General features: G+C 66.1%; 63 protein-coding genes (2 of these 63 only partly in view). 28 read left to right on the forward strand and 35 right to left on the reverse strand.

All coding sequences use genetic code 11. The features are described 5' to 3' along the window. Positions 1-299, forward strand: the end of a protein-coding gene (locus Y900_RS12200) for an aminoglycoside phosphotransferase family protein (protein ID WP_036342053.1). The gene continues 592 nt to the left of window position 1, outside the view; only the last 299 of its 891 coding nucleotides appear in the window; the start codon falls outside the window, past its left edge; the stop codon is at positions 297-299. Between the two features lie 18 nt (positions 300-317). On the opposite strand, the gene Y900_RS12205 is transcribed toward Y900_RS12200, so the two are convergent. After that, positions 318-1064: a hypothetical protein gene (locus Y900_RS12205; protein ID WP_051660020.1), complete on the reverse strand. Its 747-nt coding sequence runs from the start codon at positions 1062-1064 to the stop codon at positions 318-320. Next, on the reverse strand, positions 1061-2632 hold the full coding sequence (locus tag Y900_RS12210) for a S53 family peptidase (RefSeq protein WP_036342054.1): 1572 nt from the start codon (positions 2630-2632) through the stop codon (positions 1061-1063). The genes Y900_RS12205 and Y900_RS12210 overlap by 4 nt, the downstream gene beginning before the upstream one ends. Positions 2633-2846: 214 nt before the next feature. On the opposite strand from Y900_RS12210, the gene Y900_RS12215 reads away from it, so the two are divergent. Then, entirely contained in the window at positions 2847-3107 is a 261-nt protein-coding gene (locus tag Y900_RS12215; protein ID WP_036342055.1) for a CDGP domain-containing protein, read from the forward strand. 3 nt (positions 3108-3110) lie between these two features. Here Y900_RS12215 and Y900_RS12220 read toward each other — a convergent pair whose 3' ends face one another. From Y900_RS12220 to Y900_RS12230, 3 genes are all read right to left on the reverse strand, one after another. Continuing rightward, positions 3111-3791 (reverse strand): Rv0518 family GDSL lipase, encoded by a 681-nt coding sequence (locus Y900_RS12220; RefSeq protein ID WP_420329813.1) that lies wholly within the window; start codon positions 3789-3791, stop codon positions 3111-3113. A gap of 113 nt (positions 3792-3904) precedes the next feature. Then, the gene (locus Y900_RS12225) at positions 3905-5152 is read right to left on the reverse strand and encodes an acyltransferase family protein (protein WP_036342056.1); all 1248 of its coding nucleotides are present in this window, start codon (positions 5150-5152) and stop codon (positions 3905-3907) included. A gap of 207 nt (positions 5153-5359) precedes the next feature. Next, positions 5360-6121, reverse strand: a complete 762-nt coding sequence (locus tag Y900_RS12230; RefSeq protein WP_036342057.1) for an SDR family NAD(P)-dependent oxidoreductase — start codon at positions 6119-6121, stop codon at positions 5360-5362. A gap of 25 nt (positions 6122-6146) precedes the next feature. Between Y900_RS12230 and Y900_RS12235 the strand changes: the two genes are divergently transcribed. Further along, positions 6147-6749 (forward strand): TetR/AcrR family transcriptional regulator, encoded by a 603-nt coding sequence (locus Y900_RS12235; RefSeq protein ID WP_036342058.1) that lies wholly within the window; start codon positions 6147-6149, stop codon positions 6747-6749. A gap of 11 nt (positions 6750-6760) precedes the next feature. On the opposite strand, the gene Y900_RS12240 is transcribed toward Y900_RS12235, so the two are convergent. The 3 genes from Y900_RS12240 to Y900_RS12250 form a co-directional block, all read right to left on the reverse strand. Continuing rightward, the gene (locus Y900_RS12240) at positions 6761-7045 is read right to left on the reverse strand and encodes a hypothetical protein (protein WP_036342059.1); all 285 of its coding nucleotides are present in this window, start codon (positions 7043-7045) and stop codon (positions 6761-6763) included. 94 nt (positions 7046-7139) lie between these two features. After that, a complete protein-coding gene (locus tag Y900_RS12245) occupies positions 7140-7613 on the reverse strand; it encodes a DUF732 domain-containing protein (protein ID WP_036342060.1) in 474 nt (157 codons plus the stop codon). Between the two features lie 188 nt (positions 7614-7801). Then, positions 7802-9370 (reverse strand): PTS transporter subunit EIIC, encoded by a 1569-nt coding sequence (locus Y900_RS12250; RefSeq protein ID WP_036342061.1) that lies wholly within the window; start codon positions 9368-9370, stop codon positions 7802-7804. A gap of 111 nt (positions 9371-9481) precedes the next feature. Here Y900_RS12250 and Y900_RS12255 point away from each other — a divergent pair, with 111 nt between their 5' ends. The 6 genes from Y900_RS12255 (at position 9482) to Y900_RS33035 (ending at position 13909) form a co-directional block, all read left to right on the forward strand. Then, a complete protein-coding gene (locus Y900_RS12255) occupies positions 9482-9952 on the forward strand; it encodes a PTS sugar transporter subunit IIA (RefSeq protein ID WP_036342062.1) in 471 nt (156 codons plus the stop codon). Positions 9953-9958: 6 nt separating this feature from the next. Continuing rightward, positions 9959-10744, forward strand: coding sequence for a glucosamine-6-phosphate deaminase (gene nagB / locus Y900_RS12260; RefSeq protein WP_036342063.1), 786 nt, complete (start codon positions 9959-9961; stop codon positions 10742-10744). Further along, on the forward strand, positions 10745-11875 hold the full coding sequence (gene nagA / locus Y900_RS12265) for an N-acetylglucosamine-6-phosphate deacetylase (protein WP_036342064.1): 1131 nt from the start codon (positions 10745-10747) through the stop codon (positions 11873-11875). A gap of 85 nt (positions 11876-11960) precedes the next feature. After that, the gene (locus Y900_RS12270; protein WP_036342065.1) at positions 11961-12428 is read left to right on the forward strand and encodes a DUF4262 domain-containing protein; all 468 of its coding nucleotides are present in this window, start codon (positions 11961-11963) and stop codon (positions 12426-12428) included. A gap of 141 nt (positions 12429-12569) precedes the next feature. Then, positions 12570-13508 (forward strand): esterase family protein, encoded by a 939-nt coding sequence (locus Y900_RS12275; protein ID WP_051660375.1) that lies wholly within the window; start codon positions 12570-12572, stop codon positions 13506-13508. Positions 13509-13711: 203 nt separating this feature from the next. Then, positions 13712-13909 carry a hypothetical protein gene (locus Y900_RS33035; RefSeq protein WP_237752546.1) on the forward strand — a complete coding sequence of 66 codons (198 nt, stop codon included), beginning with the start codon at positions 13712-13714 and terminating at the stop codon, positions 13907-13909. Here Y900_RS33035 and Y900_RS12285 read toward each other — a convergent pair. The 3 genes from Y900_RS12285 to Y900_RS12295 are packed head-to-tail and all read right to left on the reverse strand — an operon-like array spanning position 13906 to position 16017. Beyond that, a complete protein-coding gene (locus tag Y900_RS12285) occupies positions 13906-14598 on the reverse strand; it encodes a mycothiol-dependent nitroreductase Rv2466c family protein (protein ID WP_036342067.1) in 693 nt (230 codons plus the stop codon). The genes Y900_RS33035 and Y900_RS12285 overlap by 4 nt on opposite strands. Further along, positions 14595-15377, reverse strand: a complete 783-nt coding sequence (locus Y900_RS12290; protein ID WP_036342069.1) for a maleylpyruvate isomerase family mycothiol-dependent enzyme — start codon at positions 15375-15377, stop codon at positions 14595-14597. Before Y900_RS12290 ends, Y900_RS12285 begins: the two co-directional genes overlap by 4 nt. Positions 15378-15432: 55 nt before the next feature. Then, on the reverse strand, positions 15433-16017 hold the full coding sequence (locus Y900_RS12295) for a M15 family metallopeptidase (protein ID WP_036342070.1): 585 nt from the start codon (positions 16015-16017) through the stop codon (positions 15433-15435). Positions 16018-16194: 177 nt separating this feature from the next. On the opposite strand from Y900_RS12295, the gene Y900_RS12300 reads away from it, so the two are divergent. After that, a complete protein-coding gene (locus Y900_RS12300) occupies positions 16195-17016 on the forward strand; it encodes a lytic transglycosylase domain-containing protein (protein ID WP_081845308.1) in 822 nt (273 codons plus the stop codon). Between the two features lies 1 nt (position 17017). On the opposite strand, the gene Y900_RS32390 is transcribed toward Y900_RS12300, so the two are convergent. Genes Y900_RS32390 through Y900_RS12310 form a run of 3 tightly spaced genes read right to left on the reverse strand, consistent with a single transcriptional unit; the run spans position 17018 to position 17663 of the window. After that, on the reverse strand, positions 17018-17170 hold the full coding sequence (locus Y900_RS32390; RefSeq protein ID WP_157838249.1) for a hypothetical protein: 153 nt from the start codon (positions 17168-17170) through the stop codon (positions 17018-17020). Between the two features lie 2 nt (positions 17171-17172). Further along, a complete protein-coding gene (locus Y900_RS12305; protein ID WP_036342072.1) occupies positions 17173-17346 on the reverse strand; it encodes a CsbD family protein in 174 nt (57 codons plus the stop codon). A 41-nt stretch (positions 17347-17387) separates the two neighbouring features. Next, positions 17388-17663, reverse strand: coding sequence for a S24/S26 family peptidase (locus Y900_RS12310; RefSeq protein WP_192827579.1), 276 nt, complete (start codon positions 17661-17663; stop codon positions 17388-17390). An 85-nt stretch (positions 17664-17748) separates the two neighbouring features. On the opposite strand from Y900_RS12310, the gene sodN reads away from it, so the two are divergent. Then, entirely contained in the window at positions 17749-18171 is a 423-nt protein-coding gene (gene sodN, locus Y900_RS12315) for a superoxide dismutase, Ni (protein WP_036342074.1), read from the forward strand. Between the two features lie 60 nt (positions 18172-18231). On the opposite strand, the gene Y900_RS12320 is transcribed toward sodN, so the two are convergent. The 14 genes from Y900_RS12320 to Y900_RS12385 all read right to left on the reverse strand — a co-directional run bounded on the left by Y900_RS12320 (position 18232) and on the right by Y900_RS12385 (position 30617). Next, a complete protein-coding gene (locus Y900_RS12320; RefSeq protein WP_036342076.1) occupies positions 18232-18948 on the reverse strand; it encodes an NUDIX hydrolase in 717 nt (238 codons plus the stop codon). A gap of 101 nt (positions 18949-19049) precedes the next feature. Then, positions 19050-19337: a hypothetical protein gene (locus Y900_RS12325; RefSeq protein WP_036342078.1), complete on the reverse strand. Its 288-nt coding sequence runs from the start codon at positions 19335-19337 to the stop codon at positions 19050-19052. 123 nt (positions 19338-19460) lie between these two features. Next, the gene (locus Y900_RS12330; protein WP_036342080.1) at positions 19461-20282 is read right to left on the reverse strand and encodes an SDR family NAD(P)-dependent oxidoreductase; all 822 of its coding nucleotides are present in this window, start codon (positions 20280-20282) and stop codon (positions 19461-19463) included. Beyond that, positions 20282-20683: a nuclear transport factor 2 family protein gene (locus tag Y900_RS12335; protein WP_036342082.1), complete on the reverse strand. Its 402-nt coding sequence runs from the start codon at positions 20681-20683 to the stop codon at positions 20282-20284. Before Y900_RS12335 ends, Y900_RS12330 begins: the two co-directional genes overlap by 1 nt. 12 nt (positions 20684-20695) lie before the next feature. Continuing rightward, a complete protein-coding gene (locus tag Y900_RS12340; RefSeq protein ID WP_036342083.1) occupies positions 20696-21052 on the reverse strand; it encodes a VOC family protein in 357 nt (118 codons plus the stop codon). 26 nt (positions 21053-21078) lie between these two features. Then, positions 21079-21966 (reverse strand): hypothetical protein, encoded by an 888-nt coding sequence (locus tag Y900_RS12345; RefSeq protein WP_036342084.1) that lies wholly within the window; start codon positions 21964-21966, stop codon positions 21079-21081. Between the two features lie 6 nt (positions 21967-21972). After that, on the reverse strand, positions 21973-22401 hold the full coding sequence (locus Y900_RS12350) for a cupin domain-containing protein (protein WP_036342086.1): 429 nt from the start codon (positions 22399-22401) through the stop codon (positions 21973-21975). 17 nt (positions 22402-22418) lie between these two features. Then, positions 22419-23153: an SDR family NAD(P)-dependent oxidoreductase gene (locus Y900_RS12355; protein WP_036342087.1), complete on the reverse strand. Its 735-nt coding sequence runs from the start codon at positions 23151-23153 to the stop codon at positions 22419-22421. Next, a complete protein-coding gene (locus Y900_RS12360; protein ID WP_036342090.1) occupies positions 23150-23740 on the reverse strand; it encodes a sigma-70 family RNA polymerase sigma factor in 591 nt (196 codons plus the stop codon). Before Y900_RS12360 ends, Y900_RS12355 begins: the two co-directional genes overlap by 4 nt. Positions 23741-23847: 107 nt before the next feature. Then, positions 23848-26655 (reverse strand): helix-turn-helix transcriptional regulator, encoded by a 2808-nt coding sequence (locus tag Y900_RS12365; protein WP_036346553.1) that lies wholly within the window; start codon positions 26653-26655, stop codon positions 23848-23850. Positions 26656-26742: 87 nt separating this feature from the next. Beyond that, positions 26743-27408, reverse strand: coding sequence for a nitroreductase (locus Y900_RS12370; protein ID WP_036342091.1), 666 nt, complete (start codon positions 27406-27408; stop codon positions 26743-26745). 8 nt (positions 27409-27416) lie between these two features. Beyond that, complete coding sequence (locus tag Y900_RS12375) at positions 27417-28172, reverse strand: SDR family oxidoreductase (protein WP_036342092.1); 756 nt, start codon at positions 28170-28172, stop codon at positions 27417-27419. Between the two features lie 91 nt (positions 28173-28263). Further along, positions 28264-29088 (reverse strand): cutinase family protein, encoded by an 825-nt coding sequence (locus tag Y900_RS12380; protein WP_036342093.1) that lies wholly within the window; start codon positions 29086-29088, stop codon positions 28264-28266. A 56-nt stretch (positions 29089-29144) separates the two neighbouring features. Continuing rightward, positions 29145-30617 carry an FAD-dependent monooxygenase gene (locus Y900_RS12385; RefSeq protein WP_109751063.1) on the reverse strand — a complete coding sequence of 491 codons (1473 nt, stop codon included), beginning with the start codon at positions 30615-30617 and terminating at the stop codon, positions 29145-29147. 197 nt (positions 30618-30814) lie between these two features. Here Y900_RS12385 and Y900_RS12390 point away from each other — a divergent pair, with 197 nt between their 5' ends. Both Y900_RS12390 and Y900_RS12395 read left to right on the forward strand, forming a co-directional pair. Continuing rightward, on the forward strand, positions 30815-31249 hold the full coding sequence (locus Y900_RS12390) for a MarR family winged helix-turn-helix transcriptional regulator (RefSeq protein ID WP_036342097.1): 435 nt from the start codon (positions 30815-30817) through the stop codon (positions 31247-31249). A 16-nt stretch (positions 31250-31265) separates the two neighbouring features. Then, a complete protein-coding gene (locus Y900_RS12395) occupies positions 31266-32123 on the forward strand; it encodes an LLM class F420-dependent oxidoreductase (RefSeq protein ID WP_036342099.1) in 858 nt (285 codons plus the stop codon). Positions 32124-32134: 11 nt separating this feature from the next. Here the strand turns inward: Y900_RS12395 and Y900_RS12400 are convergent, their stop codons facing one another. Further along, complete coding sequence (locus Y900_RS12400; protein WP_036342102.1) at positions 32135-32977, reverse strand: LLM class flavin-dependent oxidoreductase; 843 nt, start codon at positions 32975-32977, stop codon at positions 32135-32137. 142 nt (positions 32978-33119) lie between these two features. On the opposite strand from Y900_RS12400, the gene Y900_RS12405 reads away from it, so the two are divergent. Both Y900_RS12405 and Y900_RS12410 read left to right on the forward strand, forming a co-directional pair. After that, a complete protein-coding gene (locus tag Y900_RS12405; protein ID WP_036342105.1) occupies positions 33120-34115 on the forward strand; it encodes an Lrp/AsnC family transcriptional regulator in 996 nt (331 codons plus the stop codon). Positions 34116-34166: 51 nt separating this feature from the next. Then, on the forward strand, positions 34167-35045 hold the full coding sequence (locus tag Y900_RS12410; protein WP_036342107.1) for a polysaccharide deacetylase family protein: 879 nt from the start codon (positions 34167-34169) through the stop codon (positions 35043-35045). Between the two features lie 19 nt (positions 35046-35064). Here the strand turns inward: Y900_RS12410 and Y900_RS12415 are convergent, their stop codons facing one another. Beyond that, positions 35065-35685 (reverse strand): TenA family protein, encoded by a 621-nt coding sequence (locus Y900_RS12415; RefSeq protein WP_036342109.1) that lies wholly within the window; start codon positions 35683-35685, stop codon positions 35065-35067. Positions 35686-35708: 23 nt separating this feature from the next. Next, positions 35709-36341 carry a TetR family transcriptional regulator gene (locus Y900_RS12420; protein WP_237752547.1) on the reverse strand — a complete coding sequence of 211 codons (633 nt, stop codon included), beginning with the start codon at positions 36339-36341 and terminating at the stop codon, positions 35709-35711. A 163-nt stretch (positions 36342-36504) separates the two neighbouring features. On the opposite strand from Y900_RS12420, the gene Y900_RS12425 reads away from it, so the two are divergent. The 7 genes from Y900_RS12425 (at position 36505) to Y900_RS12455 (ending at position 43571) form a co-directional block, all read left to right on the forward strand. Beyond that, the gene (locus Y900_RS12425) at positions 36505-37374 is read left to right on the forward strand and encodes an amidohydrolase family protein (protein ID WP_036342112.1); all 870 of its coding nucleotides are present in this window, start codon (positions 36505-36507) and stop codon (positions 37372-37374) included. Between the two features lie 4 nt (positions 37375-37378). Next, positions 37379-39595, forward strand: a complete 2217-nt coding sequence (locus tag Y900_RS12430) for an acyl-CoA dehydrogenase family protein (RefSeq protein ID WP_036342115.1) — start codon at positions 37379-37381, stop codon at positions 39593-39595. A 19-nt stretch (positions 39596-39614) separates the two neighbouring features. Next, positions 39615-40808, forward strand: a complete 1194-nt coding sequence (locus tag Y900_RS12435) for an amidohydrolase family protein (protein ID WP_036342117.1) — start codon at positions 39615-39617, stop codon at positions 40806-40808. Between the two features lie 9 nt (positions 40809-40817). Beyond that, the gene (locus tag Y900_RS12440; RefSeq protein ID WP_036342119.1) at positions 40818-41102 is read left to right on the forward strand and encodes a hypothetical protein; all 285 of its coding nucleotides are present in this window, start codon (positions 40818-40820) and stop codon (positions 41100-41102) included. An 89-nt stretch (positions 41103-41191) separates the two neighbouring features. Further along, a complete protein-coding gene (locus Y900_RS12445; protein WP_036342122.1) occupies positions 41192-41977 on the forward strand; it encodes an SDR family NAD(P)-dependent oxidoreductase in 786 nt (261 codons plus the stop codon). A gap of 41 nt (positions 41978-42018) precedes the next feature. Next, the gene (locus Y900_RS12450; RefSeq protein ID WP_036342124.1) at positions 42019-42828 is read left to right on the forward strand and encodes an alpha/beta hydrolase; all 810 of its coding nucleotides are present in this window, start codon (positions 42019-42021) and stop codon (positions 42826-42828) included. 89 nt (positions 42829-42917) lie between these two features. Continuing rightward, positions 42918-43571, forward strand: a complete 654-nt coding sequence (locus Y900_RS12455; protein ID WP_036342126.1) for a nitroreductase — start codon at positions 42918-42920, stop codon at positions 43569-43571. On the opposite strand, the gene Y900_RS12460 is transcribed toward Y900_RS12455, so the two are convergent. Both Y900_RS12460 and Y900_RS12465 read right to left on the reverse strand, forming a co-directional pair. Beyond that, entirely contained in the window at positions 43572-44327 is a 756-nt protein-coding gene (locus Y900_RS12460) for a DUF1906 domain-containing protein (protein ID WP_051660023.1), read from the reverse strand. Next, positions 44324-44977, reverse strand: coding sequence for a L,D-transpeptidase family protein (locus tag Y900_RS12465; protein WP_420329760.1), 654 nt, complete (start codon positions 44975-44977; stop codon positions 44324-44326). Before Y900_RS12465 ends, Y900_RS12460 begins: the two co-directional genes overlap by 4 nt. Before the next feature lie 97 nt (positions 44978-45074). Between Y900_RS12465 and Y900_RS12470 the strand changes: the two genes are divergently transcribed. The 6 genes from Y900_RS12470 to Y900_RS12495 all read left to right on the forward strand — a co-directional run bounded on the left by Y900_RS12470 (position 45075) and on the right by Y900_RS12495 (position 54912). Then, positions 45075-45683, forward strand: coding sequence for a TetR-like C-terminal domain-containing protein (locus tag Y900_RS12470; RefSeq protein ID WP_036342130.1), 609 nt, complete (start codon positions 45075-45077; stop codon positions 45681-45683). 174 nt (positions 45684-45857) lie between these two features. Next, positions 45858-48707, forward strand: a complete 2850-nt coding sequence (locus Y900_RS12475; RefSeq protein ID WP_036346561.1) for an MMPL/RND family transporter — start codon at positions 45858-45860, stop codon at positions 48705-48707. A 139-nt stretch (positions 48708-48846) separates the two neighbouring features. Beyond that, a complete protein-coding gene (locus Y900_RS12480; protein ID WP_036342132.1) occupies positions 48847-49320 on the forward strand; it encodes a hypothetical protein in 474 nt (157 codons plus the stop codon). 83 nt (positions 49321-49403) lie between these two features. Further along, entirely contained in the window at positions 49404-50486 is a 1083-nt protein-coding gene (locus tag Y900_RS12485; RefSeq protein ID WP_036342134.1) for a molybdopterin-dependent oxidoreductase, read from the forward strand. 79 nt (positions 50487-50565) lie between these two features. Further along, a complete protein-coding gene (locus Y900_RS12490; protein WP_036342136.1) occupies positions 50566-53106 on the forward strand; it encodes a DEAD/DEAH box helicase in 2541 nt (846 codons plus the stop codon). A 162-nt stretch (positions 53107-53268) separates the two neighbouring features. Continuing rightward, positions 53269-54912, forward strand: a complete 1644-nt coding sequence (locus tag Y900_RS12495) for a peptide chain release factor 3 (RefSeq protein ID WP_036342138.1) — start codon at positions 53269-53271, stop codon at positions 54910-54912. A gap of 23 nt (positions 54913-54935) precedes the next feature. On the opposite strand, the gene Y900_RS12500 is transcribed toward Y900_RS12495, so the two are convergent. After that, positions 54936-55613, reverse strand: coding sequence for an SDR family oxidoreductase (locus Y900_RS12500; protein WP_036342140.1), 678 nt, complete (start codon positions 55611-55613; stop codon positions 54936-54938). A 103-nt stretch (positions 55614-55716) separates the two neighbouring features. Next, on the reverse strand, positions 55717-56314 hold the 3' portion of the coding sequence (locus Y900_RS12505; RefSeq protein ID WP_036342142.1) for a DUF732 domain-containing protein. Its footprint extends 293 nt past the window's final position; 598 of the gene's 891 nt are visible here — the last part of the coding sequence; the start codon falls outside the window, past its right edge; the stop codon is at positions 55717-55719.

Here is a 56314-nt window from a genome sequence, read left to right on the forward strand (position 1 = left end):
CGGGCGGACGGCAGCCCTGGCTGGCCATCGACCCCAAACCGGTCAACGGCGATCCGCACTACGAGATCGCCCCGATGCTGTGGAACCGCTTCGACGAGCTGGCCGGCGATGTCCGCATTCGCGTGCGCAGACGGTTCTACACCCTGGTCGACGCGGCGGAGTTCGACGAGGATCGGGCGCGGGCCTGGGTGGTGGTGCGGGCGGTGCTCAACGCCATGTGGGCGGTGCAGGATTCCGGAGCGCAGCAGCCGGGCTGGCTGACTGCGTGTATTGCCGTCGCAAAGGCGGTACAGGACTGAAACACCAAGCGCGAAAGGCTATCTCGGCGGGTCGCCGCGCCACATGAAGCTGTTTACATATTTGCCCATGTCCTTGGCGATGTCGAGGTTCGCCGCTGACGGTGGCCCCGGCCCGTCGTCGGGGCCGAATTGGTGGAAGGGCCCCACCGCGCCGGCGACCAGAGCGAGATCGTTCTTGACCGCGACGATGATGATGATGCGCTGGTGCTGGGAATCAATCGCGGTGCCCTTCGGCCAGTCGTCGGCGACCTCGCCGTACCCCGGCTGGTACCCGAGGATCGCGTTGGGCAGCTCATAGGACGTCACCGCGTCGGGGAATATCTGGTTGAGCAGGTCGTTGGCCACTTGGCGTGCGTGGCGGCCCTTCGCCGGTTCACTGAACAATCGCAGGGTGCCTCCATCGCCGACGTTCAGCTCGGCGCGCACCCCGTTGGGTTCGATCGTCACGTCGTAGGCGGTTCCCGGCGACGGGTACGACACCGAGAACGATCCGTCGGGGGCGAAGTAGCGCGGATTGATGGCCACCGGCAGCCCGGTCGGCGGCCGGCCGCAGTCGGGTGGGCAGTGGTAGGTGGTCGCGGTGGGCGTGATGCGAGTCGCCACGACGCTGAGCGCCATCATCGCCGTGACGAGAACGATCACCCAGAGGCCGATGGTCACGAAGTATCCGGGGCCGCGCTGTCGGCGAGCTCGATAGTTGCCCGCGGGTACCGCATAGCCGGTGAACGAGTCGGCGGCGTCGGGGTCCGATGTCAGATCACTCATCGGCGCAACGACTTCAGGACGAGCAGCGCCTTGGTCAGGTTGTCGACGTTCGGCGTCCCGAGCCCGGTGATCATGTCGTAGCCGACTCCGACGGGTGTCACCGCGTTGGCCCCGAGATAGATGTCTCGGAAGGCGGGTACCTCGGCTCCGCCGGCGATGTCGTAGAGCAGCGGGTTGAAGTCGCCGAGCTGTTCCAAACCGCGCGCCGTCAGGAACTGGTTCATCACCGCGGCGATCCCGGCCCAGATCGGTGCGGCCTGCGAGGTGCCACCGCCCACGAGGAGCTGGCCGTTGAGCACGAATCTCACGCCGGTGAACGGGTCGGCCACCGCGGCGATGTCGGGCACCAGCCGCTTGTCGTGCGGGCCGGCGGGGGCTCCGGTGTCCTGCCACGACGGGCGGGCGAACAACACTGACGCGCCGCCGCCGCTGCCCTGGGTCAGCGGGACGTCGTACCAGCCTTGTTCGGCAAGCCACTGCCCCTGGGAATCGGTGGATAACGTCGTTCCCCCGACACCGGTCACCTCCGGCAACGAGGCCATCACGTCGACGCCGTAGTCGTCGGGGCTCGGCGGATCCGACCAGGTCTTGCCGCCTTTGCATTCCAGACCGGCCAGATCTCCGCTGGCGACGAAGGCCGTCGTCCCGTTGCGCTGGGCGCGGGCCAGCGCCGAGCGCACCGGCGCCAGGTCGGCGCGGGAGAGCAAGCGATCGCAGCCCCAGCCGATCGAGAAGCTCCACACCGCCCCCGGGTAGGTGCGGTCGACCTCCTCCATCAGCTTGCCGAGCTTGACGTAGGTCGCATCGCCTTCGGCGGTAGACCGGGCGTTGACCAGAACGATCCGCGCCGAGGGTGCGATCGCGTGGACGAACTGGACGTCCATGGTCGCCTCGCCGCGCCGCTCGGGCGGCATCCCGCCCATCACCTCGAGGGTGAATTTCGGCAGCGAGAACCACTCGGAGAACTTGTCCAGGTCGCGCTGGTCGACGCCGTCGAAGGTGAAGACGACGACCGTCTGACCCTTTCCGGTGTACCCCGCCGACGTCAGCGGGTTGATGTTGTAAGCGGTGAGCAACTCGGTGGGCGCGAGCCCCGCATTGGGGACGTCCAGCGGGGGGGTCGGCGGAACGCCTTCGTGTGACGGCGTGTATCCGAGAATCCGGCCCAGTTCAGTGACTTCACTGCTCAGCTGCTGCGGGACGATGGGCTGCTGTGGCGAGGCGTAGAACACCACCCCGTTGGTACGGCGATAGTCGTGCACAGCCACCTCGAGGGCACCGGCAATCGCTCGCGGGGTGCCTTCCACGACCGCCCAGGCGTCACCGTCGCGCCAGCCCACCGACAATCCGTGGGTGGCGGCCCATGCGGTCAGCGCCGTCGGCCGGGCGGCCTCCCGTAGTTCGGCGGTCAGCTGGACTCGCTGGGTACGCGCAGGACCGAGATCGGCGGCCTGGGCCAGCAGCCGGGCGAACGGCCCGCCGATCAGGTTGTAGGGCAGCGACGGCGTCGGGCGGTCTCCGGCGAAGACCACCATGACCACGGCGAGCGTCGCGAGCAGCGGTGTCATCCGGTATGCCCGGCAACGCCCTGGCCACATGCGTGTCATCAGCTAACCGGTCTACCACGACAACTTCTCGAACGGGGCGTCACAAGCCGAAACGATTGCACACTGATGCAGCCGGAGCGCGCTGGAACCGCGCATGCGATAACGATCTCCGCGGCCGCCGCGATGAACTGGGTATCCGAACTTCACTTGAGGTTTGTCGTCGAGGAGGTGGACGGTGAAGAAACTCGGTTCAGTGGTGGTCTGCACGATCACCGCCATCGGTATCGGCATCATCGGCGCGCCCACGGCCAGCGCGGGATGCCAGGGACTCTGGACACCGTGGGGCGGCGGCCAGCGCTGCGACGGGCCGATCGATGCGAACGGCTTCTTTCAGCGCTGCGAGACCGGGGGCGCGTTCGGATTCAACACGCCGCAGCAGTGCTACCAGGTGGACGCCAACAATCTGGGCAACAGCCAGCCCTGGATCGCGCCCTGATCCTCACAGCGGGATGGCCAACTGGCTCCGGATGAGCGGGGCGATCTTCTCGGCCATGTAGGCATGTCCCGCGTCGGTGGGGTGCACTCCATCGGGGCCGATCAGTTCGGGGTGGCCGACGAACCAGCCTTCGGCGATCGGATCGACGAAGACCGCGCCGACGGCTTTGGCCTGGGCACGCAGAATGTCGCGCTGGGCCAGCACCTCGCCCGGCGGGTCGGCCGTCGGCCACGGCGGCCCGATCACCAGGACCTTGGCTTTGGGCGCCACCCGCCGGGCGATCTGCAGGGTCTCCCCGACCAGCACCGGGTACTTCTGCATATCGGCGGGCTGGTCGTTGCGGGATCCGAAGAACACCACAAGGGAGTCGTCACGGTCGACGGCCCGCACGGTGAGATCCTCGAACAAGTTGCCATGGTTGCCGCGGATCCCGTAGCCGGCACCGCCCTCGGCGGCCACGTCGGCGTCGATCCTGGCGCCCTGACCGGCCAGCAGAAGCCAGGCGCGGGAGGTCCACGACTGCGGCCCCTGACCGCCCTCGTCGGTACCGGTCGTGTACGAATCGCCGATCACCGCGATCCGGCTGAAACCCGAACCGCGATTGGCCATTTCGTAAGTGAGGGGCGGGCGTGAATAGCCGACGACGGCAGCGAGCACCGCGACGGCCGACAGGCCGGTCGTGATGACGCGCACAAGTCCTTGCTTGCGGATCAATGACACCCCACTGAATCTCGTGCCCGACGCAGGCAGCCTACTGCCTCCGAAGGTGTTGTCGCACACCGACGCTGGCTTCGTTACTACCCGGCCCGCGCCGAGGACTGCGGAGGGCGGGTATCGCGGGCGTGGTCGATGGAGGCCAGCCGGCCGCCCTCGGCCCCCGGCGGGCCGGTGTGCTTGTCGTGCTTGACGTCGCGGAAGTCGACCATCCTGCGCATCCAGCGCCGGGCCGGTTCCTCGACCCCGTGGTAGAGCCCGATCGCGCCGGCCACGGCGGCCACGATCAGGCCGACGACGACGATCTTCTGAACCGATTTCGGAAGGTCGATCTGGTACTCCTGGACCGCCCAGTTCCACGAGGTGTGCACGATCTCGTGGACCATGTAGAGGCTGAACGAAATCTGGCCCCCGTACACCAGCAGCCGCGTGGACAGCAGCGCCGGCAGGGTGCCCACGCCGATCGCCAGCGTGACGACCAGAGGCATGAACAACACGTCGACCAGGCCGCCGGGGTCGATCATCCCAGCCACCGGGTTGGCGTCGTAGTAGTAGAGGATGCCGACCATCGCGGCGGTCAGCAGTACCGCGGCAATGCCCGAGATGTGCTGGCCACGCCTTCCGATCTGCAGCCGTCGCACGGCCGCGCAGGCCAGCGCGCCGGCCACGAATTGGGCCACGATTCGCGGCAGCCAGCTCCACGGGGTGTAGAAATGGCCGCTGGCCAGCAGCAGCAGAGTGGGCGGCAGTGCAGCAACGAAGGCCAGGAAGATCAGCATGCGGGCCCGGGTCACGCGCGCCATCCGGAAGATCACCAGGATGATCCCGCCGAACAGCAGGTAGGCCAGCCATTCCGCGCTGATCGACCACGCCGGCCCGTCCCAGCTGGTGCCGTCGAAGAACGGTTCGAACCAGAGCTGCACCATGAACAGCTGGCGCACATAGCTGATCGCGGTGAGCTTCTCGACGTCCGCCGACGGTGTGGCGCCGACGTGCAGCGTGAAGATGATCCACGCGGCGGCGAGGTGCATGGTCACCAGGTACACCGGCCACACCCGGGACAGCCGCAGCCAGAGGAAGTGCAGGGTGGCGCGCCCCGAGAAGTGCGTTCCCATCCGATCGAGATAGTTCCACGTCAGCACGAATCCGCTGAGGATGAAGAACAGGTCGACGCCTTGAGCTCCGGCGTTGAGCAGCGGCGCAAGGTCTTCCTTGAGTCGCGGTGAGGCTTCCCAGATCAGCGGCCGGAAGTGGAACAACACCACCCACAAGGCGGCGACGATGCGAAGACCGGTCAGCGCCTTGATTTCTCCGGTTCGCACAACACCCATTCCGAACCCATTCCGACTCTTGCTCTACGTTTCGACGCCACCTCGTCAGACGGGTCGGACCCCGCCGCCCCCGCGATTTCACCTGGCAGCCTATCAGCGCGGCCGTCGCCGGCCCGGTCTTGCAACGCTGTGGGGTTGCTGGAGGCGGCCCTGCCCGGCCGTTTGCTGGCTTGACGCAGGCCCACGGTTCCTTGCCGGTCCCTCGAATCAGGTTGCAGCCCAGCCACCGTCGACGCTGAGGACTACTCCGTGGATATTGGCGGCGGCGTCACTGGCCAGGAACACCACCGCGGCCGAGACCTCCTCCGGGGTGCTGACCCGCCGCGACGGCAGGCGGCTCAGCGTCGGCGCGATGTGGTCGGCGAATTCGGCCTGCCGATCGGTGCCGATCGGGCCGGGGGCCACCGCGTTGACCCGAACACCGTGCGGGCCGTACTCGTCCGCCCAGGACTGGGTGAACGAATGGATCGCGGCTTTGTTGGCGCCGTAGACCGCCGAGCCGCCGGCTCCACGCAGACCGGCGACCGAACCGATGTTGACGATCGTGCCGCCACCCTGGGCGACCATGCGCGGGGCCAGAACACCGGTCAACAGGAACGGTGCGAACACGTTGACGCCGAAGACATCTCGCAGTTCCTGCTCGGTGACGTCAGCGGTCGGCGTGGGCATCAGCAAGGTGGCCGCGTTGTTCACCAGGATGTCGATGCCGCCGCTCGCCTCGATGGCAGCGTCGGCCAGCTGGTTCGTGGCGGCACCGCCGGCTCCCAGATCGGCGGCGACGAAGGACCCGTCCCCACCTGCCGAACGGATATCGGCGACGACCGCATCGCCGCGGGTATTGTCCCGTCCGCTCACCACCACGAAGGCGCCGTCAGCGGCCAGGGCCTTCGCGATGGCGACCCCGAGGCCGCCTGTGGAACCGGTGACAAGTGCTCTGCGCCCGGCCAACCGGGTATCTTTTGGACTCATGAGTCCACATGCTTCGCCTTCAAAAATGGACCTGCAAGTCCAAAATTTGACCGCGAAGGGCCGCGCCACCCGACAGCGGATCATCGAGGGAGCCGCCGCCGAGATCCGCGCCCGCGGCGTCGCGCTGACCACCCTCGACGACGTCATGGTGCGCACTCGCACCTCCAAAAGTCAGCTCTTCCACTATTTCCCCGGCGGTAAGGAGCAGCTCCTGCTGGCCGTCGCGGCACTGGAGTCCCAGATGGTGCTCGACGACCAGCAGCCTCATCTCGGTGCGCTCACATCATGGGCAGCCTGGCAGCGGTGGCGGGATTCCGTCGTCGACCGCTATCGCAGGCAGGGCCAGAACTGCCCGATCGCGGTGCTGATGTCGGAGATCGGGCGCACCACCCCGGGGGCCGAGGCCGTCACCGCCGAGCTCATCGTCCAGTGGAGCGGCGCGATCGCGACCGGAATCCGGTCGATGCAGGAGCAGGGCAAGGTGGCCTATTCGGTGAACGCCGAGCGCGCCGCGGCAGCGTTGCTGGCCGGGATCCAGGGCGGGGTCGGCATCATGCTGGCGACCGGCGACCTGAGCTATCTGGAAGCCGCTCTGGACCAGGGCATCGATGCGCTGCGCGCGGCATGACACACCGGCGCTCAGCCGCCGTTCTGCGCCATCGCCCAGCACGTGACCGAATGCCACAGGTTGCAGGGGATGCCGTTCATCGTGGGGATCTGGTTGGGCTGGATGTTGGTGGTCACGTTGTCGGGGCCGATCGCCTGGGGGGCCTGACCACCTGCCGGCCCGGACGTGCACACCCCGGGGAATCGGCTCTGGACGGTCCCATTCGGGCAGTCGGCGGAGGCCGGTGCGGCCAGCACCAGCGATCCCGACGTGAGCGCCACCGCACACGCGCCGATGAGAAGTCGTTTCACAGTCACCTGATTCCGCCTCGAGCAGGCCTCGGGTCCAACCACTTAACCACGATATCGACGGCGCAGCCAGATTCGTTAGCGGTCACCAGCGACGACGCCGCTACGGGCTGAGCACGCCGGCGGCCGGCAACGGCAACGACGGCACCGAGGGAACGCCGTTGAGCGTGTTGAGTGCGCCCGACGCCTGGTTGGCGGTACTGAGCATCTGCATCAGCGGCCCGAAGTTCCCGTTGCCGAGTTCGGCCATCACCGCCGGGCACTGGGACCGGATGGCCTGCTCGGCCACGAACCCGGTCACCTGGGAGGCGAGGCCGCCGTGTCCGCTGGCCGTGGTGGCATTGGAAACCAGGCTGCTGCCCGGCTTGACCAGCATCGGGCAGATCTGCTGGCCGATCTGCACGATCAGCTGACTGATACCGGTCGAGTTCAGCAGGCTACTGACGCCCGCTGTGTCCGCGTGGGCAGGCGCCGGCCACGCGGCTACGGCAACGAACGTTCCTGCCATCACGGCCAGCGATCGCACTGCGAAGGCGGTGCCGCCGGTCGATTCACGATCGAAAGTGCGCACGGTCATATGGGTCCTACTCTGGCTCGATCGGCTCAAAGCACGAGCCACTGATGTCACTTCGGTAACAGTGGCTTACTCAGGTCACACTTTGGGCACGGAACCGTAAAGGTTCGAAGCCTATGCGTTTCCCCTACGCGATCTCGGCGCAGCGGGTGCGACACTTCCCGGTTTCGGCGACAATGTCCGGCCTGCCGTTACAGAGCATCGTTGATCTCGTTTTTCAGCACCTCGGCCTGGGTCCCGAAGACGGCCTGCACGCTGTTGCCGACCTCGATCACGCCGGCGGCGCCAAGGCTTTTCAGCCGGTTCTGGTCGACTTTGCCGGCGTCCACGACCTCCATCCGCAGTCTGGTGATACAGGCGTCGACGCTGCGCAGGTTCTCTCGCCCACCGAACGCCGCGATCAGCTGTTCGGCCTTGCTGTCGGTGACCGCGGGGGCGGTCGTCACCGCGCCCCCGACCGCCACGGCGGTCGCCGACTCGGCGCCTTCGCCCACGTTCGCCCGCTCCTCGGCGTCGAACTCGGCGTCGGGTTCACGGCCGGGCGTGCGCATGTTCCATCGGGTGATCGCGAAACGGAACAGCAGGTAGTACACGGCGAAGAAGACCAGGCCCATGACGATCAGCAGCGGGATGTTCTTGGCGGCGGGCGCGGTGCCGTAGAGGAGCAGATCGATCAGACCGGCTGAGAACGAGAAGCCCAGGTGGATGTCGAGCAGGTAGGCGATGGCCAGCGACAACCCGGTCAGAACCGCGTGCACGACGTAGAGCGGGAACGCCACGAACATGAAGGCGAACTCCAGCGGTTCGGTGACACCGGTGAGGAACGCGGTCAGCGCGGCGGCGGACAGGATGCCGAACGCGACCTTTCGTTGTTTCTTGTTCGCCACGTGGATCATTGCCAACGCCGCGCCGGGCAGGCCGAACATCAGGATCGGGTAGAAGCCCGACGTGAGCAGGCCAGCGCTGGGGTCACCGGCGGCGAACCGGCTGAGTTCACCGGTGACCACATGCCCGTCGCCGCTCGGATAGCTGCCGTAGATGAACCACACGTACGAATTCAGGATGTGGTGCAGACCCAACGGGATCAGCATGCGGTTGGCGAAGCCGTAGACGAACGCCCCCAGCGCACCGGCACCGCCGATGAAGTGGCCCAGTCCGGTGAGCCCGGCGTCGAACATCGGATAGAAATAGCTCATCGCGAAGGACACCACGAGGCTCGCCACCGATACGACGATCGGGACGAAGCGGCGACCACCGAAGAAACCGAGGTACGGCGGCAACGTGATGGTGTGGTACTTGTCGAACAGCCACGCGGTGAGCAGACCGACCACTATCCCGCCGAACACGCTGTAGTTGATCTGCGCCTGTTCGCCGGCCTTGTCGAGTTGTCCGGCAAGCACGAACGGCGACATCGTCTTGAAGACCGCCTGCATCACCAGATAGCCGACGACTGCTGACAGCGCCGTCGAGCCGTCGGCCTTGCGCGCGAAGCCGATCGCGACACCGACGGCGAACAGCAACGCGAGATTGTTGAACAGCGCTCCGCCGGCTGCGCTCATCGCCTGGAAGAACGGGCCGATCACCGGCGCCTTGATCCGCCCCAGCAGGTCGTCCTGGCCGAGCCGCAGCAGGATGCCTGCGGCCGGAAGTACGGCGATCGGCAGCATCAAGCTCTTACCGAGCCGTTGCAGCTGCGCGAAGCCCGGTATGCGCAGCCCCGACTTTTGCTGTGCGCCTGAGCCTTTGGTGGTTTCACTCATGGCCGGCCGGCCTCCCGTCGTCGCAGCACAGCCGAAGCTTAGACAAATCGCCGGAGGTGAGGCGTTGTTTCCGCCGCGGCTAGGTGGGTCAACTCTCTATTGTCTTCGACAATGAGCACAACGTCCGTCCACGCGCCGGTATCCGGGCGTGCTATCGCGCTCGGCGACGTACCCGATCCCGTTTTCGCCCAAGGCATGGTGGGCTTCGGCGCCGCAGTCGATCCGCCACACGACGTGATCGATGCGGTGGCGCCGGTCAGCGGCCGCGTCCTGAAGCTGATGCCGCACGCCTACATCATCATCACGGGCGAGAATGTCGGCGTCCTGGTTCATCTCGGGCTCGATACCGTCACCCTGCAGGGGGCGGGATTCAGCGCCCACGTCAGCGAGGGCGACACCGTGACCGCCGGCCAGCCGATCATCACCTATGACGTCCCGTCGGTGGTGGCAGCCGGGTTGAGCCCGATCGTTCCCGTCGTGGTGATGGACGAACGTGAACCCGGCAACGTCGTGGTGAGCGGCGACGTCACTCAGGGTGCCGAAATCGCTTCGGGAGCCCTACTTTTCACTGCCAATAAGTAGGGTCTGATGGAAGTTGTCATTCTCCCCGACACCGCGGCGATCGGCGCGCTGGCCGCCGATGCCGTCGAGGCGCTGCTCGCCCGCAAGCCGACCGCGGTGCTTGGACTGGCCACCGGCTCGTCCCCGCTGGCGATCTACGACGAGTTGGCCGCCCGGTGCGACGCGGGCCGCATCTCGTTTCGGCGAGCCCGCGGCTTCACCCTCGACGAGTACGTCGGATTGCCGGCCGATCATCCCGAGCGCTACCGCACCGTCATCGACACGGTGTTGGTCTCGCGCGTCGACTTCGCGGCGGGCGCGGTGGCCGGCCCCGACGGGTTGGCCGAAGACATTCCGGTGGCGTGCGCCCAGTACGAGGCGGCCATCACCGCAGCAGGCGGCATCGACCTGCAAATCCTGGGCATCGGCACCGACGGCCACATCGGATTCAACGAGCCCGGGTCGTCGCTGGCGTCGCGCACCCGGATCAAAACGCTGACGCGCCAGACCCGAATCGACAACGCCCGCTTCTTCGACGACGACGTCGACCAAGTCCCGACCCATTGCCTAACCCAAGGGTTGGGCACGATCATGGCGGCCCGTCACGTCGTGCTGGTGGCGCTCGGCCGAAGCAAGGCCGAGGCGGTGCATCAGCTGGTGGAGGGGCCGGTGAGCGCGATGTGGCCGGCCACCATCCTGCAGCATCATCCGCACGTGACGGTCCTCCTCGACGGCGGTGCGGCGCGACGTTTGCAGCTGGCCGACTACTACCGGGAGACCTACCTGTCCAAGCCGTCATGGCAGGGCATCTGAGTGCTGATCACCGCTGCCACCTTGCTGACCGGCCGAGAATTGTTGCGGCCGGGCTGGATTGAGGTGTTCGGCGGGTCAGTGCGGGCGCTGGGCGCGGGTTCGCCGCCGCGAGCGGCCGACCGTGAGCTGGGTACCGTGGTGCCCGGTTTCATCGACACCCACGTCCACGGCGGCGGCGGGTCCGATTTCTCCGGGGCGACTTCGGATGACACGGCGACCGCTGTGGAGCTTCACCGCAGGCACGGCACCACGACCCTGATCGCGTCGCTGGTGTCGGCCGGACCGGCCGAACTGTTGCACCAGGTCGAGGTACTCGCCGGCCATGTGCGCGACGGCACGCTCGGCGGGATTCACCTCGAAGGCCCGTGGCTGGCCACGCAACGCTGCGGAGCGCACGACCCTGCGGCGCTTCGCGATCCGGACACCGGCGAAGTCGACACGCTGCTGCAGGCCGGCGCCGGAGCCATCCGGATGGTCACTCTCGCACCGGAGCGCCCGGGTGCGCTGGCCGCGATCGAGCGAATCGTCACCGCGGGCGCGGTGGCCGCTGTCGGACACACAGAGGCGACCTACGAGCAGACCCGCGCGGCGATCACAGCGGGCGCGACGGTCGGCACGCATCTGTTCAACGCGATGCGCCCGATCCACCACCGCGAGCCGGGCCCGGTGATCGCGCTGCTGGAAGACCCCCGGGTGACGGTGGAGTTGATCGCCGACGGAGTGCACGTCGACGCCGCGCTGTACCGGCACGTGGTCCGTGCGGCCGGTCCCGACCGGCTGTCGCTCGTCACCGACGCCATGGCGGCGGCCGGGGTGAGCGACGGCCGGTACCGGATCGGCCGAATGGACGTCGAGGTCGCCGACGGCGTGGCCCAGCTGGCCGGGACGACGACGATAGCGGGCAGCACCGCCACGATGGACCGGGTGTTCCGATTCGCCGTGGCCAACAGCGGGCTCCCCCACGACGAGGCACTGTCACTCGCGGTGCGCCAGTCGTCGCTGAATCCGGCTCGCGCACTGGGGCTTCCATGTCCAGAACTCGTCACGGGCGCACGTGCCGACCTGGTCGCGCTGGACACCGACCTCGCGCTCACCGACGTGCTGTGCGGCGGCGCGTGGGTTCCGCGCTGAGCGCGGCGAACGTCTGTTCGATTTTTTGTCGTACCCCGGGTGCATCGTGTCTCCTACGCCGTCGAACTGACGAAAGGGGCCCAGCATGTGCTGGTTGTGCGATCACCCGGACAACACCGTTGCCGATTATCTCGACGAGGTCCGCGCCAAGATCCTGCGACGAGGCTGGGCAGTGCAATACGTCGAGTCGCCCCGCATGCCGTTCGCCTACACGGTCGGCTTGAGCGACTACGACGTCCCCGAGTTGCTGATGACGAACGTGTCACCGCAGCGGGCCGCCCGCCTGCTCAGCAGGTCGGCCGAGCTCGTGGTGCGCGGAGCCGAGCTGACCGCCGGTCAGCAGTTCACCCTCTGCGGCGGTCCGATGCTCGAGGTGGTCGAGGTCGAACATCCCGACGCACACATGGGTTTCGCGACCGCCCTGTACGGCAGGGAGATTCGTGCGTTGCAGCTGGTCTGGTCGGATGGTCGCGGCCGGTGGCCGTGGGCCGCGGACTTCTGTGATCGCGAAAGCCGGCAACCGGTGTTGGGGGTGCGCACCAGGGCTGCGTGAATTCTCGCCGATCACAAAGCAATTACGGCAGGCGTGCCAGACCGTCTCGACACCGGCCGCATTGTTACCTTGCTGCTCGTGAGGAACCTTGTGCACCGCGCGACCCGCTGGGTGCAGCGCGTGGGCGTCCTCACCGCGACGGTGCTGCTGGTCCCTGGCACGGTCGGCCTGACGGGTCAGACCGCACCTGCCGCGGCCTACTCCCGCTCCGGCTTGCCGGTGGAAGCCCTCGACGTTCCGTCGCCGGCGATGGGCCGCACCATCCGGATCCAATTCCAGGGCGGCGGCGCGCACGCGGTCTATCTGCTCGACGGCTTGCGCGCCAGGGATGACGAGAACGGCTGGGACATCAACACCGCCGCGTTCGAGTGGTACTACCAGTCCGGGCTGTCGCTGGTGATGCCGGTCGGTGGCCAGTCGAGCTTCTACAGCGACTGGTATCAACCGGCAGCCGGGTCCAGCGGGACGCTGACATACAAATGGGAGACATTCCTGACCCAGGAGTTGCCGGCGTGGCTGGCGCTGAACAAAGCGGTCACTCCGATCAACAATGCGGTGGTGGGACTTTCGATGTCGGGCAGTGCGGCGTTGACGCTGGCGATCTGGCATCCCCAGCAGTTCATCTTCGCGGGCTCGCTGTCCGGTTTCCTCAACCCGTCGCTGGGGCTGTGGCCGACCCTGATCGGGTTGGCGATGAAGGACGGCGGCGGGTACCGCTCCACCGACATGTGGGGACCCTCCAACGATCCGGCCTGGCAGCGCCACGACCCGATGGTCAACGTGGCGAGACTGGTCGCCAACGGCACCGCGGTGTGGATCTATTGCGGGACGGGAGCACCGTCGGAACTCGACAACACCGACGATCCGACATTTGGCGGGCTGTTCACCGCCGGGTATCTGGAAAACATCACGTTGAACACCAACAAGGAGTTTCAGCGCAAGTATCAGGCCGCCGGCGGCCGCAACGCAGTCTTCAACTTCCCGCCCAGCGGCACGCACAGCTGGGGGTACTGGGGCGCGCAACTGCAAGCGATGAAGGGTGACCTGCAGCGAGTGCTGGGAGCGACGCCCACCGGCTAGCCTGCGCTGATCCCGGTGCGCCACAACGTTCATCACGTTGCCATCGCCGATCGCGAACGAAGAACCGCCGAACAGGAGGCAACCACGTCATGCATACCGTCGTGTTGGTAGACAGCAGAACCGCGAGCGCGCTTGCCCAAGTATTGCCGCTGCTCTTGCTCACTCTTGTGGTCGAAGTTCGACGCACGCAACGGCATCGAGGCTTGTCGCGAGCGCGCATCACTGCATTCCTGGCGCTCTTCGGTTTGGTCGAAGTAGTCCTGGTGCTCTCGATCGACGGTGCGTTCTACCCGTTTCAGTGGTTCGACTTCTGTTCAGCGGCGATCATCTTCGGGCTGATGTATCTGATCGCCTCGCTGTCGCTGTCGGACCCGTCGAAGGACCGCGACGACGAACGCTAGTCTCCGAAGCCGACGACCTCGCCACGGTTGATCGACACCCAGTCGCGGGCTTCGAGGTACGGGCGGAACGTCTCGGCGATCAGCTGCGCGTCGGCCGTCGTCTTGGGCCGCTGAAGTTCATAGAGGTGCGGGAATTCCGTCCACGCGATGACGGCGTCCCACAGTCGCACAGCCGCCTCCCCGGTCGGCGGGTCGATCAGAACCGGTCCGAACAAGCACTGACCGTCGGGGAAGAACAGCGTCGGCACACCGTAACCATCGGCCGCCACGACGCGGTTGTGGTCGGCCAGCACCTCATCACCAGTGGTCGGATCGGCGACGGCCTGGTCGACCAGCGCCGGATCAAAACCGAGCTCAGCCAGCAAGTGTCGGGCCACCGCGGGTTCGTGTGGTTTGTGACCGTCGACGTGCAGGGCCCGACCGGCACGCTGGTACCAGGCCTCGACGTCCGACATGGAGCGCCGTCGTAGGAGCGCCCCGATGCGCATCATCGACCAGCCGTAGGACCAGTCCCGTTCCCACGGGTGCTTCTTGCCCTCTTGGCGATTGATCTCCTCGAGGCTGAAGAACCGCCAGTTCACCACCAGTCCGGTCTGGTCCCGAACCTCGCGAATCCACCGCGACGTCTGGTAGGCGTACGGGCACATCACGTCGAAGTGGAAGTCGACGGACTCTGGCCGCCCGGTCACATCGTGAACCTGAGATTGCGGGCAGCCCGCTCGCCAAGCTCGGCGTCGCCACTCCAGGTCACCGCTCCGGTGTCGATCTGGGCCTGGGGGTCGATACGGCCGGAGGCGAGCATGATGAACGTGGTCGAGTCCGTGGTCAGCACCGCGTCCGGATTGTCCAGGTGCGCAACCTGTTTGGCCCGGCCGTCGACCGCCACATCGATCTCCCGGGCCACCGGGCCGGTCAACCGGAAGGAGATGCCGCTACCGTCGGGCACGCCCACCTTCTTTCCTGCGATGTAGCCGATCGAGCTCTCGACCTCTCCCAGCGCTATCTCCGCGGCGATACCGCCGTCGTCAGTGGCACGTCCGAGCGGAATCGTGATGTCGCGCACGTGAACCCAGAAGTCGAAGACCCGGATCTCGAGGAAGCGGCCATAGGTGCCCCGCCCGGTCGGCATCCACGACGGCCGGTCGAGGTCGGCGGCGGTCAGCGCACTCAGGTCACGCCTGCGCTCGGCGAAGACCCCCGTGACCTTGTCGACCAACGTCGCCGGATCGTCGGTCCCGGCCAGGAACTCCGCCGCCCGCTGAAACGGGGGCGGGGTGACGTCGTCCTGCGGCAACCAGCCGGCCATCACGGCTTCGATGCTGACCACATGCTGGATGACATCGCGCACCACCCAGTCCGGGCACAGTGACTGCGTCCTCCAGTCGGCGTCGCTCAGGTCGGCGCACAGGTCCCCGATCGCGGAGTAACAGGCCTCGAGGGCGGTGCGGATCTCATCAAGACTTCTCATGGTTCCGATCCAACTACGACCGGCGCACACCCGGGTCTGATCCGACCGAAATCGACTAGCCCGCGGCGTTGGGCAGCAGCGGCGGGCAGGCGCCCGCGGCATCGGTGGCCAGCTCGAAATGCCACACCTCGTTGGCATAGATGCGGCACAGACCGTACCGTGCGCCGTTGTCCATCAGCCACTGGTCGGCACCCACCCCGCCCACGTCGACGGCCTCACCCACCACGTGTTTGGATGCCGCCGGTGTCTGCACGTACTCGCGGGCAGCCGCCAGGCTGCCGTACTGGGCGACCGCGCTGTCCAGCAGGCGCTGCTGAAATTCTGCTGAACGCCACCCTGACGTGATCGTCATCGTGATGCCGTCGGCCGATGCCGCGGAAGCCGCCTGCTGGACGGCGTCGAGCAATCGCGGGTCCAGACGGCCGACAGCCGGGTTCTGCACGTCGAACGGTGTCAGGATCTGGCCGTCGACCAGCGAGCCGTCACCAGCAGCGACGGCAGGCGGATTGACACTGACGGTGTTGTCGGCCAATGCGATTCGGGGCGACGGGTCCGCTACGCCGGCGGCGTTGAACAGCAGCGCCGCTGTCGTGGCCGCACCCAGCACCACGGCTGAGACGGATGTGGCATCTATCCGCATGGTCCTCCCATCATCCCAGACCGGGTCCTGGTGCTCGCCGTCGTCGTACGACAGACTTCAGCGGTGCGCATCCGAGTCGCCCTCCTGGCCGTGACTGTCCTGCTGACGGCTCCCGCCTGCGCATCGGGCACTGTGCATCCCGTGAGCACGCCGGCCAGCGGACCGCACACCTCGTCGATGCCCGCGGCCGCGCTGGATTCCACGGCTGCGCCCGACGCGACGCCCGCCGGCGCGCAGCCCCGCCTGGCCTCGGATCCCGATGAACTGGCCGACGACCTGGTCGCCGACGAATTGGCCATTCGCGATCCGTCGACACCGCAGCCCACACTGGTCGCGGCGGCGCGCCGTCAGCAAGTCGCTTACCGCTCCATCGGCCGCCACCCCGAATGGGACCTGATCATCCGGCCACGGATCCCGCCGACGCTGCGCGATGCCTATGACCGCAACGTCGACGCGCGGCGGCAATTGGCCGCGATGGCCCGCCCGCGCGACGCTCTGCCCCCGTGGCGGATCGAGCCGCCGGCCCCGGCCGACGAACTGCTCAGCTATTACCACGAGGCAGAGGAGGCCACCGGGGTGGGTTGGAACTACCTGGCAGCGATCAACCTGGTCGAGACCCGGTTCGGCAGCATCGTGGGGCTGAGCGCCGCCGGAGCGGAAGGACCGATGCAATTCCTACCATCCACCTTCGCCGCCCACGGCGATGGCGGGGACATCCGCTCACCGCACGACAGCATCATGGCCGCAGGCCGCTATCTGGCCGCAAACGGGTTCGGCGCGGACCCCGATCACGCCATCTACCGCTACAACCATGCTGACGAATACGTCGCTGCGGTAAAGGATTACGCCGCCATCCTGACCGATCCCGCGGCGTTCGCCGGCTTCTACCAGTGGGATGTCTACTACGTCACCACCGAAGGCGACGTCGTTCTGCCGATCGGCTATTCATCCGATGAGCCCATCCCGATCGCCGAGTACCTGGCCACCCACCCGCAGTAGCTCACGTCTCGTCGGCGACCTGGTGCCGATCCACCTTGCCGGGACCAGCCGGATCATCGTGTTGATGATCCAGCTGGTCCTGCAGGATGCGCTGCTCTTCACTCGCCTTTGTCGCGTCCACCGGTGTGGGCGGTGGCTGCTTGCTGAGCTCCACGCTCAGCTCTTGAAAGCGTCTTTGACCTTCTCGCCGGCGTCCTTCAGGCTCGACTTGGCCTGATCGAGCTTGCCCTCGTTCTCGGTGCTCTTGTCACCGGTCGCGGCACCAACGCCCTCTTTGGCCTTGCCCGCGACGTCGTCGACCTTATTGCTGATCTTGTCTGAAATACCCATGCGCGCCGTGTACCTCAATAGCGCGGAAACAAAACTCGGACTCAGCTGTGTACAGAGCGGACCGTCCACACCACGCGGTAGGAACCGGCAGCCGAAACCCAGCCGAATCGCCGCGAGTCGACCACCCCGGGCGCGTGCGGATTGTCGGAGCATGCTTCGAAGGTCGCGGCCCGGCCGCGCCCCCGCACCGACCCGACCCGCTTGATCAGCCAACGGGTCGGCAGGGTCGGATCTTGGAACACCCGGAGCTGCCCGGTTCGCGGAGCCCCGGCGCGGACCGCCAACAGCCCGTCACCAGGGCGAAGGGTCGGCAGCATCGACTCCTCCACCACCCGAAACCGGCGCAGCGGCCAGGAACCGAGTCCATGGTTCTCCCGCATTGTGAAAGGGTAAGTTAGGGCTATGCTGCAACGACTTTTCGCCAACGCCACCCCTGCCCATGCTCATTGCGACCTGTACTGCGGCGTCTACGACCCCGCCCAGGCCAAGATCGAGGCGCTGTCGTGCCTCAAGACCATCCAGAAGTACAACGACTCGGATGACGAGCACTTTCGGACCCGCGCGATCCTCATCAAAGAGCAGCGCGCCGAGGAGGTCAAGCATCACCTGATGGTGCTGTGGGCCGACTTCTTCACCAAGGAGCACTTCGAGCAGTTCCCGAACCTGCACCAGCTGTTCTGGGACGGCGTGCACGGTGCCGGTGACGTCAAGAAGTCGACTGACGCCGCCACGGCTGAGAAGCTGCTCGCTACCATCGATCAGATCTCGGACATCTTCTGGCAGACCGAGAAGGCCAAGGGCATGGGCGTCTACCCGCCTGCCTGACAATCGTCGTCGGCGTACCGCGCGGTCGTTACGGCCGCGCGGTACTTTCGTTTCAGGGCCCTATTTCCACGCGAAGACGGGCTGCTCGAGGTCGTCGACCGGGTCATGTCGGCCCTCCAGGCACAGCCATCGAAGTTGAAGCAGCACAGCACCTGTGGGCGCATGTATGAGGTCGTTGCCCAGCGGCATCTGCACGACGGGGCGCGGGCTTTCCGGGATGGTGATGAATCGCGGCGAATCCGGACGTTGCAGTTGATGCAGCCCGACCCGGTAGACCGCAACGACCTCGTCGGGCGCCGGCCGCGGATCCAGCCGCCCGCCGCCCCAGATGACGACCGGGGTGATGATGTAGCCCGACCGGGTCGGATAGTCGTCGAGCACTCCGAGCACCGATGCGTGGGGAAGCGTGACGCCGACCTCCTCGTCGAGTTCACGCAACGCCGCATCGATCGCGGTCTCGCCCGGGTCCAGTCTCCCGCCGGGGAGAGCCCATTGGGCGGCGTGTGAATTCAAACGGGACGCCCTGCGACACAACAGAAAAGCCGCACCGCCCGAGACTCCGACCATCCGGCCGTCCAAACCGGGCTCCATCGGCCGGCCGGCGATCCAGTCGTCGACAGGAGCCGGGTCCACCCGGTCCTCACCGGTTTCGGAGTCGACGAGTACCACCGCGACAGCTGCGTGGCGCTTGGTGGGGTCGGCCACCGATCGGCGGTCATGGCCGCTCAAGCGATCGCGGATCTGCTCCCGCAGTGCGTCGTCGTAGGTGATCGTCACGGTTCGACCATAGAGCGGCGTGGTGGTGCCTACACACGAGGACGCCGCGGGATGCCGTCACCCCAGGCGATCAGACGGCATCCCGCGGCGTCATGCGCGCATCAGTAGGTCGGGACGAAGACCCCGTTGATCCACACGCCCCAGTGATTCCAGCCCTCGTCCCACACCTGCTTGTTGCCTGCGGCCCAGGTCGGGTCGACCGGTTTCGGCGGCGCCCAGGCCGGCGGGCTGCCGGCGTCGGGGCCGGCCGGCGGCAGCGCGGGCTGAACAGGGCCGGGCGGCGGGGTCCAGCCGGGGTCGGCGCCCGCGGTCGCGGCGCTCAATCCCAGTGCGCTTGCAGCCAATCCACCGGCCACAGCGGCTCCGGCGACAATCTCGATCAACTTCATGGCTTCGTGCTCCAATCGTGCGTCAATCGTGCGTGAGTAACGACCTGCCTGGTACCGGTATTAGCTATCCAGATCTGAGATCGATAAACATCTGACGCGTCGGACAGGGCAAAACCCCGAGCGTCAGTCCGACCCCATTGCCGCGGCGATCGACTGTGCCATCAGCCGAGCCGCGTCGTTACGGTCCATCGACGCCAGCAACTGCCCGACACCGCGCATCTGTTCACCGACCAGCACGGTCGGCCCGTTGCTCAGGTTCGCGAAGGCTTCGGCCACCACGTCGCCTACCGGTACCGCATCCGTCGGCGTCTGGTCTTCCGAGGCCAGGATGCCGCGTTGATACTCGAGTTTGCGCAGCGCAGGAGTGTCGGTCTTGCCGAGGATCAAACCGATCACGTCGACACCCTTGTCGTGCAGTTCACTCCACAGCGCTTCGGCGAACACCATGTCGAAGGCTTTGGATGCGCCGTAGGCCACCATGTTGGGGCCGCCGACAAAGCCTGCCCCGGAGCCGAATACGACGATCCCGCCTCGGCCCCGATCGACCATCGGGGTGGCGTAGTGATGACACAGCTGCATCGGCACCACGCAGTTGCGCTGCACCATGTTCTCGGCGGCCTCGATCGAATTGCTCAGGAACGGTGTGAAGTCGGGGTCAGCGCCCGCGCAGTACACCACGAAGCCGACGTCGAGGTCTGCCGTCGCTTCGATCACGGCGGCCGCCGCACCCGCTACTGCGAGATCGATTGCCAGCGTCCTGGTTTCGACGCTGTGCCGGTCGCGAATGTCCTCGGCGACATCGTCGAGCACCTGTTGCCGGCGCGCGAGCAACACAACGTTGAGCCCACGCGCGGCCAGCTCGTGCGCGAACGCGGCACCCACGCCATCGGAAGCGCCGGCCACCAGCGCCCAGGGGCCGTATCGATCGGCGAAGCGGTCAGCCATCAGTACACCACCTGCACGGTGGTGAAGGTACGCCGGGCGATCCGCCAGCCGGCATAGGTACGGACGATCTCGTCGTCGTAGAAGCCTCGGGCGTTCACCCCGGAGTTGTTGTCGGCAGCCATGATCCACGCATCGACGTAGCAACGGGTGGTGGCACGGTCGACCTGCAGATCGATCACGATGTTGCTGATGCGGTGCATGAGATATCCGGCGGCGGCGTGCGCGACGTCCATGAATTCGGTGACCTCATCGACGCCGTTCCACACCCCGATCTCGCCGTAGTCCAGGTGGCAGTCAGGGGTGAACACGGTCCGGAACAGGTTCCAGTCGCGACGGTCGATACCGCTGGCGTAGCGAATCAGGAGGTCTGAAATATCCTGCCGGTCCTGAAGTTCAGTCACCCGGTGGCTCCGTTACTTACGAGCCAGTGGGCTGTAGAACACCAGACCGTTGCCCTTGTTGTCGTAGACGACGGCCCGACGCTCGTGTGCGTCGTCGTACGGGCCCTTGACGATTCCGCCACCACTGGCCTCGACGGCCTTCGCCGCCGCGTCGACGTCGGCCGTCTTGATTCCGACCACGACCTGGCCGGGGATCGGGTGGTCGATCTCCGTCGCCAGCGCCAGGGTGACCGGCCCGCCGTCGAGCGCCGCGAAATGGGTGCCGTCGCGGAACTTCACTGCCATACCGAGGGTGTCGCTGTAGAACCTGATCGATTCATCCACGTCGTCGGTCGACAGGATGATCATCTTGACTTCGTGTTCGCTCACTGGCGCCTCCTGTGTGTGAAGCGCATTCAGAGTACGACAGTGCGGCGCGCTTCGGGCGCAGCATCGGCACCGGTTGGGACAACTGGATGCAGCCACGCCGCGACGTTGCGCACGTAGTCCTTGAACACCGTCAGGCGAGCCGGATCGGCCAGAATCTGGCCGCCGGGAGGCTCACTGACGAACGACGGCGCACCGCAACCCAAATCCCAGTTGTAGTCTGCGAAGTGGTGAAACGTCGATTCGGCGAGCGCTCGGCCCAACGGCAGGCCGTCGAATGTCTCACCATCGATCGCGACGGCGAGGTTGAACCGACGGCCACTGGCGCTGCTTCGCCCCTCGGCCACGACGGTGGCGCAGGGAATGCTCGCCGAGACCGCGCCCTCGTGCGGGTGCGCGGGGAACCATTCGACTCGGCCGCTGGTGGTGTGTGCAGTTCGCAGCAGCGGATGCACCGGGTCCGTGGTGAGCACCGGCTGGTAGTCGCCGTTGGCGCCGGAATGGAAGTTGGGCCAGGAGATGGTCGGAGTGTCCTGGTCGTCGCAGAGGTGGCTTTGATCGACCGACGTGTCCTGGAACTCGTTGACCAGTCCCAAGGACCCGAGCCGGGTCAGGCAGCACCCGAGGTCCTGGTGGTCACGAGCGGTGAGCACCCCGCCGCCGCGGCGGAACCTGGTGATGGCGTCGGCTTCGGCATCGGTCAGACCGTCGCCGGTGTCGACGGCCATCAGCCACACCTGGTCGAACTCCAGGTCGTCGAGAACGCTGAGCACCGGATCGTCGCCGTGGTGTGCGCGGTTGCGGGCGACCACCTCATGCCCGGCGGCGCGCAGTTCGTCGGCAAGCAGTGCGAAGCGGCCGATGTCCCAGTCATCCGGCTGGTCCATGATGGTGGTCTGAAGAAGAATGCGAGACAAGGTGATTCAGTCCTTTCCGGTGGCCGGTCGGGCGGCTACCCGCAGGTGTTTGCGGGCGGTCAGTTCGTCGTCTTCGACGAGCTCGAGCATCGGCCGCCCTGGGACACACACCATCGTGACGACGAACCTGATCTTGACGTCGTCTCGGTTGTTCGCGTCCGAGTAGTGGATGACGTCTCCGCCCGGCTCCCAGAAGGCTTCGCCCTCGCGGATGACACGTGGCGGCTGGCCTTCGAGTTCAAAAAGCATCTCGCCTTCCAGCATGTAGCCGAACGCCGGACCGCTCGGATGGCGGTGCGGCGGGGCTCCGGCACTGCCCGGCGGGTACTCGATGACCACGGTCATCACATCGGCGCCCTCCGGAATGAAGGGCGGGTGCACGTCCTGAACAACGGTCAGCGCGTTCTCCCATTGCGGGTCATGGATTTTCGTCATCTTCGTTCTCCTCGATGTCAGACAGCGGTTCCGCCGCCGTCGGCGTGCAGGGTCGATCCGGTGATGAAGCTCGCCCGAGGTGAAGCGAGGAAGAGCACCGCGTGGGCGATTTCCTCGGGGTCGGCGGTGCGTCCGAGGGGCAGCGCCCGGCCGAGTTCGTCGTTGGTGTCACCCCATTGCGCGGCGACCCCTTCGGTTTTGGTGGGCCCCGGCGCGACGCTGTTGACGCGGACGCCGTAGGGGCCGAACTCGGCAGCCCAGGATCGCGTCAGTGCTTCGACCGCGGCCTTCGACGCGCCATACGTGGAGGCTCCGCCGACACCTTTGGACGCGACCATCGACGTGATGTTCACGATGCTGCCGCGGTGTCGTCGCAGCATCCCCGGAACGAGCCCCGCGGTCAGGAAATAGGTGCCGCGCACATTGGTGTCGAACGTCGTCTCGAAGGCCGTGACGTCCTGGTCCACGGTGAGCGCTCCGGGAAAGCTGGCCGCATTGTTGACCAGGATGTCGACCTCGCCCGCCCGCTCGACCAATGCCTGTACCGCGCCGGCATCGGAAAGATCGGCGGCGACGAAGCTGGCACGGCCCGAGATCCGGCCGACGGCGGCCGCGCCGCGCCGATGGTCTCTTCCGGTGACGATCACCGTGGCGCCGGCGCCGGCCAACAGCCGGGCGCACGCCAGCCCGATCCCGGCAGTGCCACCGGTGACCAGCGCCGTCTGCCCGGTCAGCTCCGTGGCGGTGGTCATGCGATCTGAGCGGTAGGCGCGTACGCGCTGTCGGCGAGGGCCACCCGAAGGCGCTGCCTGCCGCGAGAGGCCCGCGACATCACCGTGCCCCGCGGGATATTGAGGATCACGGCTGTCTCGGCGTAGGTGTGGCCCTGAATCTCGGCGTAGAACAGCACCGTGCGGAAATCCTCCGGCAAGGTGGCCATCGCAGAACGGAGGTCGCCGTCGGGCAACCGGGTGAGTGCCTCGGCCTCGGCCGAGCGGGAGGCGGTGGATGACCGGGCAGCGCTGTCAGCAAGGTCACCCTCGGTGACATCGTCCACCGGCACCTCCGATGGCCGGCGCTGCTTGGCGCGGAAGCCGCTCACCCAGCGGTTGTAGAGAATCCGGAACAGCCACGCCTTGAAGTCGGTGCCCTCGCGAAACGTGTGGTAGCCCATGAACGCGTGCAGGAGGGTGTCCTGCACCAGGTCCTCGGCGTCGGCCAGGGTCTTGGTCAATCCCGTGGCCCGGCGCAGCAGGGCGTCGAACAGGGGTTGCGAGTCGCGGGCGAACCGCTCCGCGGCCCCGGAGTCGGTTGGCCGGGGTACAGACGTGACGGTCATGAGCGGTCTCCTGGGTGCGAGTTGCTGATGACCTCAGCCTCGCGGTCACGCCGCCCACGCGAACCCTTGAAACCCCGTAGTCCGTAGTCGTCGGTCCGTGGTCGCGCCTAACTCGCCCAGGACATCGCCCGCAGTTGCCTGCGCGAGGTGATGCCGAGCTTGGCGAACACCTTTCGCAGGTGCCATTCGACGGTGTGTGTGCTGATGAACAACTGCGCACCGATTTCCTGGTTCGTCAGGCCTTCGCCGGCCAGTCGCGCGATCTGCGTCTCTTGCGCTGTGAGCTCCCCGGCCGAACTCGGCTGCTGCGAACGCACCTTCTCTCCGGTGGCCGCCAGTTCCCGGCGGGCGCGCTCGGCGAACGCGTGGGCACCCATCCGGACGAACATGTCGTGGGCGTCAGTCAAGTGCCGCCGAGCATCGTTGCGCCGCAACACTCTGCGCAGCCACTCCCCGTACACGAGGTGAGTCCTGGCCCGGTGCGCCGCGACCGTGGTGCGCCCCAACCGCTCGATGGCCTCGGTGAACAGTGCATCGGCGGCGTCGGCGTCGGCGGCGTCGTCGGCAAGCATCGCCTGCGCTGCGGCCAACGCGCCGAGACCCCAGTTGGTTCCGCTGGCGCCCGCGCGTTCGGCGAGGTCTGCGATCGCTGTGGTTGCAGCGTCCCGGTCACCGCTACGTGCGCCCGCCTCCACCAGTTCGTACAGACACCAGCTGTAGAAGCCGATGTCCTCGTATTCGCATGCCTTCCGGGCGGCGGCCAGCGCGTCGTCGTAGCGACCCAAGCCGTTGTAGAGCACCGCTGCGGCATATCCGGTCAGCCCGAGCAGTCGCCCCTCGCCCCGGTGGAACGCGTCGGCTTGGGTGGCCGTGATCAAGCGTTCGGCTTGAGCGACGTCACCCCGCCAGGCCGTCAGCATCAAGGCGTGGTACTTGACCGCCGCGGAGTGGTCGGTTACCGAGGTGATCGCGTCGGCCTCGTCGACTAGTGTTGCGGCCGTGTGGAATTCGCCCGATATCAGGTGCACTCCAGCCTGGTAGACCAGCGCACGCGGCAAAATGGCCAGCGCACCGGCATTACGCGCCGCCCGCACCGCTGCAGTCGCAAGCTGACGCACGGCCGTCTCGTCCCACAACTCGTGCGCCGACGACTCTTGCAGAATCGGAAACGCCGGGACCATCCATCGCAGGACATGGCGATCGTCAGCCGCAGCTTCAATGCGCATGCGGTCCAGGCTGATCCGCATCGGCTCGCCCCCTGCGCTGACTCCCCCGGTGATACGGCCGGCGATCCCCTTGAGAAGGAAGTCCAGCGAGCGCGACAACTCGGGCTCCCGGTCGAGTGCGGCGAGCGCCCCGCGCGCCGCGTGGGTGAGGTCCGCCGGGTCGCCGAGACGTCCGGCGTACATCAGTGCCGAGATGCCCTCGAGATAGCTCTGTCGAGAAGCCCTGTCGTCCAGATTTTCCAGCCGCCGCGCGGCGTCGAGCAGAGCCTGCGCTGCGTCGCGCACTTTCGGCGCTCCGGTCTCCCCGGCTCGGCTGCGAACAAAGTCCATCTGGGCCCGCAGGCGCGTCACCTGAGCCCGTTGCAGCTCGGATAAGGGCCCGCGCTCCGCAAGGTCGAGCAGGTCACGAGCAGCGGCCGGCGCTGCGGCATCTCGCTTGGCCTGGGCGGCGGCCAACGCGCGTGCGCCGCGCAGGTGCGGATCGGCCGTCAGAACCGCGGCGCGCTCGAGAAATGCTGCCGCCGCGGCAATTCCACCACGGCTCTGGGCCCGGGCAGCCGAGTTCTCCAGTTCCTCGGCCACCTCATCGTCGGGACCTGCCGCGGCGTTGGCGGCATGCCATGCGCGCCGATCGGGATCGGCGTCGGGGTCGGTGGCGTCGGCCAGTGCACGGTGGATGGCTCTGCGGTGGGCCAGATCAGCGGCGCGGTACGCCGCGGACCTCAGCAGCGGGTGCCGGAATCGCATCCGCGGACCGAACTCGATGACGCCGGCGGCCTCGGCAGGCGCCAGCGCGTCGATGGGGATCCCCAGCGCGGCGGCTGCGCGCAGAAACAATGCCGCATCACCGACCGGCTCGGCCGCCGCCACCAGAAGCAGCCGCCGCGTCGGCTCGGGAAGCGCCTGAATTCGCTGCACATAATTGGTCTCGATGGCGCCGGGCGCCGAGGCCGAGCCGGAGAGCCAGAAACCGCCGGCCAGCTCGGTGGCGGAGGCGTTGCGTGGAACCTCAAGCAGCGCAAGTGGATTACCTCTGGTTTCAGCGACGATGCGATCGCGTACCGGCGGGTCGATACCGCCGAGCATCACTGAATCCAGTAGCTCACGCGCATCGCCGTCGGTCAGGCCGCGGACGACCAATTCAGGCAGCCCCGTGAGCGGCTGGGTGCCGTCATCGCGTGCGGCGAACACCAACGCGATCGGCTCGGCCAGCAGGCGGCGCGCCACGAAGCCCAGGGTTTGCACCGTCACCTGGTCGAGCCATTGCGCGTCGTCGATGACGCACAGCAGAGGCTGACGTTGAGCGGCCGCCGCCATCAGACTCAGCACCGCCAAACCCACCAGGAACCGGTCGGGTGGCTCACCCACTCCGCGGCCGAAGGCCACGTCGAGCGCCGAACGTTGCGGATCCGGCAGTTCACCGAGGTGCTCCATGAGCGGGGCGCAGAGTTGCTGCAGCCCGGCGTAGGCGAGTTCCATATCCGACTGAACGCCGGCGACGTTCAGCACCCGTAACGCCGATGCATGCTCCGAGAGATACCCCAGCAACGCTGTCTTGCCGACGCCGGCCTCGCCGCGCAGCACCAGCACCAGCGAATCGCCACCGGCGACGGTCGAGATCACCGAGCGCAGCACTTGGCACTCGGCGGCACGACCATGCAAGTGTGCTGGTCGCTCGTCGCTCGAGATAGGCACCACCGTCTGCCCCTAGCGGACCTCACCGGAATTTCCGGTCTTGATCGTAACCGGGGTTGGTGGACACCGCGGTGGGCGGACCTATCTGGGCAGGAACGTGACGGTCTCGTCGAGAGGGGCGCGACCGGTACGTGAGTAGCTGACCGAGATGTCTTCGTAGCCAACGGACATACCGCAGAACAGCATCAGCTCATCGGGCGGGGACACCACATCGGCAACAGTCCGGCGAACCTGTGACCAAGCCATCTGCGGGCAACTGTGCAGTCCTTCGGCACGAAGCAGCAGCATGACGGTCTGCAGATACATGCCGAGGTCGGCCCACTGCGGCAGTCCGAGATGCCGATCGATGTAGCAGAACAGCCCGACCGGTGCGCCGAAGCAATCCCAGTTCGCGACGGCCGCCCGCTGTCGGGCTTCCCAGTCCTCTCGATCGATACCGAGTGCGGCGTACCGCTGCTGACCGAAGGCGGCGCGGCGCTCCCGGTAAGGCGACGCCATCTCGGCGGGATACATCTCGAATTCCCGGTCATCCCAGGCTTCACCTGCAACGACACGCTCGACGGCGATCTTCTTCAGCTCGGCCAGCGGCGCACCTGTCACGACATAGACGTGCCACGGCTGGATGTTCGACCCCGAGGGTGACCAAGACGCCGCTGCCAGCACCCGCTGCAGGATCTCGGGCGTGACGTGCTGATCGGTGAACCCGCGGACGGCTCGTCTGCTCCGCACCGCTTCGTATACGTCCACGTCTCGGCCTAGGACTTCGCGGCCGATTCGAGAAGCCAGTCCTCGAATCGGGTGTCGAACAGTGTGGCGCCCGGGCCGGGGACCAACGTGCGCTCGTCGATGTCGACGCCCCAGTACGACGCGGCCTGATCGGCGACGACGGTGCGGCTGTCACCACGGGAAGTCAGCGCGGTGCGGATGAGGTCGGGAAGCAAAACCATGTCGGGGCCGCCGATCTCGGCGATGCCGTTGACCGGTTCCCCGACGGCGGCGATTGCAACCCCCTCGGCGACATCGACGGCCGCCATCGGTTGGAAATACTTCGGCGGCAGCACCACCGTGTCGCCTACGGTCGCGGAGTCGGCGAGCGTATTGACGAACTCGAAGAACTGCGTCGCGTGCACGATCGAAAACGGAATGGGGCCTTCGCTGATCAGCTTCTCCTGCAGGAGCTTGCCCTGGAAGTAGCCGCTCTGCGCAGCCAGGTCCCCGGTGCCCACCACGGACAGCGCGACGTGGTGCCGAACGCCGGCGTTCTGTTCGGCGGTCAGCAGGTTCGTGGTCGCGGTGCGGAAGAACTCGATCGCCGAGTCGTCCAGGGCCGGGGAATTGGAGACGTCGACCACGACAGCGGCCCCCGCCATCACCTCGGCCAGACCCTCGCCCGTGACTGTGTTCACGCCCGTCGAGGGGGCCGCGGCGACGGCCTCATGACCACGCGCAGCCAAACTCTGCACCACTTTCGAGCCCACCAGGCCGGTGCCACCGATTACAACGAGTTTCATGATGATCCCTTCTGGCTTTCGGGAGCAGGACAGCTCCCTGACGGCCAGAACGGATGACGCCTGGGAAACTCATCCCGGCGGCGACGCAGGATCAGGCGGCGTGCGCGGACAGCTCCACCGGCCAGGCGGTCTCCGTCGCCGTCACCAGGGTGTAGAGCGGCGTGACCCACGCGTGGGGGCCGCTCGGCGCCGGCGAGTATGAGGTGTGAATGGCGATCGCCGCATCGGAGATCTTCCCGGTGTCGGGGTTGTAGTCGCAGACCGGATCACCGACATCGCAGACGCTGATGGTTCGGGTGCCGATCGCCGGTGGCAACTCAGAGGTGTTGGTCGACGCCAGGAACGAGTGGTCCTGCGCGACGCCCTCGCCGTGGCCCATCGCGACGGCCGTGGACCCCAGTTTGATGGTGGTGTCGACCGGCAGCCGGTCGCCGTCCGCGATCAACAGCGCCGCGGCCAGATGCGGATCGTCGGCAAGGTCGTACAAGTTGCGGTGGACGATCATGGCGCCCTGTGAGTAGCCCGCCAGAACCACCTTGCTGTCCGGGCAACGCTCGGTGAACGCCTTGTACTGCTTTGCGGTCGCGTCGGTGCCGTCACCGACGCTGCCGAGGAAGCCAAGCCAGCCACTGATCCCGCCCTCCAGTGGCACCGCAGCCGCGGGGTATTGGACCGCCTCGGCGTCGATGGTCCGGCCGTCCGCGGCGAGCTGCGATTTGAGCTGCTGGTAGGACTGGTACACCACGGAGCCCATCCCGCCGTTGGCGGTCAGGTTGGCACTATCGCGCTGACCGGAACCGGCGGCGCCGATCCAGTGGTAGTCGGCGCACCCTGGTGCCGCCGACGCGGTTGCCGCCGTCAGCCCGGCCAGTGCGATACCCGCGGCCAGCACGGCCGATCCCAGGCGCCCAATCACAATGCTTTCCCTCCACGGTTCTGTCGAATGTTGATCGCCGCACGGGCCGGCCGCCGTTACACCGGCGGGCCAAACCATCTGGTCAGCGCCTCGGTGAGGCCGTCCGACGAACTCTCACCGACCCATGCGACGTGCCCGTCCGGGCGGATCAGCACTCGTGTCGGCGCGGCCACTTCGCCGAGCGCCGGAAGCTTCCATGCGCCTCGGTACCGCGCTGTGACCAGGCTGACTCGATCCGCCCACCCCGCAAGATCGATCCCGCCCGGGTCATCGAAGTCCAGCACTACCGGCCGGGCGACGTGGAGCAGTTCGAATACGCGCGTCGGCCCGGTGGCCGTATGAATGTCGAGGTCGGGCATCCGCCGGCCCAGCAGAGGATGCCCCGCCCCGAGGTCGTAGCGGATGTCCAGACCCGACATGCGCGCGGCGAGTGCCTTGCGCGCCTCGGCTATGCCGAGCATCTCGGAGACGTTGTCGTGCAAGGCTTTTGTGCGATCGTCGGTGCGCAGCAATGCCATTTGCGCCATCGTGGTCTGCAGGACGCGCGCACCCACCGGGTGCCGCTCGGCATGGTAGGTGTCGAGCAGCGTGTCCGGTGCGGTTCCGTTGACCACCTGGGCAAGCTTCCACCCCAGGTTGACAGCATCTTGCAGACCGGTGTTGAGACCCTGGCCGCCGATCGGGTGATGGACGTGCGCGGCGTCACCGGCGAGCAGGATCCGGCCGTCGCGGTAGGTGGCCGCCTGCCGCGCCGCGTCGGTGAATCGGGCGATCGAGGTGGGACTGTGGATCCCGAAGTCGGTGCCGTACACCGCGATGAGTGCCTCGCTCAGATCGGCTAGCGTGGGTTCGGTTGCCGGCCCGACTGTTCGCTCGGTCACCATCATCCGAACCGGTTCGGCGTCGTTCTGCCGATCGAGCCCGTGGGTACCGAGGGCGTCGCGGTGGATGCCCCATGTCGGTTCGTCGCGGACCTCGACCTGAGCGATCAGATAGCTCGTCACCGGATCCCAGCCGGGAAAGTCGATGCCGGCCACCTTGCGAACCAGGCTGCGACCGCCGTCGCATCCGAGGAGGTATTCGGCGCGAAGGCCGCCGCCATCGGAGAGTTCGACCTCGACTCCGCGCTCTCCCTGGGTGAAGCCCGTCACCTCCGCCGCCCGCTGGATCGGCACGCCCAGTTCGTCTACCCATTCGACCAGGAGCCGCTCGATCTCGTTCTGCCACAACGCCAATCCGTAGGGATGACGTGTCGGAAAGTCGCTGATGTCTAGCCGGATCTGCGCGAACCCGGCGACTTGAAGAGCCTGCCCGGCCGCCAGGAACCGGTCTGCGATGCCGCGCTGGTCCAGCAGTTCGATCGTGCGGCAGTGCAGGCCGCCGGCCCGCTGGCCGATGACCTGCTGGCTGGTGCGGCGTTCGACGATCGCGACGTCCACTCCGGCCAGCGCCAGCTCGCCGGCGAGCATCAGCCCGGTCGGTCCTCCCCCTACGATCACCACGGCGTGGTCGTAGTCCGAATCCCGCATTCGCATGTCCCCCGTGCAGTCGATTTCCGTTGAAGGCAGCGATTTTGCGGCATCCGGGGGGTCTTGCCGCAAGCCCCCCATTGCGCTATATGTTGAAAGTGGCAGGGCACGTCTTCCCGCCGATCCACCACATTCAGCGAGGCCGCCGCTGCGTGCCAAAAGTAGACAGTTGTGACTGTACAGTTTAAGCTGGCTATATGGGAAAGGTCGATCAGTCCTCGATTCGGGCCGCACGGGAACTCCGCGTCGTGTTCAGCAGGCTGCGCAGGCGGTTACGAGCGGTTGCCGCCGCCGATGACCTGACCCCGTCGCAGACGGCCGTCCTCCTGCGTCTGTTCAAGGACGGCCCGACTTCGACCAGCCAACTCGCGGGTGCGGAGCGGGTTCGCCCTCAATCGATGGCTGCCACCGTGGCGGCCCTGGACCGACATGGTCTGATCGACCGCACGCCGGATCCTGACGACGGTCGCCGGCAGTTGATCGGCCTGACCAACGTCGGCCGTCGCCGCGCCGAAAGCGACCGCAAGGTACGCGAGGAGTGGTTGGTGCGAGCCATGCAGGACCGATACACCGAGGACGAGCGTCAGGTGATCAATGACGCGCTGACATTGCTCGGACGACTAGATGAATGAAAGGTGGCTCACCACTATGAAATTGGGCGTTCACTACATTGACTTCCTGCCCGGCGCCGCTGAGCGACTGGGTCCGACCTTGGCGGGTACCGCCAAGGCTGCCGAGGATGCCGGCGTGGAGATGTTCACCCTCGCCGACCACTTCTTTCAGATGGAACCGCTAGCCCCGGCTGAGAACCCATTCTTGGAGGGCTACACCTCGATGGGTTACCTGGCCGGTCTGACCGACCGAATCACGTTGACCATGTTGGTCACCGGCGTCACCTATCGCCATCCCGGTGTGCTGGCCAAAACGATGACGACGCTGGATGTGCTGGCCTGTGGCCGCACGATGCTCGGTCTGGGCGCCGCCTGGTACGAGCGGGAGCATCACGCCCTCGGTATCCCGTACCCCTCCGTCCGCGAGCGATTCGAAATGCTCGAGGAAACCCTGCAGATCTGTCTGCAGATGTGGAGCGACGATGACGGGCCGTATGACGGCCAGCATTACCATCTCGCCGAGACCCTCTGCGAGCCTCAGCCGATTCGTCGGCCCCCGATCCTTATAGGCGGTTCCGGGGAGAAGAGGACGCTGCGACTGGTGGCCGAGTACGCCGACGTGTGGAACAGCACGTCATCCCTCGATGAGATGCCGCACAAGCTGGACGTCTTGCGCCGCCACTGTGACACCGTCGGTCGTGACTTCGGCGAAATCCGGCTCACAGCAGCTTATTCGGACGACCCGTTCAACGACATCGACGAGTATCTGCGCACCCTGGACGCCTACGGGCAGCTCGGCATCGACTTGATCAATACCGGACCGATGCCGGGCAACCCGGACCCACAGGGTTGGGTGAAGCGGCTCGGCGACGAGGTGCTACCGCGACTCGGTTGACGTCGTGCCATTTACAGCACGGCGTCGGCCAACAGGTCGACCTGGTCGATCGACGCGACGGTGGGATGGAAAAGTAACCGGTCGAAACCGAGGTCGCCGTACGCACGTACCGCCGCACGTGCATCGTCGGCCGAATGAACCATGTCGTCCACGTTGAGTTTTGCGTAATCGGGTTTGAAGCCGTAGTAGCGGGCCAAATGATCTCGTCCTCGTCGCACTACGTCGCCATTACCGAGCGCGAAGTTCACCGAGGCATGAATCTGGGGATTTCCCTGTCGCCCCGCCGCCCGCCAACCCGCACGTATCCGCTCGGCGAATGCCGACTGCGAGCCGAAGTCGCGCAGCGCCCCGGCCACCCATCCGTCACCGACGGTGGTTGCCCTGCGGATCGTGGCCTCCGACCGTCCACCGAAGAGCAGTGGAATCTGCACTGGCGCAGGGCACAGCCCCCCATCAGCACTCCAACCGTGCCGCATCGTGACCAGCTGTTCGTCGAGGATGCGTCCCCGTCTGGCGAAGTCCACGCCGACCGCGTCGTAATCGTCGGCCCGCGATCCGACTCCGATGCCGACAGTGAGACGGTCGCCCGCGCACGCCGCCAGACTCCCGAGTTGTTTTGCGAGCGCGGGCGCCGAATACAGCGGCGCCAGAAGCACATTCGTCACCAATCCGAGCGTGCTCGTCGCACCCGCCGCCACCGACAGCGAGATGACCGAGTCCAGGCTCGGGTACAACAGCCGGTCGATCGTCGTGAGGGACTCGAACCCGCGCTCCTCGGCGCGACGGGCCCACGAACCGATCACCGCACCGCTGACGCCTGCGACATGGTTTGGCAGCCCGATACCGATTCTCATGACATCCTCCGATTCCCTCGGCCACAGCCGCGTCGCTAATCCAGTCAGGCCAGTTTGAGATCACCTGGTCCGATCCACCACATCAGCGCTCAGATGCGGCGGATACCGACAATTAGGTCGGTGTTTACGTACCGTTATCGGCATGACAGCCCCGTTGGACGGCAAGATTCTGCACGCGCTTCAACTGTCTCCGCGCGTGTCGTTTCGGCGAGTCGGTGACGTGCTCGGCGTTCCCGAACAGACCGTCGCACGCCGCTATCGCGCCATGCTCCGCGACGGTGCGATCCGGGTGGTCGGCCTGGTGAACCCCCAGGTGTACGGCGAGTGTCAGTGGGTCGTTCGACTGCGAACCAGACCCGACGCACTGCCCAGCGTGGCCGAGGCGCTCACCCAGCGACCGGAAGTCACCCACGCCAACGTGTTGTCCGGATCTACCGAGTTGGTGTGCACCGTTCGCGCACCGCTGGCCGAGAACAGCCACGGGATCCTCCATCGCCTGCCGCGCACCTCGGCGGTGCTGAGCATGACGGTCGATCTGGTGCTGCATGTCTTCGGCGACTCATCCGGTGCGGTGTGGACCGGCTACGGCCACACCCTGAACGCCGCGCAGACCGCGGCCCTGCTGGACGTGCAACCCGAGCGGTCCGGCGCGGCGGTCCCGCCGGCCGCCGACGATGTCCCTCTGCTCGAAGCACTGGCCCGAGATGGTCGAATCCCCCACACTCAGTTGGCCGAGTTGACCGGTTGGTCGCCGGCCCGAGTCAAGCGACGAATCGCGGCGATGGAATCGTCGGGCACCCTGACCTATGACGTCGATGTGCTCACCGAGCGGTTGGGCTTCGGAGTCCACGCCATGATCTGGATGACGATGGCGCCCCGCGATCTGACGGGTGTCGCCGAACAGCTTCTTGCACATGCCGAGATCGCCTCGGTGATCGCCGTGAGCGGACCCCATAACCTACTGGCGATCGTGATTGCCCGCGATGTCGATCACCTGCACCGGTACATCACCGACCAACTGGGGACAGTGCGTCATGTGCAGGGGTACGACGTCAGCGTACGAACGCAGCGGCTCAAGCAGGCCGGCTCGCTGATCTCGCATGGTCGGCTGCTGAGCATGCGGCCGGCCCGCAGATAGGCCATCATCTACGAACATGACTCGGCAGCACCGGCGGCGGGTCCGCCGGATATGAGCGCGACACCAGCCGTCCCCGTGGCCTGGCCCGCTGGTAAGCGGGCCGCGGCATGCTTCACGTTCGACCTCGATGCCGAATCTGCGGTATTGAACATCGATGTGGCGCATGCCGATCGAATGTCGGTGATGTCCCACCAGGCCTACGGGCCGCTGGTCGGTGTGCCGCGGCTCCTGGCGCTGCTGGCACGGCACGATGTCCGCTCGACGTTCTTCGTCCCCGGTTACACCGCGGTCCGCTATCCCGATGTGGTGCGCGCGATCGTCGACGGCGGCCACGAGGTTGCGCACCACGGCTATCTGCACGAGGTCCTCACCGGCATGACCGCCGAGCAGGAGGGGCTCGTCCTGGACCGCGGCACCGAGGTGCTGGCCGCTCTCACCGGCCAGGTTCCGGTCGGCTTCCGGGCTCCGATGTGGGAATTGAACTGGCACTCACCAGAATTGCTGGCTGAGCGGGGCTTCCTCTACGACACCAGTCTCATGGACGCCGACCATCCGTACGAACTGCGGGTGGGCGCCACCGGCAGCAGCCTCGTCGAGATCCCGGTGCAGTGGGCGCTCGACGACTGGGAGCAGTACTGCTACCTGCCGGAGATCTCCGGCAGCGGACTGATCGAGAGCCCCCGCAAGGCCGCCGAGATCTGGCGGCTGGAGTTCGAGGGTCTGCGCGCAGTCGGAGGCTGCTTCGTGCTGACGAACCATCCATTCCTGTCGGGTCGGCCGTCGCGAGCGGCCGCGCTGGAAGAACTGGTCGAGCACGTGGTGTCGTGCTCGGACGTCTGGGTGGCACCCTTGCGGGACATCGCGCTTTACATACGTGGTCTGGGCCTGTCACCTCGCTCGGTCGAACGGCCTGATCCCGCGGACTTCTGACGGCTGTCGCGGAACCCGGTCAGGTGTCGGTGTTGTTGGCCGCTTCGAAGAACCCCAGTTCCAGCTGCATCGCACGCCGGTACGCGCTGCGCACCTCGGGACTGTCCGGTGACTGTTCGTCGAGCAGGTTCTCCAGCTGGCGAGCGATACCGTCGAATTCCGGTGCGGCATATGCCTGTACCCACTGCGAATACGGTCCGGCCGAGTCGGCGTCCAACGACTGGCCGAGCCACGCGTACAACCGCATGCACGGGGTCATCGCGGCATAGACGACCTCTGCCGGTCGCGTTGCCGCGGTCGAGAGAAGGAACTCGGTGTACGCGCTGGTTGCGGCCAACGGTTCGACGCCGGCCATGTCGATGTCCCACGAGCTGGCATAGGACGCATGCAATCCCAACTCTTCTCGAACCCCGGCGATCAGATCGGCCAGCACCAGCAGCGTCGAGGTGTCCGGACTGCGGACCAAGGCCAACGCGTATGCGCGGGCGAAGGATTCGAGGAAGAACGCGTCCTGAGCGATGTATGCGGCGAAGCGCCTACGCGGCAGCGAGCCGTCTGCGATCCCGCGTACAAACGGGTGCGCCAGGATGTCTGCGGCCAGATCGGCATTACGCGACCACAACTGAGCAGACAACGTCATATCGCTCGAGCCTAGTCGCGGAACTAGGCGTGCTGCGCTTCGGCGAGCAACACCCGGGCCACCCACTCGACGTGACTCAGCGATTCGTCCAATGTCAGCCGGCCGGCGCGCAAGCCGGCGAGTGCGGCGCTCAGTGCGGCGTTGAGGCCGAAACTCACCTGCGGGATCAGCTCGGGCGCGACGCCGGCCAGCAGACGGTTGTACAACTCGACGTTGGTGCGCTCCATCTGATCGATCGACGCACGCACTTCGGGATCGATCGACGTCATCATCTGCAGCATCAGGGCGGTCATGGCCGGATTGCGGTTGAACGCGCGCTGGGCGCGGCGCAGGTAGTCCAAAACAGCGGGCAGCGGGTCGGTGTCGGCGGGGCCGCCGCCGGACAGCATCCGGCGGGTCAACCGCTTCTGCCAATCCGCCAGTGCGGCCGCCAGCAGGTTCTCTTTGGAGCTGAAGTATCGGTACAGAGTGGCCAGGGCGACCTCCGAGCGTTGAGCCACATCCCGCATCTGGACCGCATCGGCGCCGACCTCGCCGATCAGATCGATCACCTCTTCGATGATCTTCGCGCGGCGGGCGAGCTGGGCGCTGGTCATATCCGACAACGGGATGATCCGACCCGTCGGCGACATCAGATCGGGAGCTGGCGTGTTCACGCTCTCACCTCCGATCAGTCCAGAACGGTCTTCTGTGATGCTACGGCAGGTTAGTCGATATTGGGCACGTAATGCCAGCTAGTGGCTTGACACAAAGTAGAACGGTGTTTCACTATGGTGATCGCGGCGGCACCCCGCCGGTCTCTTGGGATGGGAGGACGCCATGGCCGGACCGGTCGGTCTGCCGGTGATCGACACGATGATCGGATTCCCGCACGAGGGGACCGCTCAGTACGACTTCATCCGCAAGCAGACAAAGGATCGCGAGTCCAAGGAGGACTTCGACTTTCCGGTCGAGTACATGTTCAAAGACGTGCCCCAGGGCCTGCCCACCGACGATCCGGTGTCACTGCTGCTGCAGCAGATGGATCGGTTCGGCATCGAGAAGGCGATGATCGGCGTGAGCGAGGGCTCTGCGGCAGAGCTGGCGCTCAAGATGTTCCCCGATCGGTTCATTGCCTCGGGCAACGTCAACGACCCGAACGACGTTATGGGCACCGTCAACAACATCCGCCGGGAATACGAGACGTACGGCATCCGCGCTGTCTCGTGCTTCCCGTCCGGCACCTTCCCCCAGGTGCCGATCGACGACCCCAAGATGTACCCGGTCTACGCGACCTGCGTCGAACTAGGCCTCCCGATCTTCTGCTGCGCAGGTGTCCCGGGGCCGCGCATTCCGATGGCGCCGCAAGAGGTATCGCGCATCGACATCGTGATGTTCGACTTCCCCGACCTGGTTTTCGTCACCCGCCACGGCTGCGAGCCCTGGCAGGACCTCGCGGTCAAACTGATGCTCAAGTGGCCCAACCTGTATTACTCGACCTCGGCGTTCGCGCCGAAGTACTACCCCAAGGAAATCATCGACTACGCCAACACCCGCGGGGCCGACAAGATCATCTACGCCGGCTACTTCCCGATGGGTCTGTCGCTGGAACGCATCTTCAGCGATCTGCCCAAGGTGCCGTTCAAGGACGATGTATGGCCGAAGTTCCTGTACGGCAATGCCGCCCGGATTCTAGGACTGGAGAACTAACGCAGTGTTGGCCATCACGATCGAGCAGGAGCAGCTGGCCGAGGCCGTGACCCAGTTCGCGGCCCGGCACGCCCCGATTGACAAGACGCGGGCCGCACTCGACTCGATCGCAGCCGGGGAATTGCCCACGTGGTGGGAGGAATTCACCGCCAGCGGCTTCCATGCGGTGCACCTTCCCGAAGATGCCGGCGGCCAGGGCGGCACGCTTGCGGACATGGCCTGCGTCATCGAGGCGGCCGCGGCTGCGCTACTGCCCGGTCCTGTGCTGAGCACGGTATCCGCGAGCGCGGTGGCGAGTCTGGCCGATGACTCCGCGTCGGCGTTGGTCGCCGATCTGGCCGGCGGCGCAACGGCCGCAGTGGTGCTGCCCGAAGACTCCGGTGTGCGGGCTGTACCCGACGGGGCAGGCTGGCGATTGACCGGATCGGTCGACAGCACGCTGGGATTGGTTGCCGCGCAGCACATCCTGCTGGCAACGTGCGCCGAGGACGGAACGGAGCTCTGGTTCGCGCTGCCGGTAGGACCGGGCATCGTGGTCGAGCAGCAGCGGGGCACCGACCTGAGCACCGACGTCGGCGTGCTCGCCCTCGACAGCTATCCGGTAACCGCGGAGCAACGGATATCGGGTATCGGGACCGAACGGGCACGCTGCGTCGCCGCCGCGCTGGCGGCCTGCGCTTCGGCGGGCACGGTGCGCAAGGGCGTCGAGACCGCGGTGAACTACATCCGCACGCGCGAACAGTTCGGCAAGCCCGTCGGATCGTTCCAGGCGCTGCAGCACAAGGCCGCGATCCTTCTGGTCAATGCGGAACTGGCATCGGCGTCGGCGTGGGATGCGGTGCGCGCGATCGACGAGAGTATCGAGCAGCACCGGCTGGCCGCGGCCTCGGCCGCGTTGATGGCGGTCTGCGCAGGCCCCGACCTGATGCTGGACGCGCTGCTGATGTTCGGTGCAATCGGCTACACCTGGGAGCACGACACCCATTTGTACTGGCGGCGCGCCACCAGCCTGGCCGCATCGCTCGGACCGTCGCCACGCTGGGCCCGCGAGGCGGGTGAACTGTCTCGCACGCTGAAACGCTCTACCGCAATCAATCTCGGTGAGGACGTCGAGTCGAATTTCCGCGCCGGCCTGGTGAAGACACTCGACCAGGCCATGGAGCTGCGGAACGAGACGCCCACCGACGACCGTCGGGCACCCGGACTGGCCTACGGCTCGCAGCGGGACCTGCTCGCCGACGCCGGCTTGGTCGCCCCACACCTGCCGGCCCCGTGGGGCGTCGGGGCCACGCCGGTACAGCAGGTGATCATCACCGAGGAGTTCGACAGACGCCCCGATCTCGTGCGGCCTTCGCTCAACATCGCGGAGTGGATCCTTCCGACGATCCTCGACAGCGGAACCGATTCACAGCGTGAACGATTCGCGTGGCCGATGCTGCGCGGCACCGAGCGCTGGTGCCAGCTCTTCAGTGAACCGGGCGCCGGCTCAGACCTCGCGTCACTGACCACTCGCGCTGCCAAGGTCGACGGCGGCTGGCTGGTCAACGGGCACAAGATCTGGACGTCGTCGGCACATGTCGCCCAATTCGGGGCGATGCTGGCACGCACCGACCCGGATGCGTCGAAACACGGTGGCATCAGCTACTTCCTGGTCGACATGGCCTCCCCCGGCATCGAGATCAGCCCGATCAAGCAAGCCAGCGGCCACTTCGACTTCAACGAGGTCTTCCTGACCGACGTCTTCATTCCCGACGACATGCTGGTCGGCGAACCCGGCCAAGGCTGGGATCTGGCCGTGGCCACCATGGCCGTCGAACGTACGGCGATCGGCAACTACGTCAACCTCGATCGGTCCGAAGCCCTGCGGCGGGTGGCCGACGCCGACGGGCCGGATCACGACACCGTTCTGCAGGCACTTGGCGGTATCGAAGCGCACACCACCGCCATCAAGGCGATGGTCCTGCGTGAGACGTTGCGCCTGGTGCAAGGGCAGGGACCGGGACCGACGTCGAGCATCGCCAAGTACGCGATGGTGCTGCTCCTGCGCCGTGCGTCCACCGCGACATTGAGTCTCACCGGACGCCTTGCCATGCTTGAGGATTCGGATCCCCCGGTGATCAGTCCCTACTTCGACATGCCGTCCGAACTCATCGGAGGGGGCACGGCAGAGATCCAGCTGACCATCATCGCCTCGATGATTCTGGGCCTGCCTCGGAAATAGTTGGAAAGGACCCGAGCCCATGACCACTGCGCTGCCGTTCACGTTTTTCGACTGTGACAACCACTATTACGAGGCCGAGGACGCGTTCACCCGCTACATCGACCCGAAGCTGAAAAAACGCGCCATCCAGTGGGCACAGCTCGACGGCAGACAGCGACTGCTGGTCGGTGGCAGGGTCAATCGGTTCATCCCCAACCCGACGTTCGACCCGGTGGGCAAGCCCGGCGCACTCGATGAATACTTTCGCGGCCGCAATCCACACGGTTCCGATCTGAATTCGCTGTTCGGCGAGCTGGAACCGATCCGGCCCGAGTACCGCAACCGCGACGCGCGGCTGGCGGCCATGGATTCCCAGGGCATGCAGGGCTGCATCATGCTGCCGACACTCGGAGTCGGTATGGAACAGGCACTGCTCCCCGACTTCGAGGCCACAGTCGCCACGTTCAAGGCTTTCAACCGCTGGTTGGACGACGACTGGGGCTTCGCTTACCAGGAGCGGATTTTCACCGCGCCCTACATCACCATGTGCCGGCCGGCCGACGCGGTGCGCGAGCTCGAGTGGGCGCTCGATCACGACGCGCGTTTCATCGTCATGATCCCGGGACCGATCACCACCGAGGTCGGCATGCGTCCGCCCGGTGACCCGATGTTCGACGAATTCTGGCAACTGGCAAATGATTCCGGGATCACGGTGTGCTACCACTCCGGGGAGACCTACTACTCGAAGTTCATGCCCGCATGGGGCGAGTCCGACTACATGATGTCGTTCAACGCTCTGCTGGGCTTCCGGAGCCTGTTCAGTGGAGACGCGATTCAGGACACGTTCGCCAACCATCTGCACAACGGCTTGTTCCTGCGGTTCCCGAACCTGCGGATAGCGTGTATCGAAAGCGGATCGACGTGGGTGTTCCATCTCTTCGAAAAGCTCACAAAGTCCTGGGGCCAGATTCCGTTCATCTACAAGGAGGATCCGCGCGAAACATTCAGACGTCACGTCTGGGTGTCGCCGTTCTACGAGGACGAACTGGCCAGCCTGCTCAAGCTGATGGGTGACGACCACATCCTCATGGGTTCGGACTACCCCCACGTCGAAGGTCTTGCCGAGCCGGCGTCCTACATCAAGGATCTGCAGAACTTCGACTACACACCCGAGCAATGCCGCAAAGTCATGCGGGACAACGGTATCGAGTTGTCGATCCGCCGACCGGTGTAGCTGCCGTTCGTGAAGGTCGCCAAGGCCGGCCTGGTCGCCATGCTGCTGGAGGCCGGCGAGGAGAATGCCGCCGTTCTGCTGGCCCGCTCGACGCTGCCCGACGAGCTCGACACCGATACCGATCTCGACATCCTGCTGAGCTTCGGGCTTGAGCGTGATCTCCTCGACGAGGTCGCGCGGATGACGATCGGCGCGATCGAACCCGACGACGTGAACACCCGCCGCCGACGCGACCTGCTGGACAAGACCATCTCCCGGCGGTGGGCCGATCTCGTCGACCGCTGGGTCACCTAGCATTCCGCACGCTCGACGGATGTCGGCCTGTACGACGTGGTCGTCACATTCGAGCGCTGAATCCACGCCGGTGAGGCACAGTATCCCTCGTGGACAACAACCTCACCGACAAGATCGCCGTCGTCACCGGTGCCAGTAAGGGAATCGGTTTGGCCATCAGCCAGACCATGGCCGCCGCGGGCGCGCACATCATTGCCGGGGCCCGGCACAACAGCGCCGAACTGGAGGAGCTGGAAGCTACCGGCTCGGCCACCTTCGTCGCCGCGGACCTCGCCACCGCCGAGGGTGCGAGGGCCGTGGTCGACGCGGCCGCGCAACGCGGTGGGCTCGACATCCTGGTGAACAACGCCGGCACTGTCACGCCCCGATTCGACGGCCTGCTGTCCATCACCGACGACGACTGGCTGGCGGGTTTGTCGGTGAACTTCCTGTCCGCCGTGCGGGCCACCCGGGAAGCCATCCCCCACCTGCTGCGCCGCGGCGGGGGTTCGATCGTGATGATCGGCTCGGTGAACGCAGCGCTGCCGGAATGGAACATCGTCGACTACGGTGCCGCCAAAGCCGCCCTGGCCAACTTCGCGAAGGCGGTCTCGAAAGAGTTCGGGCGCAACGGCATTCGAGTGAACACCGTCAGCCCGGGACCGGTGGCCACGCCGCTGTGGCTGTCCGAGAAGGGTATCGCCGCGCAGTTCGCCGCGGCCAGCGGGGCCACCCCTGATCAGGTCGTCGACTCCGTGGTCGCCGGCTCGGCGACAGGACGATTCACCACCGCGCAGGAGGTCGCCGACCTCGTCATGTTCCTCGCGGGTGAACACTCCGCGAACATCACCGGCTCCGACATCCGCATCGACGGCGGTTACGTCACCACCCTGTAGGCCCCGAAAGGACCCCCGAAAGGACCCCCGAAAGGACCTTTGTGAGCACCAAACTCAACTCAGTCATCTTCATCCACGGCCTGTGGATCCATGCCAGCGCGTGGCAGCCGTGGCTGGACCTGTTCACCGAATGCGGCTATGCGGTGTCGGCACCGGGCTGGCCGGGCGACAGCGACACCGTCGCCGCCACCCGTGACAATCCCGACGCCCTCAACGACATCGGGATCGAGGCCATCGTCGACCATTACGCCGAGCTCATCAACGCGGGCGGCAGGCACGAGGCCAAGCCCGTCGTCGTCGGGCATTCCTTCGGCGGTCTCGTCGCGCAGGAGCTACTCGCCGGCGGACACGTCGCAGCGGCGGTCGCGATCGACCCGGCACCCATCAAGGGTGTGAAGGCACTGCCGTTGGCGCAGCTGCGGTCGGCCTTCCCGGTATTGGGCAACCCTGCCAACCGGCACCGGACCGTCGTCCTGAACGCCAAGCAATTCCGCTACGCGTTCGGCAACACTCTGACCGAGCAGGAATCCGCTGAGCTGCACGACAAGTGGACGATTCCCGGCCCGGGTCGCCCGCTGTTCGAGGATGCGACCGCCAACTTCCACAAGAACTCACCGGCCAAGGTCGACACCCACCTCGTCGATCGGGGGCCTCTGCTGCTGACCTCGGGAACCGAAGACCACACAGTGCCACTCAAGGTCACCAAGGAGGTGTACGAGCTGTACGCCACAGGCGGATCCGACACCGAGTTCCACGAGTTCGAGGGCCGTGGTCATTCGCTGACCATGGACGCGGGCTGGCGTGATGTGGCCGACGTGGCCCTGGAGTGGTTTGCGCGGAAAGGTTTCTAACCACGTCCACCATGGTCGATGACGGTGGGATGCAAATCCCGATCACCGGCGTTTTCCGCTGCGGAACGGACTGACGAAGGCAGGAAGCGATGCACGACCTCGAGAACGCGATCCGCGACCGGCGGTCGATCCGCTTGTTTCTCCGCGACAAGCCGGTACCCAGGGAGTTGGTCACCGAATCACTCGAGCTCGCGATCCGCGCGCCGTCCAACTCCAACATCCAGCCGTGGCACGTGGTCTTCGCCTCCGGGCCGGCCCGTGACCGGCTGGCCGAAGCACTACTGGAGCAGGCTGACATCGCGGCTCCGAACGTACCCGAGTTGCCGGAGGCGTTCGCCCACCTGCGCCGCGAGCTGGGCGCACTGGTGTACGGCACGATGGGCGTGGCCCGCAACGACGCCGAAGCCAGACGCGTCGCGGTGCTGCGCAACTGGGAGTTCTTCCGCGCTCCCCTGGCCGGCATCGTGTGCATGCACCGCGATCTGGGGCACGTCGACGCGGTCGGGGTCGGGATGTTCCTGCAGACCTTCCTGCTCGCCCTCACTGCGCGTGGGCTCGGCAGTTGCGTTCAGGTGTCAGTGGCCGGCTATCCCGAGGTGCTGCGCGAGCAGTTGGGCATCGCCGAGGAGATGCGCATCCTGTGCGGTGTTTCGATCGGCTATCCCGATCCGGAATTCGCGTGCAATCAGCTGATCGTGCCGCGTAACCCGCTGGAGGCCAACGTCACCTTCATCGAAAGCTGATCAGCGGGCCAGGTCCCACTGGCCGAAGTCGGGCGCCAGGACATCGTCGACATCGACATGGACGCCGTCGATGAGCGCACCCGGATCCGACGCCGTCACCACCTCGCGCTGGAAGAGCACGGCGACAGGCTCGCGCACACCGCCCGACCACGCTTTGGTCTGCCAGGCCCAGCGATAGCCCGGCGTCGTAGACTGGCCGACGACGCCGTCGCCGATCGCCCATTCGAGTTGGCGCGCACCGCCGTAGATTCCGGTGCGCTCGACGCCGATCACCGAGTTGATACCCCGAAACCATTGGATCGCAGTGCTTTTCCAGGTGTCGGAGCTGATGTCCTCGTCGACGCTGAAGAAGATCGGCGCTGAATTCGGTCCGCCGGCCGCACCGTGGATCCGCAGTGCGGTCGCAGCGTCGGCCACGCCTCCGTCGAACCCGCGGGTGAAGTCCGACGGCGTGGGCCAACCGGGCTTGCCGAACTGGTAGCAGCTCACGACATGCAGCCCGGCCGAGATGAGTCCGTCGGTGTAGTCGCGGGTGACCGGCTTGAAATCGAAGGTGGCGCCGGGCCTCAACTCGGAGACGTACACCAGTGCCCCGGCGTAGCCGGCAGCTTTGATCTGCTCCGGGCTCACCAGGCGGTCGGCGAAATCGATGAGCTGCAGCCCGGCCGCGGCTGCCCTGGGCGCTCCCAGCACCGCGGCACCGGCCAGCGCCGTGAGCGCATACCGAAAGACATCGCGGCGATTCGGCTCGGTCACGACCGCGCTGCAATCAGCGACGGGTCACCCACCCCGATGGTGATCTGCGGATTGGCGGCGGGATCAAGCCAGTTCAGTATTGACCGCATCTCGTCGCGGCCGATGGCGACGCATCCCCAGGTGGGATCACCGTCGGACACGTGTAAGAAGATTCCGGCCAGCTTGCCGGGGATGCGGTTGGGGTTGGACGTGATGTTGACCGCGTAGTCGTAGACCGGGCCGGAGTCGTAGAGGTTCTCCGCGATCGCCGAGGGCTGTCCGCCGCTGCGGACGTGGGTGTTGTATCCCGGCGACTTGGGGTCCTCGTCCCACCAGTCCTGGTCGGTGGCCTGGAAGTACGGCATCTTGGTGCCGGGGTTGGGCTGGCGCCCGAAGGCCTGGTCGAAGCCGAAGGTGCCTTCCGGAGTGCGGTAGACACCGTCGGCCGGTGCGCCGACGCCAAGTTCGCCGACCTTGGCCGGGGTGGGGCCCAGCACGACCTTCCAGTCCTGCCCCACCCGCTGGAAGGCGGTCAACGTTCCGGTGGTGGCGTTGGCCGCGGGCACGCCGACGACGATCCACTGTGACGAGTCCGGCGCCGCGCTCGCCGCCGGTGCCAACAGCAAGGTCATCAGCATTGCCAGGCCGATCCGCACCACGACGCTCGCCACGGCGTTCATGGTAACCGCAGGGTGCGGCCGATCGGCTGCAGCGAAATGTCCTTTCGCCAGGGTTGGGCAGTACTGGACCGTACCGCCTGGGCGCTCTATGGTGGGCGCTGTGACCGGGATTGCCGACTATGAGGCGCAATCGTCGCCGTGGTCGGCGCGTGAGGCGGAACTGCTCGCGGCCACCCTGCAGCTGTTACAACAACACGGGTACGAGCGGTTGACCGTCGACGCAGTCGCCGCGACCGCCAAAGCGAGCAAGGCCACGGTCTATCGGCGCTGGCCCTCGAAGGGCGAACTGGTGCTGGCCGCCTTCATCGAAGGCATCCGGTGCGCGGCGGTCCGCCCCGACACCGGGTCGCTGCGGGAAGACTTGCTGCGTCTCGGCGAAGCCATCACCGAGCACGCTGCCGAGCATTCCGCGACCATCCGTGCGGTGATGGTGGAGGTTTCCCGCGATCCGGCCCTGCGCGAGGCGATGCAGCATCAGTTCCTGGACCAGCGAAAGGCCTTGATCGAGTCTGTGCTTCAGCACGCTGTCGACCGCGGCGAGATCAAGGCGGAGGCGATCACCGAAGAACTCTGGGATCTGATGCCCGGGTACCTGATCTTCCGGTCGATCGTCCCCAACCGACCTCCTGATCGGCGGACGGTGCGGGCGATCGTCGACAACGTCATGATTCCCAGCCTCACTCGTCCTATCAGCTGAAACGAAGTGTTGCCTGAGGTGATCCAGTACCGTACCGTACCGCCTAGGCGATCGGCCCGCCTGACCGGGAAAGATCTCTCCCCGCCAAGTAATCGTGTTCGCCGGTTATCGAAAGGCTAACGGGTGCAGAGGGTTTCGACGGAAGCTCCAGACCAGAAGGCGGCGGACCGCTCGCTGACCCACCGCTTCGCGCGACTGACCCGCACGCTGTGTATCCCCATTCTGTTGTTCTGGCTGGCGATCACCGTCCTCAGCAACGCGTTGGTGCCGCAGCTGGAAGTCGTCGGCCAGGAGCACAACGTGGCGCTCAGCGCGCCCGATTCCCCGTCGCTGCAGGCGTTCACACGCATCGGCCACGTCTTCGGTGAGTTCGACTCCGACAGCGCGGCAATGATCGTCGTCGAGGGCGACCAACCCCTCGGCCCCGAAGCACACCGGTACTACGACGAGCTGATGCGGCGAGTCGCCGCCGATCACAAGCATGTTCAACACATCCAGGACTTCTGGGGCGACCCCCTCACGGCCGCCGGAGCGCAGAGCCCCGACGGCAAGGCTGCCTACGTTCAGGTATTCCTCTCCGGCAATCAGGGCGAAGCACTATCCCTTGCCTCGGTGGACGCGGTCCGCGACATCGTCGACCACACACCTGCACCGCCCGGCATCAAGGCCTATGTCACCGGCGCGGCGCCACAGGTCGCCGACCAGTTCGAGACCGGCGACAAGGGCACGACGAAGGTCACCCTGCTCACCATCGGCGTCATCGCGCTCATGCTGCTGCTGGTGTACCGGTCGGTGGTCACCATGCTCTTGATGCTCGTCACGGTGCTCATCGAGATGTCCGCGGCGCGCGGCATCGTGGCGTTCCTGGCCAACTCCGGCTTCATCGGACTTTCGACGTACTCCACCAATATCCTCACGCTGTTGGTGATCGCCGCCGGCACTGACTATGCGATCTTCCTGGTCGGCCGCTACCACGAAGAACGCACTGCCGGGGTGGACCGGGAGACGGCGTTCTACGACACATATCGCGGGACCTCCCACGTCATCCTGGGTTCGGGGCTGACCATCATCGGCGCCGTCTACTGCCTGACCTTCACGCGCAACCCGTATTTCCAGAGCCTCGGCATCCCGGCCGCCATCGGTGTGTTCATCGCGCTGATCGCCGCGCTGACCCTTGCCCCCGCAATACTGACGATCGGCAGCCACTTCGGCCTGCTCGACCCCAAACGGCGCGCCAAGACCCGCGGCTGGCGGCGTATCGGTACCGCCATCGTGCGCTGGCCCGGACCGATCCTCGTCGTCTCGCTCGGGATCGCGATGATCGGCCTGCTGGCGTTGCCCGGCTACAAGACCAGTTACGACGTCGGCGCATACATGCCCGCAGATGCTCCGTCGAATGTCGGCTACACCGCCGCGGAACGGCATTTCTCGAAAGCACGGCTCAATCCCGAGCTTGTGATGATCGAGACGAATCACGATCTGCGGAACCCCACGGACATGATCCTGTTGGAGCGCGTAGCCAAGGCCGTCTTCCACACGCCCGGCATCGCGCTGGTGCAATCCATCACGCGTCCGCTGGGCACGCCGCTCGACCACAGCTCGGTGCCATTTCAGATCAGTGCTCAAAGCAGCGCGCAGATCAACAACCTGCCCTTCCAACAGGCTCGGGCGGCGGACCTGCTCAAGCAGGTCGGTGAGATCGACAAGACGATCAACATTCTGCGCGAGCAGTACTCCCTGCAGCAGCAGAGCTCTGAAGCCACCCACGAACAGGTCGAAGCGTTCCACAAGACCGTGGAGGTGGCCCAGGATCTGCGCGACAAGATCGCCAACTTCGACGATTTCTTCCGGCCACTACGCAACTACTTCTACTGGGAACCGCACTGTTTCGACATTCCGATCTGCGCGGCGCTGCGCTCGGTGTTCGACGCCCTCGATGGCATCGATGCGCTGACCGATCAATTGGCCAATGTCACGGCCAGCTTGGACAAGTTGGATGCGCTCCAACCGAAGCTTCTGGCCCTGATCCCGCAACAGATCGAGAGTCAGCAGGCCAATCGCGATCTATCGATGACGAACTACGCCACCCAGTCGGGCATCTACGACCAGACTGCGGCAGCACTGCAGAACGCGACAGCGCTCGGTGCGGCGTTCGACGCCTCGAAGACTGACGACTCGTTTTATCTGCCCCCAGAAGCCTTCAGTAACAGCGAGTTCCAGCGCGGCCTCAAGCTGTTCCTGTCCCCCGACGGTAAAGCCGCCCGGATGATCGTCACCCACGACGTGGATCCGGCCACACCCGAGGGGCTTTCGCACATCGAGTCGATCAGGCACGCCGTCCAGGAGGCGATCAAGGGAACGCCGCTGGCCGGATCGAGCATCTACATCGGTGGCACGGCGGCGACCTACAAAGACATCGCCGATATGGCCAAGTACGACTTGATGATTGCCGGCATCGCCGCTCTCAGCCTGATTCTGCTGATCATGATGTTCATCACCCGAAGCATCGTTGCCGCGTTGGTGATCGTCGGCACGGTGGCCTTGTCGTTGGGCGCATCCTTCGGGCTGTCGGTACTGGTGTGGCAAGACCTGCTGGGCAAGCCGCTGTACTGGGTGGTTCTCGCGTTGGCGGTGATCCTGCTGCTGGCGGTGGGCTCGGACTACAACCTGTTGTTGATCTCACGGTTCAAAGAAGAGATCGGCGCCGGATTGAACACCGGCATCATCCGCGCCATGGCCAGCACCGGCGGCGTCGTCACCGCCGCCGGGCTGGTGTTCGCCTTCACCATGGGCTCGTTCGCGTTCAGTGACCTGCTCGTGCTCGGCCAGATCGGCACCACCATCGGGCTGGGGCTGTTGTTCGACACTCTCATCGTGCGGTCGTTCATGACACCGTCGATCGCCGCGCTACTGGGCCGTTGGTTCTGGTGGCCGCTGCGCGTGCGACCGCGACCGGCCAGCACGATGCTGCGGCCCTACGGATCCCGCCCCGCGGTGCGCCAACTGTTGCTGTGGGACGACTGACGGCACTGTCAGCTAAGACACATTGTTTCCACATTGAGATCCAGGTTTGTCTCATTTGCAACACGGGTAACTTTAGTAACAGCGCCGTGGTATAGACGCCGACCTGACCAGCTAAGAAAGAATCGAATGGATCATCGTGATGAACACAATCTTGTACTTCAGCTCCAACGGCCCCGTTTATGAGACACGCGCCTACTCCAAGGCCGATATCGACCGCTTGTTCAAGGGCCGTCAGCTTCACTGCTTGACCAGTCCGGACCGCCAATTCGACTTCTGGTTCAGCCCCTCATCGCCAGGCTGCCAGAGCCGGATCAATCAGCAAGCCACCGAAGTTCTTCTGGCCACGACCAATTTCACCGCCAAGTCGGTGCCGCTTCTGCCCGGCTGCGTCGTCGTCGCCACCCACGATGCGGACGGTGACCTCGACGGGCTGAGCTGGCAGCAGCTCGATCTCCTGGTCCGCAAGAACCGTTCTCTGACCACTCGCGAACTGCGTTTGCTGGACAAGAGGATTCAGCGTCAGAACCGGCGCCAGGCCCGGCCCGCCCGTCCGGCCGCCGTCACTCCGATGCCCGTTCCCGCCACGCCGCGGCGCACACCGGTCACCCACTGAGCACCTGTCTCGGCAGCAGCTAGAGGCGGCTGAGACTGCGGTCTTCCGGCCCGGGCCTGCTTGGCAGGCGGCATAATGCGGCGATGCCGGACACTCCTCGACATGGGCTCGTCAAGCCGACTCCCGCGGAATTGATGGAGGACACCGGATCGGGGCTGGACTACGGAACTCGCCCCGACCGACTGTTCGGCGACATCGTCAGCGCCGATCGCTTCTTTGTTCGAAGCCACGTCGACACACCCGTCATCGACGCCGACTCGTGGTCGCTGTACATCCAGGGCGACGGTGCGCGGCAACCGGTTTCACTCACTTACGAAGATCTGCGCACGGGTTTCCCACTGACGTCCATCGTGCGCACCATTGAGTGTGCGGGCAACCGGCGGGTGCAGTTCGGTCGCGAGGTCGGCCAGGCCTTCGAAGGCACCCAGTGGGGGCGCACCGCGATCGGCACGGCCGAATGGACCGGCGTTCGATTGCGGGATGTGCTGGAGGTGGCCGGTATCGCGACCGATGCTTGCGAAGTTGTACCCGAGTCACTTGACGCGATCCGAGCCAGGCGTCCACTGCCATTGGCCAAAGCGCTGGCCGACGACACCATCGTCGCGTGGGCGATGAACGGCGAAGAGTTGCCGCCTGACCACGGCTTCCCGGCGCGCCTGGTCGTGTCGGGGTGGCTTGGGGCCGCCAGCATCAAATGGCTCGGCCGGATCGACGTCGCCACACACCACGTCGAAGTTCCCTGGAACACAATCGATTACGTGATGATCGGACCGGGGTACCCCGCCGAAGGCGACCAGGCTCGCGGGCCCGCCATCACCGAACCAGCGCTGTCCAGTCTGGTCGAGCTGCCGTGGCCTGCACACCTGTGCCACGGCCCGCAGATCATCCGGGGTCGGGCATTCGCCGGTGAAGCCCGGGTCACCGCCGTCGACTATCAGATCGACGATCACGCCTGGCAGCGCGCCACCATCACCTCCAGTGGTGAGCCTGGCCTCTGGGCCCGGTGGCAGTTCCGCTGGGACGCCCGACCAGGCGAGCATGTCCTACGAGTGCGCGCCTCCGACGACCGAGGCCGCATCCAGCCAGATTCCACCCCCTGGAACCAACTGGGCTACATGCACGAATCAGTTCTTGCCCATCCGATTTCAGTTACCGCCAGTCCCTGATCACATCCCACCGCGGAAAGCTCGTGGGCCTGCATCCGAGCGGATCGGAGCAACCTGACTAGGCTGTGACAGTATCCCGATGACTGCTTCAGCCCCCCTCCTCGACGACCCCGGCGATCTGTCCACCGTTCGTGCGATGGCCTCCGACCCCGACCGGTTGTTCACCACCTTCGCCGGCTGGGCCAAGGCAAACGGCACCCCGCTGTACCCGGCGCAGGAGGAGGCGCTGATCGAATTGGTCAGCGGCGCCAACGTCGTTCTGGCGACACCGACGGGATCTGGCAAGTCCCTGGTCGCGACCGGAGCGTTGTACGCAGCCCTGGCCGCTGAGCGGCGAAGCTATTACACGGCGCCGATCAAAGCGCTGGTCAGCGAGAAGTTCTTCGCGCTGTGCGCGACGTTCGGTGCCGCGAACGTGGGCATGCTCACCGGCGATGCCGCGGTCAATGCGAGCGCGCCGATCATCGCCTGCACCGCGGAGATATTGGCCAACATCGCGCTTCGCGAAGGAGCGAACGCCGACATCGGCGTTGTCGTGATGGATGAGTTCCATTTCTACGGCGACCCCGACCGCGGCTGGGCCTGGCAGGTACCCCTCCTGGAGTTGCCGCATGCCCAGTTCCTGTTGATGTCGGCCACGCTCGGCGACGTCAGCTTCCTGCGCGAGGACCTGACTCGTCGCACCGGTCGGGCGACCGCTCTGGTAGCCGGCGCACAGCGGCCCGTGCCGCTGTTCTACTCCTATGCGACCACGCCCATGCACGAAACGATCACCGAACTACTGCAGACCAAACAGGCGCCGGTCTACATCGTTCATTTCACCCAGGCGTCCGCGCTGGAACGGGCGCAGGCGCTGATGAGTGTCAACGTCAGTACCAAGGATGAGAAGGCGGCGATCGCCGAGCACATCGGCAGCTTCCGGTTCTCGACCGCATTCGGCTCGACGCTGTCCCGTCTGGTTCGCCACGGCATCGGCGTGCACCATGCCGGGATGCTGCCGAAGTACCGCCGGCTGGTGGAGCAGCTTGCGCAAGCAGGCCTGCTCAAAGTCATCTGTGGTACGGACACGTTGGGCGTCGGCATCAACGTGCCGATCCGGACGGTCGTCTTCTCGGCGCTGTCGAAGTACGACGGGACGCGCACCCGGCTGCTCAATGCCCGCGAGTTCCATCAGATCGCCGGCCGTGCCGGCCGGGCCGGCTACGACACCGCGGGCACCGTCGTGGTGCAGGCTCCCGACCACGAAGTCGAGAACCTCAAACAGTTCGCCAAAGTCGCCGATGATCCGAAGAAGCGCCGAAAATTGGTGCGCCGCAAAGTACCCGAAGGTATGGTGCCGTGGAGCGAAGCCACCATGACGCGGCTGGTCGAGGCCACTCCGGAGCCACTGACGAGCAACATGCGGGTGTTCACGGCGATGATCCTCGACGTGGTGGACCGCCCCGGTGACCCGTTTGTCGCGATGCGCCGGTTACTCACCGACAACCACGAGACCCGCAAGCGCCAGCTACAACACATCAGGGAAGCCGTCGGTATTGCCCGCTCGCTACTGCAGGCCGGGGTCCTCGAGCGGCTCGACGAACCCCAGGCTGACGGGCGCCGCTACCGGCTGACCGTCGACCTGCCGGCCGACTTCGCCCTCAATCAGCCGCTGTCGACATTCGCGCTGGCCGCGGTCGGCGTTCTCGATCCCGACTCGGAAACCTTTGCACTGGACGTTGTTTCGGTGGTGGAAGCGACGCTGGAAGATCCACGCCAGATTGTGGCCGCGCAGTTGAACAAGGCCAGGGGTGAAGCCGTCGCCGCGATGAAAGCCGACGGCATCGAGTACGACGAGCGCATCGAACTGCTCGACGACGTCAGCTATCCCAAGCCGCTCGCGGAACTCCTGGAACACACCTTCGAGGTGTACCTGCACACCAACCCGTGGGCGGCCGATGCCCGGCTGTCGCCGAAATCCGTTGTCCGCGAGATGTGGGAGCGGGCTTTCACCTTCCGTGAGTTCGTCAGCGTCTACGGGCTGACCCGGTCCGAAGGGGCCGTGCTGCGATATCTGTCCGACGCGTTCAAGGCGCTGCGCTCCTCGGTGCCGACGGCGGCCCGGACCGAGGAATTCACCGACATCGTCGAGTGGCTCGGAGAACTGGTGCGCCAGGTCGACTCCAGCCTGCTGGACGAGTGGGAGGAGCTCACCAGTCCCGACCAACCGCTCGACGTCCCGGTGGCGGTCCCGATGCGCCCACGGCCGGTAACCGGAAATGTGCGGGCCTTCACCGCGATGGTCCGCAACGCGCTGTTCCGGCGGGTGGGGCTGTTCGCCCGGCAACGCTGGGATGAGCTGGGCGAACTGGATGCCGGGTCGGGTTGGTCCGCGCAGCGCTGGCACGAGACCGGGGACGAGTACTTCGATGAGCACAGCGAAGTGGGCACCGGTGCCGACGCCCGAGGGCCTGCCCTGCTGATCATCGACCGTGGCCCCGACGTGTGGCGGGTGCGGCAGATCCTCGACGACCCGGCCGGCGACCACAACTGGGGCATCGTGGTGGAGGTCGACGTGGAGGCCTCGGACGAGGCGGGGTCACCTGTCTTACGCGTGGTCGACGTCGGCCGTGTGGACTGAGTGCGTGTCGGCACCCCTGAGCTGCCCGTTCACACCGGTCAGGGCGCTGTCGCAATCATTGCGGGTGAGGCGCGTCCGGCTGGATTTCCGGGCCCGGGGTGTGCGCGGAATGCCCGCACGATTAGAGGTTTTGCGTCGTCGGCAAATACCATCGACGACGCAATGAGTGATCACGACCTCGACGTCCCGGCGGCGCCTACCACAGCCGTGGCTCACCGCCTCGCGGTGGAAGCCGGTCGCCGGCGCACCTTCGCCGTCATCAGCCACCCTGACGCCGGTAAGTCGACGCTGACCGAGGCCCTGGTACTGCACGCGCGGATCATCACCCAGGCCGGCGCCATCCACGGCAAAGCCGGTCGCCGTGCCACGGTGTCGGACTGGATGGAGATGGAGCAGGCCCGGGGTATCTCGATCACCTCGACGGCATTGCAGTTTCCGTATCACTCGCCCGAGGGGCAGGACTGCGTCATCAACCTGCTGGACACCCCAGGGCACGCCGACTTCTCCGAGGACACCTACCGGGTGCTCAGCGCAGTCGACTGCGCGGTCATGCTGATCGATGCTGCCAAGGGTCTGGAACCGCAGACACTCAAGCTTTTTCAGGTGTGCAAGCACCGCGGACTGCCCATCCTCACCGTGATCAACAAGTGGGACCGGCCAGGGCGGCACGCACTGGAGCTTCTCGACGAGATCCAGCAACGCATCGGTCTCAAGCCGACTCCGTTGACGTGGCCGGTCGGTATCGCCGGTGACTTCAAGGGTGTGCTGGATCGCCGCACCGGCAACTTCATCCGGTTCACCCGCACCGCGGGCGGTGCCACTGCCGCACCCGAGGAGCACATCGCACCCGAGCGCGCTCGCGATGCGGCGGGCATCGACTGGGACAACGCGGTCGAAGAATGCGAATTGCTCTCCGCCGACGACGGTGACCACGATCAGGAAGCCTTCCTGCAGGGCGTGACGACGCCGGTGCTGTTCACCTCCGCCGCACTGAATTTCGGCGTGAATCAGCTTCTGGACAACCTGACGCGGCTCGCGCCTCCGCCGAGCGGCCAGGTCGACGTCGACGGCAACGTGCGGCCGGTCGACGCCCCGTTCAGTGCATTCGTCTTCAAGGTCCAGGCCGGCATGGATTCCGCGCACCGCGACCGGATCGCCTACGCACGGGTATGTTCGGGAACCTTCGAGCGCGGCGACGTCCTGACCCACGCCGCAACAGGTAAGCCGTTCGTGACCAAGTACGCCCAATCGGTGTTCGGCCAGCAGCGCTCGACACTGGATGACGCGTGGCCCGGCGACGTGATCGGCCTGGCCAACGCCAACGCGCTGCGGCCGGGTGACACCCTCTTTCGCGATGTGCCCGTGCAGTTTCCGCCGATCCCGAGCTTTGCTCCCGTGCATTTCTCGGTCGCCCGGGGCACCGATCCGAGTAAGCACAAGCAGTTTCGCAAGGGCATCGAGCAACTCGAGCAGGAGGGCGTGGTGCAGGTTCTGCGGTCGGACCGCCGGGGCGAGCAAGCGCCGGTACTCGCCGCCGTCGGCCCGCTGCAGTTCGAGGTGACGAGTCACCGGATGGCCACCGAATTCAACGCACCGATCTCGCTGGACCCGCTGCCGTACACCGTGGCGCGCGCCGTCGACCCCGAGGACGCGCCGTTCGTGGACAAGCAGGTGTCGACGGAGGTACTCACCCGCACGGACGGCGTGATGCTCGCCCTGTTCACCACGAAGTGGCGACTGCAGGGGTTCCAGGAGGACAACCCCGCGGTGACGCTGCGCCCACTGGTCGCCGCCGGCGACGACTGATCACGCGTCGTCTCCCCGCAGTGCTAGCCGTTCGCGGTAGCCAGCCCGGCTTTGACCTGCTTGGTCAACTCGTCGGCCAGTATCTCGGGTTGGCCGCCGAGCAGTCCGTCCACCGCCAGCTTCGCCACCACTGCGGGATCGATCTTCTGATCGGCGGGGACGAAAGACGCCATGTCGGTGTCCATGAATCCGACGTGCAGGGCTGCGACGTGAACACCCCTGGGCGCCAATTCAGTTCGCAGCGCGTCCGTCATGGCCCAGCCGGCCGCTTTGGCTGCCGAGTAGGCGCCGAATGACGGTGCGTGATACCAGGACAGCACCGACAGAACGTTCAGGACGGAACCGCCGCCGTTCTTCTCGATGATCGGGACGAACTCGCGTGTCACGTTGAGCGTGCCGAAGTAGTGCGTTTCCATCTCCAGCCGGATGTCCTCGATCGGTCCGCTGAGCAGGTCGGCCTCCGTCGAGACGCCGGCGTTGTTGATCAGGACCGTGACGTCTCCGGCGATCGCCGCCGCCCGGCGGACCGACTCCGGGTCGGTGATGTCCAGTTGGATCGGGACCGCACCGGGCAGGTCGATCGTTTCGGGCCTGCGGGCCGCGGCGTACACCTTGACTCCCCGCGACAGAAGTTCGGTGGCGAACTTCCGTCCCAAGCCGCGGTTCGCGCCCGTCACCAGTGCGATGGTCTGCTGCGTCATCGAAGTTCTCCCTTTGCCGACGTCTTCTCAGGCGACAACACTAGAACGGGCTGGGTTAATTCCGCTAGACCCAGCCGATGACGCCCCGGATTCGCGGCCGCGACTAGTGACCGAGGTGGATTTGCAGTCCGTGGCTGCGCAGCTGTTCGAAGCTGTAGCTGAAATCGCCTCGCCGGCCGATGGATACGACGTAGCGGTCCTGGCCCTCGTCGATGGAGAACGTGAACGAGAACGTGCAGTTCGCGCTGTCACCGGTGCCGGCGCCCAGCGATGTGGTGGTGAGGATGTCGCCCTTGCCGTTCTTGACCGTCACCGGAGTGGTGCGGCCGATATCGGCGTAGCCGTCCGTTCCGTGGCAGGTGCCGCCGTCGACGACGATCGAACCGGTGCCGAGGCTGTCCGTCAGGACGAAAACCCCTGAGATCTTGGCGGATTCGAGGATGCGGAATCCATTGTTGAACTTCGGGCAGAACACGTCGACGGCGATCTTGTCCGCCAGCAGACCCTGCTGCTGGCCACCGTGTTCGAGTTGATTGCAGACCTCATGTCCGTGGGCGACGGCGTTGGCTTCGGAATTGAACTGGTCGAACAGCCCCGCAGTCTGCAAGGCCTGCACGTACTCGGCCTCGGGGGGCGGCGAGGGCCGGTGCCGCGCCCAGAGCAGGCCTGCGACCACGCCGGCGACCATCACGATGACCGCG

This window comes from Mycolicibacterium aromaticivorans JS19b1 = JCM 16368 (assembly GCF_000559085.1).
Lineage (GTDB): Bacteria > Actinomycetota > Actinomycetes > Mycobacteriales > Mycobacteriaceae > Mycobacterium > Mycobacterium aromaticivorans.

Excerpts from the sequence above, each read along its gene's own strand:
- Y900_RS12210 (WP_036342054.1), bottom strand. The coding sequence starts at position 2,632 with ATGACACCGCTGCTCGCGACGCTCGCCGTGGTCATGGTGGTCTTCGCC.
- Y900_RS12480 (WP_036342132.1), top strand. The coding sequence starts at position 48,847 with ATGAACACAATCTTGTACTTCAGCTCCAACGGCCCCGTTTATGAGACA.
- Y900_RS12495 (WP_036342138.1), top strand. The coding sequence starts at position 53,269 with ATGAGTGATCACGACCTCGACGTCCCGGCGGCGCCTACCACAGCCGTG.
- sodN (WP_036342074.1), top strand. The coding sequence starts at position 17,749 with ATGCTGCAACGACTTTTCGCCAACGCCACCCCTGCCCATGCTCATTGC.
- Y900_RS12385 (WP_109751063.1), bottom strand. The coding sequence starts at position 30,617 with ATGCGGGATTCGGACTACGACCACGCCGTGGTGATCGTAGGGGGAGGA.
- Y900_RS12500 (WP_036342140.1), bottom strand. The coding sequence starts at position 55,613 with ATGACGCAGCAGACCATCGCACTGGTGACGGGCGCGAACCGCGGCTTG.
- Y900_RS12360 (WP_036342090.1), bottom strand. The coding sequence starts at position 23,740 with ATGACCGTCACGTCTGTACCCCGGCCAACCGACTCCGGGGCCGCGGAG.
- Y900_RS12355 (WP_036342087.1), bottom strand. The coding sequence starts at position 23,153 with ATGACCACCGCCACGGAGCTGACCGGGCAGACGGCGCTGGTCACCGGT.
- Y900_RS12305 (WP_036342072.1), bottom strand. The coding sequence starts at position 17,346 with ATGGGTATTTCAGACAAGATCAGCAATAAGGTCGACGACGTCGCGGGC.
- nagB (WP_036342063.1), top strand. The coding sequence starts at position 9,959 with ATGGAAGTTGTCATTCTCCCCGACACCGCGGCGATCGGCGCGCTGGCC.
- Y900_RS12255 (WP_036342062.1), top strand. The coding sequence starts at position 9,482 with ATGAGCACAACGTCCGTCCACGCGCCGGTATCCGGGCGTGCTATCGCG.
- Y900_RS12205 (WP_051660020.1), bottom strand. The coding sequence starts at position 1,064 with ATGAGTGATCTGACATCGGACCCCGACGCCGCCGACTCGTTCACCGGC.
- Y900_RS12410 (WP_036342107.1), top strand. The coding sequence starts at position 34,167 with ATGAGCGCGACACCAGCCGTCCCCGTGGCCTGGCCCGCTGGTAAGCGG.
- Y900_RS12270 (WP_036342065.1), top strand. The coding sequence starts at position 11,961 with ATGTGCTGGTTGTGCGATCACCCGGACAACACCGTTGCCGATTATCTC.
- Y900_RS12390 (WP_036342097.1), top strand. The coding sequence starts at position 30,815 with ATGGGAAAGGTCGATCAGTCCTCGATTCGGGCCGCACGGGAACTCCGC.
- Y900_RS12300 (WP_081845308.1), top strand. The coding sequence starts at position 16,195 with ATGCCCGCGGCCGCGCTGGATTCCACGGCTGCGCCCGACGCGACGCCC.
- Y900_RS12250 (WP_036342061.1), bottom strand. The coding sequence starts at position 9,370 with ATGAGTGAAACCACCAAAGGCTCAGGCGCACAGCAAAAGTCGGGGCTG.
- Y900_RS12350 (WP_036342086.1), bottom strand. The coding sequence starts at position 22,401 with ATGACGAAAATCCATGACCCGCAATGGGAGAACGCGCTGACCGTTGTT.
- Y900_RS12455 (WP_036342126.1), top strand. The coding sequence starts at position 42,918 with ATGCACGACCTCGAGAACGCGATCCGCGACCGGCGGTCGATCCGCTTG.
- Y900_RS12435 (WP_036342117.1), top strand. The coding sequence starts at position 39,615 with ATGACCACTGCGCTGCCGTTCACGTTTTTCGACTGTGACAACCACTAT.
- Y900_RS12230 (WP_036342057.1), bottom strand. The coding sequence starts at position 6,121 with ATGAGTCCAAAAGATACCCGGTTGGCCGGGCGCAGAGCACTTGTCACC.
- Y900_RS12405 (WP_036342105.1), top strand. The coding sequence starts at position 33,120 with ATGACAGCCCCGTTGGACGGCAAGATTCTGCACGCGCTTCAACTGTCT.
- Y900_RS12425 (WP_036342112.1), top strand. The coding sequence starts at position 36,505 with ATGGCCGGACCGGTCGGTCTGCCGGTGATCGACACGATGATCGGATTC.
- Y900_RS12235 (WP_036342058.1), top strand. The coding sequence starts at position 6,147 with ATGGACCTGCAAGTCCAAAATTTGACCGCGAAGGGCCGCGCCACCCGA.
- Y900_RS12245 (WP_036342060.1), bottom strand. The coding sequence starts at position 7,613 with ATGACCGTGCGCACTTTCGATCGTGAATCGACCGGCGGCACCGCCTTC.
- Y900_RS12490 (WP_036342136.1), top strand. The coding sequence starts at position 50,566 with ATGACTGCTTCAGCCCCCCTCCTCGACGACCCCGGCGATCTGTCCACC.
- Y900_RS12295 (WP_036342070.1), bottom strand. The coding sequence starts at position 16,017 with ATGCGGATAGATGCCACATCCGTCTCAGCCGTGGTGCTGGGTGCGGCC.
- Y900_RS12290 (WP_036342069.1), bottom strand. The coding sequence starts at position 15,377 with ATGAGAAGTCTTGATGAGATCCGCACCGCCCTCGAGGCCTGTTACTCC.
- Y900_RS12225 (WP_036342056.1), bottom strand. The coding sequence starts at position 5,152 with ATGGGTGTTGTGCGAACCGGAGAAATCAAGGCGCTGACCGGTCTTCGC.
- Y900_RS12375 (WP_036342092.1), bottom strand. The coding sequence starts at position 28,172 with ATGAAACTCGTTGTAATCGGTGGCACCGGCCTGGTGGGCTCGAAAGTG.
- Y900_RS12415 (WP_036342109.1), bottom strand. The coding sequence starts at position 35,685 with ATGACGTTGTCTGCTCAGTTGTGGTCGCGTAATGCCGATCTGGCCGCA.
- Y900_RS12325 (WP_036342078.1), bottom strand. The coding sequence starts at position 19,337 with ATGAAGTTGATCGAGATTGTCGCCGGAGCCGCTGTGGCCGGTGGATTG.
- Y900_RS12330 (WP_036342080.1), bottom strand. The coding sequence starts at position 20,282 with ATGGCTGACCGCTTCGCCGATCGATACGGCCCCTGGGCGCTGGTGGCC.
- Y900_RS12310 (WP_192827579.1), bottom strand. The coding sequence starts at position 17,663 with ATGCTGCCGACCCTTCGCCCTGGTGACGGGCTGTTGGCGGTCCGCGCC.
- Y900_RS12485 (WP_036342134.1), top strand. The coding sequence starts at position 49,404 with ATGCCGGACACTCCTCGACATGGGCTCGTCAAGCCGACTCCCGCGGAA.
- Y900_RS12470 (WP_036342130.1), top strand. The coding sequence starts at position 45,075 with ATGGTGGGCGCTGTGACCGGGATTGCCGACTATGAGGCGCAATCGTCG.
- Y900_RS12400 (WP_036342102.1), bottom strand. The coding sequence starts at position 32,977 with ATGAGAATCGGTATCGGGCTGCCAAACCATGTCGCAGGCGTCAGCGGT.
- Y900_RS12395 (WP_036342099.1), top strand. The coding sequence starts at position 31,266 with ATGAAATTGGGCGTTCACTACATTGACTTCCTGCCCGGCGCCGCTGAG.